The organism is Arthrobacter sp. zg-Y179 (assembly GCF_020907345.1).
Classification (GTDB): Bacteria; Actinomycetota; Actinomycetes; order Actinomycetales; family Micrococcaceae; genus Arthrobacter_B; species Arthrobacter_B jinronghuae.
The window spans coordinates 56,266-112,206 of record NZ_JAJJOB010000013.1; the positions used below are offsets into that span (position 1 = coordinate 56,266).

54 protein-coding genes (1 of these 54 only partly in view) are annotated in these 55,941 nt (G+C 65.4%); 25 read left to right on the forward strand and 29 right to left on the reverse strand.

Going from position 1 to position 55,941, the window contains the following annotated elements:
• Window positions 1-802 carry the 5' portion of a SulP family inorganic anion transporter gene (locus LOC56_RS14545; protein WP_229953092.1) on the reverse strand. 680 nt of this gene lie to the left of the window's left edge, so the window shows 802 of its 1,482 coding nt (coding positions 1-802); the start codon lies at window positions 800-802; its stop codon lies beyond the left edge, outside the window.
• A 198-nt stretch (window positions 803-1,000) separates the two neighbouring features.
• Between LOC56_RS14545 and LOC56_RS14550 the strand changes: the two genes are divergently transcribed.
• Window positions 1,001-1,906: an RluA family pseudouridine synthase gene (locus LOC56_RS14550; protein WP_229953093.1), complete on the forward strand. Its 906-nt coding sequence runs from the start codon at window positions 1,001-1,003 to the stop codon at window positions 1,904-1,906.
• Window positions 1,907-1,916: 10 nt separating this feature from the next.
• Here the strand turns inward: LOC56_RS14550 and LOC56_RS14555 are convergent, their stop codons facing one another.
• Entirely contained in the window at window positions 1,917-2,222 is a 306-nt protein-coding gene (locus tag LOC56_RS14555; protein WP_227924039.1) for a hypothetical protein, read from the reverse strand.
• Window positions 2,223-2,350: 128 nt separating this feature from the next.
• Window positions 2,351-2,800 carry a hypothetical protein gene (locus LOC56_RS14560; RefSeq protein WP_229952995.1) on the reverse strand — a complete coding sequence of 150 codons (450 nt, stop codon included), beginning with the start codon at window positions 2,798-2,800 and terminating at the stop codon, window positions 2,351-2,353.
• Between the two features lie 75 nt (window positions 2,801-2,875).
• On the opposite strand from LOC56_RS14560, the gene LOC56_RS14565 reads away from it, so the two are divergent.
• Entirely contained in the window at window positions 2,876-3,028 is a 153-nt protein-coding gene (locus LOC56_RS14565) for a hypothetical protein (protein WP_229952996.1), read from the forward strand.
• A gap of 471 nt (window positions 3,029-3,499) precedes the next feature.
• On the opposite strand, the gene LOC56_RS14570 is transcribed toward LOC56_RS14565, so the two are convergent.
• Window positions 3,500-4,720, reverse strand: a complete 1,221-nt coding sequence (locus LOC56_RS14570) for an acyl-CoA dehydrogenase family protein (RefSeq protein WP_229952997.1) — start codon at window positions 4,718-4,720, stop codon at window positions 3,500-3,502.
• 5 nt (window positions 4,721-4,725) lie between these two features.
• Window positions 4,726-5,499 carry an SDR family NAD(P)-dependent oxidoreductase gene (locus LOC56_RS14575; protein WP_229952998.1) on the reverse strand — a complete coding sequence of 258 codons (774 nt, stop codon included), beginning with the start codon at window positions 5,497-5,499 and terminating at the stop codon, window positions 4,726-4,728.
• Window positions 5,500-5,616: 117 nt separating this feature from the next.
• On the opposite strand from LOC56_RS14575, the gene LOC56_RS14580 reads away from it, so the two are divergent.
• Window positions 5,617-6,744: a glycoside hydrolase family 76 protein gene (locus LOC56_RS14580; RefSeq protein WP_229952999.1), complete on the forward strand. Its 1,128-nt coding sequence runs from the start codon at window positions 5,617-5,619 to the stop codon at window positions 6,742-6,744.
• 9 nt (window positions 6,745-6,753) lie between these two features.
• On the opposite strand, the gene LOC56_RS14585 is transcribed toward LOC56_RS14580, so the two are convergent.
• Together LOC56_RS14585 and LOC56_RS14590 are read right to left on the reverse strand one after the other, a co-directional pair.
• Window positions 6,754-7,626, reverse strand: coding sequence for a class II glutamine amidotransferase (locus LOC56_RS14585; RefSeq protein ID WP_229953000.1), 873 nt, complete (start codon window positions 7,624-7,626; stop codon window positions 6,754-6,756).
• 73 nt (window positions 7,627-7,699) lie between these two features.
• Entirely contained in the window at window positions 7,700-8,326 is a 627-nt protein-coding gene (locus tag LOC56_RS14590; RefSeq protein ID WP_229953001.1) for a YdeI/OmpD-associated family protein, read from the reverse strand.
• Between the two features lie 115 nt (window positions 8,327-8,441).
• On the opposite strand from LOC56_RS14590, the gene LOC56_RS14595 reads away from it, so the two are divergent.
• Window positions 8,442-8,981, forward strand: coding sequence for an NUDIX hydrolase family protein (locus LOC56_RS14595; protein ID WP_227924051.1), 540 nt, complete (start codon window positions 8,442-8,444; stop codon window positions 8,979-8,981).
• A gap of 72 nt (window positions 8,982-9,053) precedes the next feature.
• Complete coding sequence (locus LOC56_RS14600) at window positions 9,054-9,920, forward strand: DUF6707 family protein (RefSeq protein WP_229953002.1); 867 nt, start codon at window positions 9,054-9,056, stop codon at window positions 9,918-9,920.
• Here LOC56_RS14600 and LOC56_RS14605 read toward each other — a convergent pair.
• Complete coding sequence (locus LOC56_RS14605) at window positions 9,917-10,930, reverse strand: FUSC family protein (RefSeq protein WP_229953003.1); 1,014 nt, start codon at window positions 10,928-10,930, stop codon at window positions 9,917-9,919. The two genes, LOC56_RS14600 and LOC56_RS14605, sit on opposite strands and share 4 nt — an antisense overlap.
• 207 nt (window positions 10,931-11,137) lie before the next feature.
• Between LOC56_RS14605 and tgt the strand changes: the two genes are divergently transcribed.
• A complete protein-coding gene (gene tgt / locus LOC56_RS14610; protein WP_229953004.1) occupies window positions 11,138-12,412 on the forward strand; it encodes a tRNA guanosine(34) transglycosylase Tgt in 1,275 nt (424 codons plus the stop codon).
• A gap of 51 nt (window positions 12,413-12,463) precedes the next feature.
• Here tgt and LOC56_RS14615 read toward each other — a convergent pair whose 3' ends face one another.
• A complete protein-coding gene (locus LOC56_RS14615; protein ID WP_229953005.1) occupies window positions 12,464-12,667 on the reverse strand; it encodes a hypothetical protein in 204 nt (67 codons plus the stop codon).
• A gap of 176 nt (window positions 12,668-12,843) precedes the next feature.
• Between LOC56_RS14615 and LOC56_RS14620 the strand changes: the two genes are divergently transcribed.
• Window positions 12,844-13,068, forward strand: coding sequence for a hypothetical protein (locus LOC56_RS14620; RefSeq protein ID WP_229953006.1), 225 nt, complete (start codon window positions 12,844-12,846; stop codon window positions 13,066-13,068).
• 31 nt (window positions 13,069-13,099) lie between these two features.
• On the opposite strand, the gene LOC56_RS14625 is transcribed toward LOC56_RS14620, so the two are convergent.
• Window positions 13,100-13,834 carry a queuosine precursor transporter gene (locus tag LOC56_RS14625; RefSeq protein WP_229953007.1) on the reverse strand — a complete coding sequence of 245 codons (735 nt, stop codon included), beginning with the start codon at window positions 13,832-13,834 and terminating at the stop codon, window positions 13,100-13,102.
• A 190-nt stretch (window positions 13,835-14,024) separates the two neighbouring features.
• Here LOC56_RS14625 and LOC56_RS14630 point away from each other — a divergent pair, with 190 nt between their 5' ends.
• From LOC56_RS14630 to LOC56_RS14640, 3 genes are all read left to right on the forward strand, one after another.
• Window positions 14,025-14,678, forward strand: a complete 654-nt coding sequence (locus LOC56_RS14630) for a TetR/AcrR family transcriptional regulator (RefSeq protein WP_229953008.1) — start codon at window positions 14,025-14,027, stop codon at window positions 14,676-14,678.
• 93 nt (window positions 14,679-14,771) lie between these two features.
• Complete coding sequence (gene thiD / locus LOC56_RS14635) at window positions 14,772-15,617, forward strand: bifunctional hydroxymethylpyrimidine kinase/phosphomethylpyrimidine kinase (protein WP_229953009.1); 846 nt, start codon at window positions 14,772-14,774, stop codon at window positions 15,615-15,617.
• A gap of 354 nt (window positions 15,618-15,971) precedes the next feature.
• Complete coding sequence (locus LOC56_RS14640) at window positions 15,972-19,817, forward strand: S8 family peptidase (protein ID WP_229953010.1); 3,846 nt, start codon at window positions 15,972-15,974, stop codon at window positions 19,815-19,817.
• Between the two features lie 92 nt (window positions 19,818-19,909).
• On the opposite strand, the gene LOC56_RS14645 is transcribed toward LOC56_RS14640, so the two are convergent.
• Window positions 19,910-20,794 carry a DNA-formamidopyrimidine glycosylase family protein gene (locus LOC56_RS14645; protein WP_229953011.1) on the reverse strand — a complete coding sequence of 295 codons (885 nt, stop codon included), beginning with the start codon at window positions 20,792-20,794 and terminating at the stop codon, window positions 19,910-19,912.
• Window positions 20,795-20,826: 32 nt separating this feature from the next.
• Window positions 20,827-22,326 carry a helix-turn-helix domain-containing protein gene (locus LOC56_RS14650; RefSeq protein WP_229953012.1) on the reverse strand — a complete coding sequence of 500 codons (1,500 nt, stop codon included), beginning with the start codon at window positions 22,324-22,326 and terminating at the stop codon, window positions 20,827-20,829.
• 145 nt (window positions 22,327-22,471) lie between these two features.
• Here LOC56_RS14650 and aceA point away from each other — a divergent pair, with 145 nt between their 5' ends.
• The 3 genes from aceA to LOC56_RS14665 all read left to right on the forward strand — a co-directional run bounded on the left by aceA (window position 22,472) and on the right by LOC56_RS14665 (window position 26,332).
• On the forward strand, window positions 22,472-23,770 hold the full coding sequence (gene aceA, locus LOC56_RS14655; protein ID WP_227924072.1) for an isocitrate lyase: 1,299 nt from the start codon (window positions 22,472-22,474) through the stop codon (window positions 23,768-23,770).
• 91 nt (window positions 23,771-23,861) lie between these two features.
• Entirely contained in the window at window positions 23,862-25,493 is a 1,632-nt protein-coding gene (gene aceB, locus LOC56_RS14660) for a malate synthase A (RefSeq protein WP_229953013.1), read from the forward strand.
• Window positions 25,494-25,624: 131 nt separating this feature from the next.
• Window positions 25,625-26,332, forward strand: coding sequence for a DsbA family oxidoreductase (locus LOC56_RS14665; protein WP_229953014.1), 708 nt, complete (start codon window positions 25,625-25,627; stop codon window positions 26,330-26,332).
• On the opposite strand, the gene LOC56_RS14670 is transcribed toward LOC56_RS14665, so the two are convergent.
• Genes LOC56_RS14670 through LOC56_RS14695 form a run of 6 tightly spaced genes read right to left on the reverse strand, consistent with a single transcriptional unit; the run spans window position 26,329 to window position 35,352 of the window.
• Complete coding sequence (locus LOC56_RS14670) at window positions 26,329-27,681, reverse strand: M1 family metallopeptidase (protein WP_229953015.1); 1,353 nt, start codon at window positions 27,679-27,681, stop codon at window positions 26,329-26,331. The two genes, LOC56_RS14665 and LOC56_RS14670, sit on opposite strands and share 4 nt — an antisense overlap.
• Window positions 27,682-27,738: 57 nt before the next feature.
• Window positions 27,739-27,930 carry a hypothetical protein gene (locus LOC56_RS14675; RefSeq protein ID WP_229953016.1) on the reverse strand — a complete coding sequence of 64 codons (192 nt, stop codon included), beginning with the start codon at window positions 27,928-27,930 and terminating at the stop codon, window positions 27,739-27,741.
• Between the two features lie 30 nt (window positions 27,931-27,960).
• On the reverse strand, window positions 27,961-29,076 hold the full coding sequence (locus LOC56_RS14680) for a hypothetical protein (RefSeq protein ID WP_229953017.1): 1,116 nt from the start codon (window positions 29,074-29,076) through the stop codon (window positions 27,961-27,963).
• A 5-nt stretch (window positions 29,077-29,081) separates the two neighbouring features.
• Window positions 29,082-30,458 (reverse strand): heparan-alpha-glucosaminide N-acetyltransferase domain-containing protein, encoded by a 1,377-nt coding sequence (locus LOC56_RS14685; protein WP_229953018.1) that lies wholly within the window; start codon window positions 30,456-30,458, stop codon window positions 29,082-29,084.
• Between the two features lie 14 nt (window positions 30,459-30,472).
• Complete coding sequence (gene dapA / locus LOC56_RS14690) at window positions 30,473-31,441, reverse strand: 4-hydroxy-tetrahydrodipicolinate synthase (RefSeq protein ID WP_229953019.1); 969 nt, start codon at window positions 31,439-31,441, stop codon at window positions 30,473-30,475.
• Complete coding sequence (locus LOC56_RS14695; RefSeq protein ID WP_229953020.1) at window positions 31,438-35,352, reverse strand: Pls/PosA family non-ribosomal peptide synthetase; 3,915 nt, start codon at window positions 35,350-35,352, stop codon at window positions 31,438-31,440. The genes dapA and LOC56_RS14695 overlap by 4 nt, the downstream gene beginning before the upstream one ends.
• Before the next feature lie 568 nt (window positions 35,353-35,920).
• Between LOC56_RS14695 and LOC56_RS14700 the strand changes: the two genes are divergently transcribed.
• Window positions 35,921-37,066 carry a heparan-alpha-glucosaminide N-acetyltransferase domain-containing protein gene (locus LOC56_RS14700; protein ID WP_229953021.1) on the forward strand — a complete coding sequence of 382 codons (1,146 nt, stop codon included), beginning with the start codon at window positions 35,921-35,923 and terminating at the stop codon, window positions 37,064-37,066.
• Here LOC56_RS14700 and LOC56_RS16330 read toward each other — a convergent pair.
• From LOC56_RS16330 to LOC56_RS14715, 3 genes are read right to left on the reverse strand one after another with little or no spacing between them, the layout of a single operon-like run.
• Window positions 37,063-37,779, reverse strand: coding sequence for a 4'-phosphopantetheinyl transferase family protein (locus LOC56_RS16330; RefSeq protein WP_229953022.1), 717 nt, complete (start codon window positions 37,777-37,779; stop codon window positions 37,063-37,065). The genes LOC56_RS14700 and LOC56_RS16330 overlap by 4 nt on opposite strands.
• A 31-nt stretch (window positions 37,780-37,810) precedes the next feature.
• Window positions 37,811-38,488 (reverse strand): LytR C-terminal domain-containing protein, encoded by a 678-nt coding sequence (locus LOC56_RS14710; RefSeq protein ID WP_229953023.1) that lies wholly within the window; start codon window positions 38,486-38,488, stop codon window positions 37,811-37,813.
• Window positions 38,481-38,780 (reverse strand): type II toxin-antitoxin system VapB family antitoxin, encoded by a 300-nt coding sequence (locus LOC56_RS14715; protein WP_227904874.1) that lies wholly within the window; start codon window positions 38,778-38,780, stop codon window positions 38,481-38,483. The genes LOC56_RS14710 and LOC56_RS14715 overlap by 8 nt, the downstream gene beginning before the upstream one ends.
• A 138-nt stretch (window positions 38,781-38,918) precedes the next feature.
• Here LOC56_RS14715 and LOC56_RS14720 point away from each other — a divergent pair, with 138 nt between their 5' ends.
• A complete protein-coding gene (locus LOC56_RS14720) occupies window positions 38,919-39,818 on the forward strand; it encodes a hypothetical protein (protein ID WP_229953024.1) in 900 nt (299 codons plus the stop codon).
• 21 nt (window positions 39,819-39,839) lie between these two features.
• Here the strand turns inward: LOC56_RS14720 and LOC56_RS14725 are convergent, their stop codons facing one another.
• Window positions 39,840-40,376, reverse strand: coding sequence for a glutathione peroxidase (locus LOC56_RS14725; protein WP_331460956.1), 537 nt, complete (start codon window positions 40,374-40,376; stop codon window positions 39,840-39,842).
• A 160-nt stretch (window positions 40,377-40,536) separates the two neighbouring features.
• On the opposite strand from LOC56_RS14725, the gene LOC56_RS14730 reads away from it, so the two are divergent.
• Window positions 40,537-41,565: an isopenicillin N synthase family dioxygenase gene (locus LOC56_RS14730; protein ID WP_229953025.1), complete on the forward strand. Its 1,029-nt coding sequence runs from the start codon at window positions 40,537-40,539 to the stop codon at window positions 41,563-41,565.
• Window positions 41,566-41,654: 89 nt separating this feature from the next.
• On the opposite strand, the gene LOC56_RS14735 is transcribed toward LOC56_RS14730, so the two are convergent.
• Window positions 41,655-43,589, reverse strand: a complete 1,935-nt coding sequence (locus LOC56_RS14735; protein ID WP_442860110.1) for a BCCT family transporter — start codon at window positions 43,587-43,589, stop codon at window positions 41,655-41,657.
• A gap of 232 nt (window positions 43,590-43,821) precedes the next feature.
• On the opposite strand from LOC56_RS14735, the gene LOC56_RS14740 reads away from it, so the two are divergent.
• On the forward strand, window positions 43,822-44,109 hold the full coding sequence (locus tag LOC56_RS14740; protein WP_331460957.1) for an acetamidase/formamidase family protein: 288 nt from the start codon (window positions 43,822-43,824) through the stop codon (window positions 44,107-44,109).
• Between the two features lie 75 nt (window positions 44,110-44,184).
• Complete coding sequence (locus LOC56_RS14745; RefSeq protein ID WP_229953026.1) at window positions 44,185-46,296, forward strand: FAD-dependent oxidoreductase; 2,112 nt, start codon at window positions 44,185-44,187, stop codon at window positions 46,294-46,296.
• Here the strand turns inward: LOC56_RS14745 and LOC56_RS14750 are convergent.
• Window positions 46,293-46,883 carry a TetR/AcrR family transcriptional regulator gene (locus tag LOC56_RS14750; protein ID WP_229953027.1) on the reverse strand — a complete coding sequence of 197 codons (591 nt, stop codon included), beginning with the start codon at window positions 46,881-46,883 and terminating at the stop codon, window positions 46,293-46,295. The genes LOC56_RS14745 and LOC56_RS14750 overlap by 4 nt on opposite strands.
• A gap of 55 nt (window positions 46,884-46,938) precedes the next feature.
• On the opposite strand from LOC56_RS14750, the gene LOC56_RS14755 reads away from it, so the two are divergent.
• Both LOC56_RS14755 and LOC56_RS14760 read left to right on the forward strand, forming a co-directional pair.
• On the forward strand, window positions 46,939-48,426 hold the full coding sequence (locus tag LOC56_RS14755) for an MFS transporter (RefSeq protein ID WP_229953028.1): 1,488 nt from the start codon (window positions 46,939-46,941) through the stop codon (window positions 48,424-48,426).
• Window positions 48,427-48,577: 151 nt separating this feature from the next.
• Window positions 48,578-49,243, forward strand: coding sequence for an SDR family NAD(P)-dependent oxidoreductase (locus tag LOC56_RS14760; RefSeq protein ID WP_229953029.1), 666 nt, complete (start codon window positions 48,578-48,580; stop codon window positions 49,241-49,243).
• Between the two features lie 81 nt (window positions 49,244-49,324).
• On the opposite strand, the gene LOC56_RS14765 is transcribed toward LOC56_RS14760, so the two are convergent.
• Entirely contained in the window at window positions 49,325-50,152 is an 828-nt protein-coding gene (locus LOC56_RS14765; protein ID WP_229953030.1) for an alpha/beta hydrolase, read from the reverse strand.
• 208 nt (window positions 50,153-50,360) lie between these two features.
• On the reverse strand, window positions 50,361-51,956 hold the full coding sequence (locus tag LOC56_RS14770) for an HNH endonuclease (RefSeq protein WP_229953031.1): 1,596 nt from the start codon (window positions 51,954-51,956) through the stop codon (window positions 50,361-50,363).
• A 612-nt stretch (window positions 51,957-52,568) separates the two neighbouring features.
• On the opposite strand from LOC56_RS14770, the gene LOC56_RS14775 reads away from it, so the two are divergent.
• On the forward strand, window positions 52,569-52,784 hold the full coding sequence (locus tag LOC56_RS14775) for a helix-turn-helix domain-containing protein (RefSeq protein WP_146363983.1): 216 nt from the start codon (window positions 52,569-52,571) through the stop codon (window positions 52,782-52,784).
• A 4-nt stretch (window positions 52,785-52,788) separates the two neighbouring features.
• Window positions 52,789-53,370 carry a Clp protease N-terminal domain-containing protein gene (locus tag LOC56_RS14780; RefSeq protein ID WP_229953032.1) on the forward strand — a complete coding sequence of 194 codons (582 nt, stop codon included), beginning with the start codon at window positions 52,789-52,791 and terminating at the stop codon, window positions 53,368-53,370.
• A gap of 3 nt (window positions 53,371-53,373) precedes the next feature.
• Here LOC56_RS14780 and LOC56_RS14785 read toward each other — a convergent pair whose 3' ends face one another.
• The 3 genes from LOC56_RS14785 to LOC56_RS14795 all read right to left on the reverse strand — a co-directional run bounded on the left by LOC56_RS14785 (window position 53,374) and on the right by LOC56_RS14795 (window position 54,929).
• Window positions 53,374-53,979 (reverse strand): class I SAM-dependent methyltransferase, encoded by a 606-nt coding sequence (locus LOC56_RS14785; protein ID WP_229953033.1) that lies wholly within the window; start codon window positions 53,977-53,979, stop codon window positions 53,374-53,376.
• A 76-nt stretch (window positions 53,980-54,055) separates the two neighbouring features.
• Window positions 54,056-54,616 carry a hypothetical protein gene (locus LOC56_RS14790; RefSeq protein WP_229953034.1) on the reverse strand — a complete coding sequence of 187 codons (561 nt, stop codon included), beginning with the start codon at window positions 54,614-54,616 and terminating at the stop codon, window positions 54,056-54,058.
• Between the two features lie 109 nt (window positions 54,617-54,725).
• Window positions 54,726-54,929: an amidohydrolase family protein gene (locus tag LOC56_RS14795; RefSeq protein ID WP_229953035.1), complete on the reverse strand. Its 204-nt coding sequence runs from the start codon at window positions 54,927-54,929 to the stop codon at window positions 54,726-54,728.
• A 47-nt stretch (window positions 54,930-54,976) separates the two neighbouring features.
• On the opposite strand from LOC56_RS14795, the gene LOC56_RS14800 reads away from it, so the two are divergent.
• The 3 genes from LOC56_RS14800 to LOC56_RS16235 all read left to right on the forward strand — a co-directional run bounded on the left by LOC56_RS14800 (window position 54,977) and on the right by LOC56_RS16235 (window position 55,897).
• The gene (locus LOC56_RS14800) at window positions 54,977-55,417 is read left to right on the forward strand and encodes an alpha/beta hydrolase fold domain-containing protein (RefSeq protein WP_229953036.1); all 441 of its coding nucleotides are present in this window, start codon (window positions 54,977-54,979) and stop codon (window positions 55,415-55,417) included.
• On the forward strand, window positions 55,414-55,668 hold the full coding sequence (gene tatA, locus LOC56_RS14805; protein WP_229953037.1) for a Sec-independent protein translocase subunit TatA: 255 nt from the start codon (window positions 55,414-55,416) through the stop codon (window positions 55,666-55,668). The genes LOC56_RS14800 and tatA overlap by 4 nt, the downstream gene beginning before the upstream one ends.
• A 103-nt stretch (window positions 55,669-55,771) precedes the next feature.
• Window positions 55,772-55,897 carry a hypothetical protein gene (locus tag LOC56_RS16235; RefSeq protein ID WP_257793697.1) on the forward strand — a complete coding sequence of 42 codons (126 nt, stop codon included), beginning with the start codon at window positions 55,772-55,774 and terminating at the stop codon, window positions 55,895-55,897.
• Window positions 55,898-55,941: the final 44 nt, after the last annotated feature.

Genomic DNA, 55,941 nt, shown 5'->3' on the forward strand with positions numbered 1-55,941 from the left:
TGGCTGCACCCTGGCCCCAGGCTTCGCGGGTCTTATTGGAGCGGGTGTCGGTGACGTCATCCACCAGCTTGGCCGTCATCAGCGATTCCAGCAGCCCCACAAAGGCCACCGCCAGTGCGTAGGGGAAAACCACCTGCAGGGTCTCGAGACTGAAGGGCACATCGGGCAGCAGCAGCGACGGCAGGCTGTCCGGCAGTTCGCCTTTGTCCCCCACGGTCGGCACGGCAAGGGAGGCGAACACCGTAATGGCCGTGAGGACCACGATGGCCACCAACGACGCCGGCACCGCCGCTGTGAGCCGGGGCAGACCGAAAACGATCAGCAGCCCAAGGGCCGTGAGCGGATAGACCAGCCAGGGCACCCCCAGCAGTTCGGGCACTTGGGCAACGAAGATCAGGATCGCCAATGCGTTGACGAAGCCGACCATGACCTGGCGCGGAATGAAGCGCAGGAGCTTCGCCACGCCAAGCAGTGCCAGCAGCACCTGGAAGACTCCGGCCAGCAGCACGGCGGCAATCATGTAATCCACGCCGTGGGATGCCACCAGCGGTGCAATCACCAGGGCCACCGCGCCGGTGGCCGCGGAAATCATGGCCGGCCGGCCGCCGAGGAAGGCGATGGAAACGGCCATGGTGAAGGCCGAAAACAGACCGATCCGCGGGTCCACCCCGGCAATGACCGAGAAGGCCAGGGCCTCGGGGATGAGCGCAAGGGCCACCACCAGTCCGGCCAGGACCTCGGTCTTGAGCAGTTTCGGCGAACGCAGGGTGCGCAGGACGGACTGGCGCTCCTCCGGCGTCAGGGCCGGCGTCGTCGTCTTGGGCGGCGCTGCCTGCGTCGGCTCCGTCTGCTCAGAAGGAGGAAGAACTGGTTTGGTGGCCACCGGGCTCCGTTTCGGAAGGGGTTTCTGCGTGCCTGGATTTCGAGAAGGGCGGGCCTGTTTCTACCCAGAACAGCCAAGCCCAATTTAAGCCCGCACGAGCGATATCCTGAAACCGTGATGCAGTCCCCGCTTCCCGTGCGCAACGGAGTCAATGCCACCCGCCTGCGCCTTCCCGGTGAAGGACCGTGGGACACCGCCATGGACTACGTGCTGGAACGGTTCGGGCATGTGGATCCGGACGGAATCGTGGAAAGGTTCGAACGCGGTGAAGTAGTCGGCATGGGCGGCATTCCCCTGACCGCCGCCACTCCCCTGACCGAGCACACCTTCATCTGGTACTACCGCGAACTTCCGCCCGAAGAGCGGATCCCGGTGGAGATCGGCATCCTGCACCAAGATGAGGACCTGCTGGTGGTGGACAAGCCGCATTTCCTGCCGACGACGCCGGGCGGCATGTACGTGGCCGAGTCGGCCCTGGTGCGTCTGCGGGTCCAATTGGGAATTCCGGACCTGATTCCCATGCACCGCCTGGACCGCATGACCGCCGGCCTGCTGCTGTTCTCCACCAACCCCGGAACCCGGGGCAAGTACCAGACCCTCTTCGAGAAGCGGCGGATCAGCAAGGAGTACGAGGCAGTGGCTCCGGTCCGGGAGGACCTCGAGCTGCCGAGGATTGTCCGCAGCCGGATGATCAAATCCCGCACCTACCTGCTGGCCCAGGAAGTCGAGGGCGAGCCCAACGCGGAGACCCGGATTGAGCTGCTGGAGAGCAGCGGCGGGCTGGGCCGGTACCGGCTGCTGCCGCACACGGGGAAAACCCATCAGCTGCGGGTGCACATGGCGTCGCAGGGCATCGGCATCCTGAACGATTCGTTCTACCCGGAGTTGCTGCCCCAGGCGCCGGATGACTATTCCCGGCCGTTGCAGCTGCTGGCCCGGTCCGTGGAGTTTACCGATCCGCTTACCCGCCAGCCGGTGGAGTACCGCAGCCGGCTTTCCCTGGACGCTTTCCCCGGCGCCTAGGGCCGTCCTTTTACAGCACGGTCCAGCGTCCGCGCATCCGCCGGAGCACGCGCAGGTCCTGCCCGTTCGCTACTTCTTCCACCGCGGCCCGCATGTTGATGGCGGCGCGGCGGGCCCGTGAGTTTTCCACCGACCACTCATCATCGGGAACGGTGAAACGCAGTGTGATCCGCGGGACCCCGGAGACGATGTCCAGCTGGTTGGCCTCCACGTGGTGGGCGGCCCCGAGGGCGGCGACGGCCGTTTCCATGACCGCCTCGGGCGGGTTGCCCGGCTTCAGTCCGAGGATATTCAACTGGACGCGGAATGAAGGCATGAATCAACCCTAGTGCGGATTGGTGCGTTGCCCGTGCCGGGGCTCAGAGTCCCGCCGGGCATGCCAAAGGGCCCGGCAGTCGTCCGTAGACGGTGCTGCCGGACCCCGTGGCGAAATGTGCTGCCGGACTAAACGTCGTCCGGGTTGAAGTTGGCAAGCGGGTCTCCGCCGCGGTGCGCGGGATCGTCGCTGGCGTCTTCTTCTTCGCCTGCCAGCGGGTCGCCGAAGTCGACGTCGTTGGCTGCCTCGCCGATGGTCGGCGCTTCCGGCGGAATCTGCGTGTCGCCGGCCAGGAAGCGCTCTTCGGCGGTGTCGTCGCGGAGGGTCTGATCGGAGAGTTCACCGGGTTCGTTCAACGGTGCTTCTTCGCGGATCAGCGGGTCTTCCTGCCAGTTGTCCGGGTTGTCTTCTGCTGCTCCGGGGTACGTGAGGTCTTCAGCGTCCACCAGCTCGTCCTGCTCCAGCAGCTCGTCTTCGGACACCACCGTCAGTTCGTCCGGTGTGGCCACAGCGGCTACGTCGTCGGCGAGAACCGGATCGTCGCCCAGCTCGGGATCGGGAATGCTCTGCTCGGTCATAAACCATGCCTTTCACGTCCGGTAAACCGGGCCGCCGTTGCTACGGCCCATTTAGTAAGCCTACTGATCCTGAGGATGGCATGCCACCCGGCCCGTTCCACCGAGCCATGGTGGCCCCGCCGTCAGCTCCTCGAAGCCGAGGAAATCGTGGTGATGGGAGACAAGGTGGATCCCCCGGAAGCAGCCGCCCGGGTACCTTCGCCGAGGATTTCGCACTGTCATGCCTGACCCGGCTGCAGCTGCGCAATAGCTTCCCGGCTCCCCTTCGGCCGATCAGCGGCCGCGCGATTTCCGCCTGGCTTGTGAATCTGCTGCCGGTTTGGGAAATCGCTCCGCTTTGCAGTGGCAGGAATTTCCCAAACCGGTCGATTTCTCCCTTAACGGAGCAAAACCCACGGCGATGGCGGCACGTGGAGCCCCCAGGGGACCACCCCGCAGGCGGAAACCCTGCGGTTTGTGGCAATCCCTGCGCCGCGCAACGCGGGGATCCGGACAAACCACGGGGATCTGCACAAACCGGAGGGGGCGCCGGAGTGGCCTGGAGGAAGGCGGCACGCGGGGCACGGAGGGGCCTGGAGGCAGGCGGCTTTAATATTTCCCGCGAGCTCTGCGAGCGCGGAAATTTCGTTGCCGCCGTTTCAGGCCCCGCAGGGGCCCACCCCGCAGGCGCCCACCCCGGAGGCCCCCAGCACAGCAGCCCTAACGCAGAGCCGACACCCCGGTGATGTCCCGCCCGACAATCAGCGTGTTGATCTCATAGGTGCCTTCATACGTGTAGATGGCCTCGGCATCGGCGAAGATCTTGGCCATCCGGTAGTCGGTGACAATCCCGTTGCCGCCCAGGATGCTGCGGCCCAGCGCCACGCTTTCACGCATCCTGGCGCTGGCGTAGGACTTTGCCAGGGCAGCCCGCGCCATATCCCCGGGGGCTGCACCGGCGGCGGGCGCTTCGTTACCCGGCACGGGGTAGCCCCCGTGTTCGAGTTCGGTGACGCGGGCCAGCATTCCGGTGCTGGCCACCGCATTGCCGAGGATCTGCACCAGCTGCTGCTGGATCAGCTGGAAGGCTGCCAGCGGGCGGCCGAACTGCAGGCGTTCGACGGCGTAGGCACGGGCTACGTCGAAGGTGGCCAGCTGCGCTCCCACCGCCTGCCAGCCAACCATGATCCGCGAGCCCTGCAGCAGCTGCTTGGTGTCCTCGAAGCTTTCCACTCCGGCGAGCAGGTCCGCGGCGGGAACCCGGACGTCCGTCAGCACGATATCCGCATTCTGCACGGTGCGCAGTGCTGTCTTGTTCTCGATCCGGGTCCGGGTTACTCCGGGCAGGTTCGCGTCGAGCAGGAAACCGCGGGTGTGTCCGGTTTCCGGTTCCCGTGCCCACAGGACCATGTAGTCGCAGAAGGTGCCGTTGCCGATCCAGCGTTTGGCACCGTTGAGCACCCAGGTGTCGCCGTCGCGCACTGCGGTGGTGGACATGCCGCCGGCAACATCGGAACCGTGTTCCGGCTCGGTCAGCGCGAAGGCACCGGTAATCCGCAGCGCACGGGCGTCGTCGAGCAGCCTGGATTTCTGCTCCTCGGAGCCGAAGACGTGCAGCGCTTCGACAAACAGGTCATGGTGAACCATGAAGAACGTGGCGAGCGAGGTGTCGGCGCGGGTCATTTCCGCGATCACCAGACCGGCGAACAGCGGCGAGTAGCCCTGCTGGACAGGCGTGGAAAGTTCCAGCTGTGCCAGCTTCGGCAGGAGGTCGGAAGGGAAACGCGCCTCGTTCCACCAGTCCACGGCGTGCGGCAGCACTTCCTCGGCGAGGAAGAGCCGCAGTTCGGCAAGCTTGTTTTTCTCGGTGTCGCTGAGCAGGTCTTCGAAACCATAGAAATCGGCGTCGGGCAGTTGGTGCAGTGGTGCGGGGGTACTCATCAAGGTCAGCGCGGTCCCATCCGGATGGCACCGTCCAAGCGGATCGTCTCGCCGTTGAGCATCTGGTTTTCAATGATGTGGGCGGCCAGGGAAGCGTATTCCGTGGCGCGGCCCAGGCGCGAAGGGTGCGGCACCTGCGCAGCAAGGGAATCCTGGGCCGCCTGCGGCAGTCCCGCCATCATTGGGGTTTCGAAGATGCCCGGCGCGATGGTGACCACCCGGATCAGGTGGCGGGCCAGCTCACGCGCCAGCGGGAGCGTCATCGCGGCAACGCCGCCCTTGGACGCGGAGTAGGCGGGCTGGCCGATCTGGCCGTCAAAGGCGGCGACGGAGGCCGTGTTGATGATGACGCCGCGTTCCTCGGTGCCGTTGGCGGTGACCGGCTCGGTTTCGGCCATGGCAGCGGCGGCGAGCCGGGTGACATTGAAGGTGCCGATCAGGTTCACGCTGACCACGCGTGCGAAGTCCTCCAGCGCAAGGACGCCGTCGCGGCCCAGCACCTTGCCCGGTGTGGCAATGCCCGCGCAGTTCACGGCCACCCGGAGCGGTCCTGCAGCCATGGCTGCTTCGACGGCGGCCTGCATCTGTTCCGGGTTGGTGACGTCGCCGGGCACGAACCGGGCGTTGTCCCCCAGTTCCGCTGCATAGGCAAGGCCCTCGGACTGCGGCAGGTCCACCAACACCACGGAGGCGCCGGCGTCGTACAGCCTCCGCGCCGTCGCCCGCCCGAGTCCGGACGCTCCCCCTGTGACTATGGCCGATGCGCCTGCGATGTCCATGCGTTCCTCCTGGCAGATTTACTCACCGGCAGTGTCGTCTATGTCACACCGGCAGTATCCGAGCCTACTGTGCGTTGGCCGGTGCCGCATCTTCGGCGGCTGGCATAGGGTTGGCGCATGCTTTATGAGGATTCCGCCTTGGACGCCGACGACCGCGCCGAGACTGCCGCCCGTACCGTGAGCGCTGCATTCGGCCGCTCGTTGGCCGGGTTGCCCGGGACCCATCTGGCGGCCACCAGCCATCCGGCTTCCCGGCTGCAGCAGCTGCGCCAGCCCTGGCATTACTGGTGGCAGGCACACTATCTCGATGCCCTGATCGACGCCGGCCTGCGCGAACGCCGCACCGGCACACCGTTCCGCGGACCGGAGCATCCCTCGGCTGCGGACCTGGCACCGGCGCTGGTCCGGACCATCGGACTGCGGAACCGGATGCGCTACACCAACCGTTTCTACGACGACATGGCGTGGCTGGCCCTGGCCGTCGGCCGGCTGAACTCTTTGTCGGGGGCGCGGGACCGGCAGCGCCCCTACCGGAAAATCCTCTCCGCCCTGAACGCAGCGCTGGAGTCCGCCCACACCCCGGAACTGGGCGGCGGCATCTACTGGAACAAGGACCGTAACTTCAAGAACACCCCGGCCACCGCTCCCGCTGCCCTGCATTTTGTCCGCACCGGATCACGGGACCGGGCACAGCAGCTGGTGGATTGGCTCAACGCCACCGTGCTGGATCAGAAAACCGGACTGTACCTGGACGGGGTCAAGGTGGTCCGGGGCCGTCCGCAGCTGGAGCGCACCGTCTTCACGTACAACCAGGGGCCTGCCCTGGGTGCCCTGCTCGAGCTCGGCGGCAGTGCCAATCTCACCCGCGCTGCGGAACTGGTGCGCGCCGTCGACACCCACCTGACCGACGACGGCGGCTCGCGCGTGCTGCGCACCCACGGCACCGGCGACGGCGGGCTATTCACCGGAATTCTGGCGCGGTACCTGGCCCAGGCCGCCGTGTCCCCCGCCCTGCCGGAACCTTCCCGCCGGACGGCTGCCGCCCTGGTGGAAGCCACGGCTCAGGCCCTGTGGGAGGGACGCAGCAAACGCGCAGACTGGATCCTCTTCTCCGCCAAGCCGCTGGAACCGGCCGCCGTCTCCTACCCGGGTGGCACCGCCGTCGGGCTTTCCACCCAGCTTCAAGCCTGGATGGTCCTGGAAGCGTCGGCGCGGGTGCAGCGGGCCGGGGCGGACCTCACCTGAGGCACAGCGTCAACCCGTCTTGAGCGGGTGCTGCGACGCCGCCGCTGCCGGGTCCAGGTCCGCCAGCGTGATCAGGTGCTGCGGGTGCTGCGGGAGCGGAAACGTGCGCCGGACATTGAGTTCGCTGTCCACATGCAGCATTTCGCCGGAGTCCAGCAGCCGCCAATTAGGGTTGGCGTCCATCTTTTCGGTGGCTACCAGGACTTCCGGCCGCTTCTCCTGACGTATCTGGTCACTGTGGACGCTGATCCGGTTGCTCCGCTTCTCCCCCACCGGACCCCGCGGCCCCTGCTGCAGGACGTACAGGGGATGGGTGTCGGGGTAGCGTACGGCCCACAGGTCGGTGGCGGTGGTGAGGATGATGTTCACTGCATACAGCCGCAGGTTCTGCGCTATCCAGGTCAGCGTGGACGCGATGGCAGCCGAAACGTCGCCGCCGTTCACCCTCGCTGCACCGGTGATCAGCGCGAAGACCCGCTCACTGTCCGTCTCGCCCTTGACCAAGTGGTACATCTCCAACTGGCGCAGCCGGTCATCGAGCTTGTCCAGATCCTCCACCACCCCGTTGTGGGCCAGGAGACGGTTGTCCTGCTCAAAGGGGTGCGTGTTGACGTCGGTGTCCCCGCCGGTGCTGGCGTAACGCACGTGCGCCAGGAAGGTGGTGCTTTCCAGTTCCCGGGCCTCCTGTGCGTAGCGGACATCCTCATACGCAGCGATGGGCGCTTTATCGACGACGGGACTGCCGTCAGGGGCGAAGGTCCCGATTCCGAAGCCGTCCGCTTCCTTATGGCTCTGCCGGGCCAGGCTGTCCGGGGCCGTGAGGAGCCAGAACGTTGCCCGGACCGGATCCTTCCCGGCATGCATACCAAAGAGTCGGCACATGTGGACCTCCTGGGAGCGGGATTCTGATGGACGGACGGGCTTCGTAAAACCGTGTCAGCCGGGCCGGCTGCGGCTAGTCCTTCGGCGTCTCCTGAACCGCCGGCGGAAGCGACGGCTTCCGTTTCTGCGGATAGGGGGCGCGGTGTTCGCTGAGCATCTGCACATAGTCTGCGATCCGGCGCTCGCGGGCCGCCTGCGTCTTGAGGCCTTTGAGCCGGAAGTACATGGCGAACCGGTTCTGCGACGTCAGCACGTCGAACATTTCCTGGGCTGAGGGAACGGCGGCGATGGCCGCGCGCAGGTCCTCCGGAATTTCCGCTGTTGCCGATCCGGCGTAGGCGGCATCCCAGCGGCCGTCCACCTTGGCGCTGAGCACGGCGTCCCTGCCGGCCGGATGCATTCGTCCTTCCGCTTCCAGCCGGTTGATGAAGCCGACGTTCCGCAGCGACCAGATACTGCGCGGGCCGCGCGGCTGAAACCGCTGCAGGTAGCTTTCCTCGTCGCGCCGGTCAGCCTGGGCATCGATCCAGCCGAAGCAGAGCGCTTCGTCGAGGGCCTCGCGGTACGTCAACCGGGTGACGTTTCCGCCCTTCTTCCCCAGCACCAGACGGACGCCGCCGGATAACCCGTAATTGTGCTCCAGCCACTCCCGCCAGGCCCCGGCATCCGGCAGGAGAAGCTCCGGGAGGTCCCGTGTCATAGCCCAAGTCTAGGGATGCACCTGCCGGGCTGAAAGGGTCCGGGCCGGTTCAGCCGATGGCCGAAGCGTAGCGTGCCGTGTGACTGGCACGGCACGTTTGAGGTAGAACACTGCTATGAACGTTCGTACTCCTGACCCGTATCCAGGCTGGCTCTCCGAGGAAGATCTCTACGAGGCCCGGCAGCGACTACCCATGGTTTACGTCGAGGCCGTGCCCGTGCGGTGTGACCCGCTGGGCTATGTCACCGAGGTTGGACTGCTGCTGCAGGCGACCCCGGAAGGGCAGATGGTGCGTTCCTTCGTATCGGGCCGGGTGCTGTACCGCGAAACCATCCGCGGCGCCCTGCTGCGCAACCTGGAGAAGGACCTTGGGCCGATGGCGCTGCCGCAGCTGCCGCCCACCCTGGTGCCGTTCGCCGTCGCCGAGTACTTCCCCTCCCCCTCGCAGAGCGGGCTGACGGATGAACGCCAGCATGCCGTGGCGCTTGCCTATCTGATCCCCGTGACCGGTGAGTGCAATCCCCGCCAGGATGCACTGGAACTGTCCTGGCTGACTCCGGATGAAGCACTCAGCCCGGCGATCTACGCCGAATTCTCCGGCGGCCGCGGAGACCTGCTGCGCCAGGCACTGGCCTCGGCCGGCTGGGGACGCTGACAAGGGCGCCGCTGACAAGCTTTATATACTGGAGGTTCTGGGGAGCCGAGGTCCAACCACGAAGGAATCGCCATGTCTGAGAGCCTGCCGGAAACGTACGCGTTCCGGGTCAACGCGGAACTGCTTGCCCCCGGACAGATCCTTGTCCCGGGCGAGGGTGCCGCAGAACCACTGGCTCCGGTAGCCGGAACCAGTGTGGAGGCCGATGATTTCGGTGTTCCGGCGCTGGTCATCGCTAAATTGGACGACGGGACCTCGCTCCGGCTGGCCTACGGATCCGCTGTCCGGGTACAGGCTCCGGCTCCCGAGGGCGCGCCGTCGGACGCTGTTCGGCAGGTGCCTTCGGAGGAAGACAACGCGGCCGAAATCATTGCCGACGCCGCTGCCGCCCACCCGGAAAACTCCGCCGTACAGGAGATTGCGGGGCGCCTGGAGCGTGGTTTGAACGTGAAATCCGGCAGTCACCTGCAGGATGTCCGAGATTTGGCCCACATTCTCTTCATCGATCTCGGCGACGCTGAAAATGCCCTGAAGGTCTGCAACGTCATCACCGGGCTCCCCTTTGACGGGAACTTCGGGCGTTGGAACTGGATCCAGGGCGCCTTGGCCCTCGCGGCGCACATCACCCATGAGGCCGGGGATGCCGAAAGCGCGGCGGCGTACAGCCATGCCGTGCGGGCGGCGGACACTTCCGAGACGGACCCGATGAAGGCCAAGCTGGCCGCCGAACTGCTGCAGCGGCAACTGAACGAACCCAACCTGTACGACCGCGAGATTCACCGTGCTGCCGAGGCCGGAAAAGACGCCAGCGAGCGGGAGTGGCGGATCCTGCGCCTGAACGCCCTGCTCTACCTGCGCTCCCACGGCGGTTCGCAGACGCTGTCCGACGCCGAGCTGGACCGGCGCATCCGCACCGAGCTTATTGCCGTACGCGGCTAAGCGGACTCCCGCTGCCGGTGCAGCTGCTTCTGCCGCAGATGCACGGCTCCCACCACGGCCATGCCGACGGCGGCGCCGATCAGCGTTTCAATGCCGCGGTCCCGAAGCAGTTCCAACGGGTTGCTCGGGTGGGCCAGCTCGGTGCTGACAAGCGCCAGCGGCGTGACCACCACCTGGGCCAGCGCGTATTGCCGGGCAATGAACATTTCCGCCCCGAACTGGCAGGCGGCAATGACCAGGACCATCTGCCAGGGCTCCAGGCCCGGAAGCAGGATCAGCGCTGTCAGCAAGAGGCCGCCGAACGTGCCCAGGATGCGCTGCAGGCCGCGGTGGACCCGGTGCCGCACTGTTGCGCCGATCAGGGGAACGGTCGCGGCGACCATGGCCCAGTAGTTGTGGCCGAGTCCCAGCAGGGTGGCGATTGAGCCCGCCAGCACTGCCGCCACCGAATACTGCAGCCCGTCAATGTAGATGACGCGGCGTTGGGCCGGCGTGAACCGCAGCCGTTCGGGCGGCTTCCATGCCGTGCGGTACTTCTGCACGAGCATCCCGGACAGGCCCAGCAGGATGGAGAACGCCACCGTCAGGACGGCCGCAAGCATCCCCTGCCAGAGCGGGGGCTGGTTCGGGACCGAAGAGATCGCTGCGAAGGCGAAGATGTGGAACAGGGAGCCCACGGGGCGCAACCGCCAAAAGCCGGTGGCGATGGTGCCCAGCCCGGCGACCGCCGTCGTGCCGATGACGGTTCCCCAGTCATCCAGGTCCAGCCGGGCACACAGCGCTGCGGCCAGGATGACGGCCAGCATAAGTGCCCCCGCGCGTCCCTGATGGCCCAGCCGCTGGCGGTGCGGTTCGTTCCTGCCGTAGATCCCGGTGAACGCACCGAAAGTGGCGAAAATGGCCAGGTCGATCCGCCCCAGGAAAAGCACCAGGAAAAGCGGCGCACCCAAGCCGATGGCGCACCGGATGGCCGCGTGGTGGTCATTGTTCGCCGGAGCGATCCTGAACATTTCCTGCAGGTGCGTCAACGCTGGTGACCTCTGCCTTTCGTGCCGTAGGCATAGGAGGGGTGCGGGGATACTCCGGCGGCTGGAGGCCGGGTTGAATTCCGCCCATCCAACCTATCCCCGGCCAAGCACAGGGCTGAATAAATGTGGTGCATCTCGCAGCAGGCAGACCCGGCGGAAGGCGGGCGCCGGGTAGGGCAAAATGGAGGAGTGTCTTCCTCAGCCTTTTCCTTCACCCTCGGTAAGCGCCTGCGCGAAACCGCCCCTGCAGCGGCCGAACAGCGAGTAGAGGCGAACGGCGGCGGCTTCCAGGGCCGCACCGGCACCATCTCCACGCCCCACGGCGAGATCGCCACTCCGGCGTTCATCGCGGTAGGCACCAAAGCCACGGTGAAGGCCGTGCTGCCCGAATCGGTCGCGGAGCTCGGCGCCCAGGCCGTGCTGGCGAATGCCTATCACCTGTACCTGCAGCCCGGCCCGGACATCCTCGATGAGGCCGGCGGTCTGGGAAAGTTCATGAACTGGTCCGGCCCCACCTTCACCGACTCCGGCGGCTTCCAGGTCATGAGCCTGGGTGCGGGATTCAAGAAGGTCATCAACATGAATGCCGACGGGACTACGCATGCCACGGGAGCGGACGACGACGTCGCGCCCGGCAAGGAGCGCCTGGCCCATATTGACGACGACGGCGTCTGGTTCAAGTCCCATCTCAACGGGGACAAGCACCGCTTCAGCCCGGAAATTTCGATGCAGGTACAGCACAAAATCGGCGCCGACATCATGTTTGCCTTTGATGAGCTGACCACGCTCATGAATTCCCGCGGGTATCAGGAAATGTCCTTGGAACGCACCCGCCTCTGGGCGCTGCGGTGCCTTGCCGAGCATCAGAGGCTCACCGGGGAACGCGCCGACAAGCCCTACCAGGCACTGTTCGGCGTGCTGCAGGGTGCACAGTACGAAGACCTGCGGCGTAAAGCGGCCCGGGATCTCGGTGCCATGGACTTTGACGGCTTCGGCCTGGGCGGTGCCTTCGAAAAGGAAAACCTCGGCACCATTGTCCGGTGGTGCACGGAGGAGCTTCCGGAGAATAAGCCACGCCACCTGTTGGGCATTTCAGAGCCGGATGACATTTTCACCGCCATCGAAAACGGTGCCGACACCTTCGACTGCGTTTCTCCCACCCGGGTGGCCAGGAATTCGGCATTCTACACGCCGTACGGCCGCAAGAACCTGTCCAATGCCAAGTTCAAGCGGGACTTCGGGCCGTTGGTGGACGGCTGCGACTGCTATACCTGCACCAACTACACCCGTGCCTACATCCAGCACCTGTTCAAGTCCAACGAAATGGTCAGCCACACGCTGATTTCCATCCATAACGAACGCTTCACCGTGAAGCTCGTTGATGACGCCCGGCTGTCCATCGACGACGGTACGTTCTTCGACTTCAAGGCGGAGGTCCTGGGCAAGTACTACAGCAGCAAGTAGCTGTATTCACCGGGCATCTGCCCCGGGACTACCCGGTGGGTGAGCGGGCTGTTAGGAATTGTCCGGCTTGGCCTGGGTCGATTCATCCTCTTCCAAGGCGGGCTGGGCATCCCGTTCTTCGTCTCCGGGGCTCGAATCCTTCTCCTGGGCGTCGTCGATCATCGCCCGGGTGACTTCATCGTTGAATTCCTCTGCGGTTCCGGCAAGATTTTCATCTACTGCCTTGGCACCGGGGTTCGGGACTGGATTGCTCATGTTTGTCTCCTGCCGTACTGGGGAAGTGAAATGCTGGCGTTCCCCCACCTTTGCACACCTTGGCAGGGATTTCGCCCGGTGACCTGATTGGCGTTTCCCCGCGCGGTAGGACCGGTTGCCGCTAGGCTCGGAGCGGAGGCATGGCGGTCTTGCAACGGCTATTCGAAGGGGTCAGCATGGCGGAAAAGCGGGGGATAGTGCGGCGCGGGCACGGCACTGTTGGATGGACCATCCAGATCCTCGTTACGCTCTCCCTGCTGCTGGCGCTGGTGGTGGTCGCAGTATGGAAGCCACCCTCCCAAGCGATCATCACCGTCGTCATTTCCCTCGTCCTCGGGCCGCTTCTGATGTTCATGGGGACCCGGCGGAGCAGCGGACGCCGCGACGAATCGCGTCAGTGACGGGGAGCACCGAACCCGGGGGTACCGGTCCCTACGCCGCGACAGGCTCCAGCACCGGCTCCACATAGCTGGGTTCGCGCTTCTTGATGACCCGGATGACCAGGGCGGTGACCGGCACAAAAAGGTACTCGATGAGCGTCTTGTAGAGGAAGCCGAACAGGACGTAGTTGAAGAACCCGCCGGCGTCGGTAATCCCGATGACCGGAGCCGCAATGGCGCAGAAAATCAGGGTGTCCGCAAATTCCCCCACACCGGTGGAGACCATCAGCCGCCCGGCCAGCGCCTTCTCGCGGAACCGCTCCTTCATCCGTACCAGCACCATTGAGTTCAGCAGCTGGCCGGCCAGGAAGCCCAGCAGGCTCGCCAGCACAATCTGCCAGACCGGACCGAGCGCCACTTCCAGTGCGGCCTGCTTCTCCAGCCCGTAGGCATCAGTGAATCCAGGCAGGGCAATGATTACCGCGAAACTCGCGACGGCGAGAAGTGCCATCGCAAAGCCCGTGAAGATGGCCCGGCGGGCGGCTTTGAAACCGTAAACCTCGCTGACCACGTCGCCGAGGATGTACGCGAGTGGAAAGAGGAAGAAACCGCCGTCGGTAACAATGTCCCAGCCGCCGGGAAGGGAAAACTGCACGCCCTTGGTGGCGCCGATATTTGAAATGACGATGACGACGCACATCAGGGTGAGGATCAGGTCGTACTGCGAGCTCCCGCGGGAGGCATAAGTTGCAGCAGTTTTCACAGCTGCCCGTGGCTGTGTATCCATGGCATTCCGTTCCGGTAGTGGTTCGCCTGGCTTTCGCCGGCTGTATTAGCACTGTGCCCGCTGCCCCGGGCGGCCCTATTGGGCCGCCTCCATTCTGCCATGCCCGGTCAGTTCCTGCCGCGCGCCCTATTTTGAACACGTTCAAAAGAATGGTCTACTAAACGCTGGAAATACTGCAAAGGGAGCATCATTGGCCGTCACCGCCAAGAGCGAACAGACGCGCCGGCTCCTCATCGACACCGCGCTGCGCCTCTTCGCCTCACAGGGCTACGAAAAGACCACCATGCGCGCCGTCGCGCAGGAGGCAAGCGTTTCGGTAGGCAACGCCTACTACTATTTCCGTTCCAAGGATGACCTCCTCCACGAGCTTTACCGGTCCCTCCAGGACGAACACCGCTCGCTTGCACTGCCGCAGATCCGCGAGGGCCACAACCTTGGCGAGAACCTGGCGGTCATTCTGTCCACGGGCCTGACCACCATGGAGCCGTACCACGCCTTCGGCACGCATTTCCTGCGCGACGCCATGTCGCCGAGCCGCAGGGAGGACGACGCCGTCGGACGGGGGAAATCCATCGCGATGTTCCGGCAGGCGGTGTCGACCGCCCGGCCGCAGCCGCCCGTGGCCATCCGCGACGACCTGCCCGAACTGCTCTGGCTGATGCATATGGGGATCACCTTCTTCTGGGTGTATGACCGCTCCCCCGGCCAGCGCAGGTCCCACCGGCTTGCCGCGAATCTGGCCCCGCTGGTGGCCAAACTCGTGATCCTGTCCCGGCTCCCGGTGGTCCGGAACATCCTGGAAGACATCGTCCGCCTGCTCCGAGGCGCCCGCCGGGACGGTTAGCCCGCAGCGGCGGCGCGGTACGACGACGGCGCGCCGTAACAGCGTGTCTTGCAAGGGTGGCCGGTTCCGCCGTTTTGGGTGGAAGATGGAGCCATGTCTGCAAACACATCCACATCTGCGGCCTCAGCCCCGGCCGTCACGCTGACCATCGCAGGTTCCGAAGCCACCGGCGGCGCCGGCGCCCAGGCCGATCTGAAGACCTTCCAGGAACTCGGCGTCTACGGCATCACCGCCCTGACCTGCATTGTGTCCTTCGATCCCAACGATTCGTGGAACCACCGGTTCGTCCCGGTGGACCCGCAGGTCATTACCGACCAGCTCGAAGCCATCATGACCGCCTATGACCTCGACACGGTCAAGATCGGCATGCTCGGCACCCCGGCAACCATCGACGTCGTCGCCAAGGCGCTGCAGGCCCAGGACTGGAAGAACCTCGTGCTGGACCCGGTGCTCATCTGCAAGGGCCAGGAGCCCGGCGCCGCACTGGACACCGACAAGGCGCTCAAGGCCCAGATCCTCCCCCTGGCCACCTTCGTTACGCCCAACCACTTCGAGTCCATGTCCCTGTCCGGCATGGACTCCATTGAGACCGTGGAAGACCTGCAGGAAGCAGCCCGCCGCATCCATGAAGCCAGCGGAGCCGTAGTGCTGGCCAAGGGCGGGGTCCGGCTGGAAGGCGACGACGCCGTCGACGTCTTCTACGACGGTGAAACCATGGAGGTCCTGCGGGCGCCCAAGGTAGGCGAGGTGGCTGTCAGCGGTGCCGGTTGCACCCTCGCAGCGGCCATCACTGCTGAACTGGGCAAGGGCGCGACGCCGCTGGAAGCGGCCAAGACGGCAAAGGCCTTCGTCACCGAAGGTATCCGCAACCGCGTTTCCTCCAACGCACCGTTTGATGCCCTGTGGCAGGGCAACGCCGGCCAGGGCCCGTCCCTCTAACTGCGCCGGGCCGCACAAAAAACAAGCCAGAAGCATCACGGAAGGAGCCGTCCCGGCAACGGGACGGCTCCTTCCGGCGTTTATTGGACCCGCGGGCGCTGAAACGTACAGCCTGAATTGCCAGAAAACAAGGGTCAATGAAGTAATTCGCTATTACTAAGACCAACCTTTGCACTGCGCGTTTGCTCCTCTATGGTGACCCTACGGCTGCTTGGTTTGGGGGCCGTTACGTGCACGCTGACACTCCTCACGGGGGTTGGAGGCACAACGGAAAACCTGCCGCAGTGTGTCAGCAGCCGTGCATTTGTCTCCTGGACGTGCCGGTAGCGCTCGGCGGAACGTTCAAGGAGCCCAATGAGATCGTCCAACCATCACAAACCCGGTGCGGTTTTCACTGCCGCATTCGCCGGGATCGCACTCACAGCGGGCCTCGGCCTGAGCCTGCCGGCGCAGGCCACCGAGACACCTTCCGGCGGCAATGAACTCACCGAGGGCATCCCCCTCGAGCGGTTCGCCGAACAAAAAGTGTCCCCCAGCCTGCGGGACGCCACCGGCCAGGTTTCGGTTTACGTACAGTTCACGGGCGAAGGCGCCTTTGAACGGACACAGCCGGAAGAGGTCAAGGACGGAAAAGCGGAGCCGGTGGTGAACAAGCCCCTGGTCGAAGAGATCCGCAGCGACATCACTTCGCAGGCAGAATCAGTGGCACAGGAAGCTGCCGCGAGCACCCTCTACACAACCACCAACACGCTCCCCGGCACCGCCATCGTGGGCGACGCCGAGGCCATCCGCGAGCTGGCCGGCCGCTCGGACGTTGCCCGCATCACCAAGATCGTTCCGAAGCACGTCGACAACAAGGGCGCGGATATTGACACCCGGGCCCTGAACACGTGGGTGGAGCGCAAGCAGACCGGAGAAGGCATCACCATCGCCGTCCTGGATACCGGCATCGACTACACCCACAGCGACTTCGGCGGCCCCGGCACCATCGAGGCCTACCAGGCAGCACAGGCTTCGGCCACCATTCCCTCGGCCGAGAGCGGCCTTCTTGATTCCAATAAGTTCATTGGCGGCTACGACCTCGTTGGCGATGACTACGATGCCGATCCCGCCTCCCCCACTTACCAGCCGGTCCCCCGGCCGGACCTGAATCCGCTCGACTGCGGCGGGCACGGCACCCACGTGGCCGGCACTGCCGCCGGGTACGGGACCAACAACGACGGCTCCGCCTTCCGAGGCGACTACTCCACCCTCACGGCGGAGCAGGTCAATTCCATGCGGATCGGCCCCGGTTCCGCACCGGATGCCCAGCTCGTGAGCATCCGGGTCTTCGGCTGCGCAGGCTCCTCCGAGGTGGTCGGCCAGGCGCTGGACTACGTGCTGGACCCCAACGGCGACGGCGACTTTTCGGACCGTGCCCAGGTAGTAAACATGTCCCTCGGCTCCGACTACAGCCCGGTTGACGATCCCGAAAACGACATCGTCAACAAGCTCACCGAACAGGGCATCCTTTCCGTTGTCGCTTCGGGCAACGCCGGAGACGTCTATGACATCGGCGGTTCCCCGGGCAACGCAAAGTCGGCCTTGACCGTGGCCAGCACCATCGGTTCCCGGGTCACTCTCGACCGCGCCGACGTCCTCGCCCCGGCCGGATCGACCGAACCGGCCGCAGCCGTTGCCGGCCAGTACTCCTCCAACTTCAACTACTCGGCAGTTCCGGAAGCACAGCTCACCGGCGATGTAGTGATGGCTCCGGCAGACAACCGCTTTGGCTGCAACGCCTTCCCGGCCGGTTCCCTGACGGGTAAATGGGTCTGGATCCAGTGGGAAGAAAACGGTGCTTTCCCCTGCGGTTCGGGGGTCCGGTTCAATAATGCCCAGGCCGCCGGAGCCACCGGCGTCGTGCTCGATTCCCCGCGTTCGGTCTTTGAATCGGGTATCGGCGGAAACACCGCCATTCCCGGCATCCAGCTCAATGCCGAATCCTCGGACCGGCTGCGTCCGGCCGCCGAAGCAGGCGCACTGACCCTGCAGCTGTCGCCGGCCTACATGGCCACCTCCAGCGCCCCCTCGGGCGTCGGGGACACCGTCAGCCCGTTCACCTCCCGCGGAGTGCACGGTTCCAACGGAATCGTGAAGCCCGACGTCGCGGCGCCGGGTTCGGCGATCGGCTCAGCCGCCGTGGGCTCCGGCACCGGTGCAGCAGTCAGCAGCGGCACGTCCATGGCCACCCCGCACGTGGCCGGTATTGCGGCCCTGCTCTACGCGGCTACTGATTTGAACCCGTACGAGGTCAAGACCGCCATCATGAACACCGCCACGCATGACCTGCTCACTGCAAGCGGTGCCGTTCAAGGGCCCAACCGGGTCGGTTCCGGCCGGGTAGATACCCTTGATGCGCTCAATAACAAGGTCCTCGCGTACGCCACCGAGGATCCGGCCCTGACCAGCGTCAACTTCGGTGTCCTGGAGCTCGGCAAGGAAGCCCTCGTGCTGACCCGGCAGGTCACTGTGGAGAACAAGTCCGACCGGCCTGTCTCCTACAACGTCAGCTACCTGCAGGCGTCCGCGATGCCCGGCGTCGTTATAAGCACCACCCCCTCGGTGAGTGTTCCTGCCAACGGCAAGGCCACAGTGGACGTTACGCTGAGCATTTCCGACCCGGCGGCACTGACCAAAACCATTGATCCGGCTGCCGAAACCGACCAGTTGAGCATTACCCGGCAGTTCCTGGCGGACGTTTCCGGCCGGGTACAGTTTGCCGGCAATGGCACACCCACCCTGCGGGTTCCCGTTTATTCGGCACCGAAACCTACTTCGGACATGAGTGCGGGCAAGGAAATCGCCTTCGCTGACTCTGAGGCGTTGAAGAGCACCGTGACCCTGCAGGGCCGTGAACTCCACCAAGGCACGGGTGCCTCGCGCTACCTGTCCCTGGTTTCGCCTTTGGTCCTCGGCGCGCAGAGCCCGAGGCTGGAATCCGTGAAAATGGATTCCATGTACGCCATGGACGTACAAGCGGTGGGTGCATCTTCCACGATTCCGGCGCTGAAGGCTGCCGGCGGCAATCTTCAGACGTCCGTCGTGAACTTCGGCGTCAGCACCTGGGCCAACTGGCCCATGCTGGGCGGTGCATTCGAGATTGACGTGGAGATCGACACCAATGGTGACTCGGTCCCGGACTTCGTCACCTTCACCTCCCGCGCGGCCGACGTGGACCTGGTCCTGGCTGCGACTTACCGTTTGACCCCCGGCGCTGCTCCGGTAATGGTGGACCAGACCGGTGCCAACGGCGTCCAGGGCGGCACTGATACCAACACGTTCGATACCAATGCGGTTACCCTGCCGGTTTCGGCAGCTGCCCTGGGCCTGGATGTAAACGCGGCATCGGCACCGTTGCGGTACCGGGTCACCACCTGGAACCCGTACAGCGTGGATGAGCAGGGCGAGAGCGTTCCTGTCGACACCACCGAGTACATCTCGTTCGATGCGGCCAACCCGGCATTGACCTTCGCAGGCGCTACGCCCGCCAGCCTGTTTGCGGACGTCAACGGCGGCAAGATCGATGTCACCCGCAGCGCGGGTAACACCGACGCCAAGGCGCTGTTCCTGCACCTGCACAACGCCACCGGCGACTTGAGCGGCACCAACGGTGACGGCGGCAAGGCGGAAGTGGTCCCGATCAAGGTGGTTCCGACGCCGACGCCGACACCTACCTCTACGGCCACGCCGAAACCCACGGCCACGCCTAAGCCGACGGCAACGCCCACGGCCACGCCCAAGCCCACGACGACACCGAAACCGACGGCTACACCTAAGCCGACGGCGACACCCAAACCCACTGTTACGCCCAAGCCCACTGTGAAGCCGACGCCGGTCAATCCGGTCAGCGCGGTCAGCAAGTGCTCGGGTTCGGGAGCGGAGATAGCGGTGACGGTCAAGAACACCGGGACCAAGCAGGCCAACGTGGTGGTGAAGTCCAACTACGGCACCGCTACGGTGAACAAGCTGGATCCGGGCAAGAGCAAGTCGGTGGTCATCAAGACCCGCCAGTCCTCCATCAAGGCAGGCGACGTCACCGTAACCCTCACCTCCACGGGTAAGGGCAAGGTTGAAAAGGCCACCTACAAGGCTCACTTTGAAGCCCAGAAGTGCAAGGGTGGCAACGGCGGCGGCGGCCACGGCGGCGGTCGCGGCTAGGACAACATGCTGACCTAGCCAGCCAATAAAGCAGCGGGCCCCGGAGAAATCCTGGGCCCGCTGCTTTTTGGGTCGGAAGACCGGCCGCCAAACTACTTCAGCAGACGGGACATCCTCCGGTCCGCCAGCAGCTTGCCGCCGGTCTGGCAGGTGGGGCAGTACTGCAGGGAGGAATCCGCGAAGGCCACCTCGCGGACGGTATCCCCGCACACCGGGCAGGGCTCACCGGTCCGCGCATGCACCCGCATGGCCTGCCGCTTGGAGTCCTTCAATTCCGCCGCGGGACGCCCGGACGCATTCTCGATTGCAGATTCCAGGACGGCGCCCATGGCTTCGAACAGCCGCTGCACTTCATCCGGGCGGAGCTTGGCGCCGATGGCAAACGGAGACAGATGTGCAGCATGCAGGATTTCGTCGCTGTAGGCATTCCCGATCCCCGCGATAGCCGACTGGTCCCGGAGCAGTCCCTTGATCTGGCCGTGATGGGAGGCGACCAGCTCCGTGAAAGCCGCCGGGTCGACGTCGAGGGCTTCCGGACCCAGCCGGGCAATCCCCGGAACGTCCGCGAGGTCCCGGACAACGTAGACCGCCAGCGATTTCCGTGTGCCGGCCTCGGTGAGGTCAAAGCCGGGCTGCGCCGAGGCGTCTTCCGCTGTGAACCGCACGCGCAGTGCCATCGCTCCCCGGCCGGGACGGAGCCGTCCCGGCTTCAACGCATCGGACCAGCGCAGCCAGCCCGCCTTGGCCAGGTGCATCACCAAATGCGCTCCCCCGGCGGTGACCACCAGGAACTTCCCCCGGCGTTCGACGTCGGACACCGGGCCCGTGTAGAGCTCTTCCAGCGGCACTGCGGCTGTTTTCAGCACGGGAAAGGACAGCACTTCGACGTCGGCCATCATCATTGCGGGGGCATCGGGCGGGAGCAGCTTTGACCGCAGGTAATCAACCAGTCCCTGCACTTCGGGCATCTCGGGCATGGCCCTACCCTAACGGCGGTGCGGTGGTGGCGTCACTGCTCCGAATGCGCCTGCAGGAACGAATACACCTCGGTCTCGTCCACGCCGGGAAAGGCGCCGGGCGGCAGGGCAGCCAGCAGGTGCGAATGCGCCCGTGCGCTCGGCCAGGCAAAGCCGGACCACTCGGATGCCAGCTCCCCCGGAGGAGTGCGGCAGCAGTCCGGATCGGGACAGCGGGATTTGGAACGTTCCGTGGTGTCCCGGCCCCGGAACCATTTCACGTGCTGGTACGGCACCCCGATGCTGAGCGAAAACTTGCCTGCCGATCCGCGCTCCGTGCGGGCCGTGCACCAGTAGGTGCCGGCCGGAGTGTCGGTGTACTGGTTGAACGCACTGAACTGGTCCGGCACGGAAAAGACTTCCCGGGAGGTCCAGTACCGGCAGATCGGCTGGCCCTCAATGGCGCCGGTGTGGTCCGCGGGGAACGTCACGCCGTCGTTCTCGTAGGCCTTGTAGACAATGCCGCTCTCGTGCACCTTCTGGAAGTGGGTGGGAATGCCCAAATGCTCGGTGGCGAGATTGGTGAACCGGTGCGCAGCGGTTTCATAGGACACCGCGAAGGCGTCACGGATGTCCTCCACGGCAATTTCCTTGGCGGCCTTGGCCCGCTGCAGGAACTCGACCGTGGCCTTCTCCGGCAGCAGCAGCGCGGCGGCGAAGTAGTTCGTGGCCACCCGCTGGCCCAGGAATTCCCCGTAGCTGCTGGGCGTCTGGTGCTGAAGCACGTAGTGCCCCAGTGCCTGCAGCAGCACCGACCGCGGATCGTGGTCCGAACGCTGTGACTGGGTCAGGTAGATGCGCCGGTTCTTCAGGTCGGTGACGGAGCGCGTGGAGTGCGGCAGGTCGTTGACGTGGTGCAGGCTGAAGCCCAGGTGCGCCGCAATATCGGCGATCACGTGCTGGGACAGCGGACCGGACGTGTGCCCCACCGAATCCAGCACCTTCTGCGCCTCGGCCTCGTATTCGGGGAAGTAGTTGTTCCGCTCGCGCATCATGGCCCGCAGTTCACCGTTGGCCCGGCGCGCTTCCTCGGGTGTGGCTACCTGCTCGTTGAGCCGGCGCTCGAGCTCGGCCTGCAGCCCCACCAGGGATTCGAGGACGTCGATGGGCAGCCGCGAACCGATCCGCACCTTGGGCAGGCCCAGGGAAGCATAGAGCGGGCCGCGCTGCGCCCGCTCGAGTTCGATTTCCAGCGCGGCACGCCGGCTCGGCGGCTCCGAGCCCAGCAGGGAATCGATGCTGACATCCAGCGCAGCGGCCAGCGCCTGCATCATCCCGAGCTTCGGCTCCCGCTTGCCGTTCTCGATCAGGGACAGCTGGGACGCCACGGTTCCGACGGCGGCACCCAGGTCATCGAGCGTCATGCCCTTGGCCTTGCGCAGGTGCCGCACGCGGCGGCCGAGGCTAATCACGTCCAGCGTGCGCTCGGCGTCGGGCCCCAATCCGCTCTTCGGAGAGTCAGGAGCGGGTCTATTCCATGTAGTAGGCGTCACATTTTCAGATTACGCGAAGAATCGCATTTCTTTCCATAGGAAAACCCTAGAAGAGGGGTTGTTGTTGGCACAGGCTTAGTTCACAGCAGGAAATTCCGGTTTGAAGCGGACCGGAACGAATGAATGATTTCAAGGAGATAAAAGCATGAGCCAGGACCAGTTCACCGCCCCCACAGCAGAACAGCTCACTTCCGACTGGGAGACCAACCCCCGCTGGGACGGCATCGAGCGCGACTACACCGCCGACGACGTCGTGAAGCTGCGCGGCCGCGTCCAGGAAGAGCACACGCTGGCCCGCCGCGGTTCCGAAAAGCTCTGGGACCAGCTGCGCAACGCCGGCGATGACGGCTACACCAACGCCCTGGGCGCCCTCACCGGCAACCAGGCCGTCCAGCAGGTCAAGGCCGGGCTCAAGGCCATTTACCTCTCCGGCTGGCAGGTAGCCGCCGATGCCAACAACTCCGGCCACACCTACCCGGACCAGTCCCTCTACCCGGCCAACTCGGTTCCCACCGTGGTCCGCCGCATCAACAACGCCCTGCTGCGCGCAGACCAGATCGAATTCGCCGAAGGCATCCAGAGCGTCGAGGACTACCTCGTGCCGATCGTGGCTGACGCCGAAGCCGGCTTCGGCGGCCCGCTGAACGCCTACGAACTGATGAAGGCCATGATCACCTCGGGCGCTTCGGGCGTGCACTGGGAAGACCAGCTTGCCTCGGAGAAGAAGTGCGGCCACCTCGGTGGCAAGGTCCTCATCCCCACCGGCCAGCACATCCGCACCCTGAACGCCGCCCGTCTCGCGGCCGACGTCGCCGGCACGCCCACCGTGGTGATTGCCCGCACCGACGCCGAGGCAGCCACACTAATCACTTCCGACGTCGATGAGCGGGACCAGGAGTTCATCACGGGCGAGCGCACCGCGGAAGGCTTCTACAAGGTCCGCAACGGCATTGAGCCCTGCATCGCCCGGGCCAAGGCCTACGCCCCGTACTCGGACCTGATCTGGATGGAAACCGGCACGCCGGACCTGGAGATGGCCCGTAAGTTCGCCGAGTCCGTCCGGTCCGAATTCCCCGACCAGATGCTGGCGTACAACTGCTCGCCGTCCTTCAACTGGAAGAAGCACCTGGACGACGAGACTATCGCCAAGTTCCAGCGCGAACTCGGTGCCATGGGCTTCAAGTTCCAGTTCATCACCCTGGCCGGCTTCCACGCCCTGAACTACTCCATGTTCGACCTGGCCCACGGCTATGCCCGCTCGGGCATGAGCGCCTACGTGGAACTGCAGGAGAAGGAGTTCGGCTCCGAGTCCCGCGGCTACACCGCCACGAAGCACCAGCGCGAGGTCGGCACCGGCTACTTCGACGCGATCGCCACGGCGCTGAACCCCGAAGGCAGCACCCTGGCCCTGGCCGGTTCCACGGAGTCCAGCCAGTTCCACTAAACCCCGGTCCTGCGGGGGCGCCGGCTGCATCTGCAGCGGCGCCCCCGCGGCATCACCGCCACAGTTTTTGAAAGACCACAAGGAGAACGCCATGAATGACCCGATCACCCTGAACGGCATTTCCCTCACCGCTCCCGCAGTGCGGCGGCAGGAGGAAATCCTCACCCCGCAGGCGTTGGACTTCGTCAAGGCGCTGCACCGGGCCACGACCTCCCGGCGGCAGGAACTCCTTCAGCAGCGTCAGGCCCGCCGGACGCAGATTTCCAACGGTGCGGACCCGACGTTCCTGCCCGAAACCCGGAACATCCGCGAGGATGACTCCTGGCAGGTGGCGCCCACGGCTCCGGGGCTGGAGGACCGGCGGGTGGAGATCACCGGACCGGTGGACCGGAAGATGACCATCAACGCCCTGAACTCCGGCGCGAAGGTGTGGCTGGCGGACATGGAGGACTCCTCCACGCCGTCGTGGTCCAACGTGATCAACGGCCAGCTGAACCTGCGCGACGCCCTGGACCGCCGCATCGATTTCACCTCCCCGGAGGGCAAGGAATACCGGGTGCAGGGTGCCTCCCTCACCGAGCTGCCCACCATCGTGGTGCGCCCCCGCGGCTGGCACCTGCCGGAAAAGCACATGCTGGTGGACAACACCCCGATCGCCGGCGGCCTCGTGGACTTCGGGCTGTACTTCTTCCACAACGCCCAGCGCCTGATCTCCCAGGGCCGCGGCCCCTACTTCTACCTGCCGAAGATTGAAAACCACCTCGAGGCGCGGCTCTGGAATGACATCTTTGTCCTGGCCCAGGACCTGCTCGGCATCCCGCAGGGAACCATCCGCGCCACGGTCCTGATTGAAACCATCACCGCTGCGTTCGAGATGGAGGAAATCCTCTACGAACTGCGGGACCACGCTGCAGGCCTGAATGCCGGCCGCTGGGACTACATCTTCTCGGTCATCAAGAACTTCCGGACCCGCGGACCCCGGTTTGTACTGCCGGACCGCAACATGGTCACCATGACCGCACCGTTCATGCGTGCCTACACCGAGCAGCTGGTCCGTGCCTGCCACCGCCGCGGCGCCCACGCCATCGGCGGCATGGCCGCCTTCATCCCGAACCGCAAGGATGCCGCAGCCAACGACGTCGCCATGGAGAAGGTGCGCGCCGACAAGACCCGTGAGGCCGGCGACGGTTTCGACGGATCGTGGGTGGCGCACCCGGACCTGGTCCCCGTGGCCATGGAGGTGTTCGACGGGGTGCTCGGCGACCGGCCCAACCAGCTGGAGAAGACCCGCGAAGACGTGGTGCCCAACGACAAGGCGCTGCTGGATATCGCTTCCACGCCCGGCATCATCACCGAGGCCGGCATCCGCAGCAACATCGAGGTGGGCATCCGCTACATCGAGTCCTGGCTGCGGGGCAACGGTGCGGCCGCCATCAACAACCTGATGGAAGACGCCGCCACCGCGGAAATCTCCCGCTCGCAGATCTGGCAGTGGATCCACTGCTCGGCGCTGACCGACGAGGGCGACGTCGTGACTCACGAGTGGGTGGAGGAACTGCTCGACGAGGAGTTCACGGGCCTGCAGCGCTTCGAGGGCGACCGCTTCGACGACGCCCGCGAACTCTTTGAGGAAGTTGCCTGCGGGGAGCATTTCCCCACCTTCCTCACCGTGCCTGCCTACGCCCGCTTCCTGCATGAATCGCAGGAGCTGGCCACGGCATAGCCGCTTGGGGGCGGCGAGGCGGATGCCGCTTCAGTATCCGCTTCAGCAAGGGCCGGGAATCATTACCGCAGATGTTCAATTCGTTGGGCACCGCGGGAATGGCTCCCGGCCCTTTGCGCGTTGCACCCGATATGAAGATTGATATCTGGTCCGACATTGCCTGCCCGTGGTGCTACATCGGCAAGCGCCGCTTCGAGGCCGCCCTCGCCCGTTTCCCGCACCGGGACGAGGTGGAAGTCCACTGGCACAGTTTCCAGCTGGACCCGTCCCTGCCCGACCACTTTGACGGCACTGAGGTCGAGTACCTCAGCGAGCGCAAGGGCATCGACCCCGAACAGCTCGCCGGCATGCTGGACCAGGTAACCGTCCAGGCCGCCGGCGAGGGACTGTCCTACGACTACGACTCCCTCGTGGTGGCCAACAGCTTCTCCGCCCACCGCCTGATCCACCTGGCCAAGGCGGAAGGCGGGCTCGAGGCCGCCGACGCCGCCAAGGAAGCGCTGCTTTCGGCCCACTTCGAAAAGGGCATGAACATCGGGTCCGCCGACGACCTGGTGCAGATCGGCACCGGCATCGGGCTGTCCGCGGACCGGGTGAAGGCCGTGCTGGCCACTGACGAATACGCCGACGCCGTCAATGCTGACATTGCCCGGGCCCGGTCGCTGGGGATCAGCGGCGTCCCGTTCTTCGTGCTCGACGACAAGTACGGCATTTCCGGTGCGCAGCCTGCCGATCTGTTTGCCTCCGCCCTGGAACAGGCCTGGCAGGAATCGCACCCCCTGATCAGCCTAACGCCGGAGTCCGCGGACGGACCTGCCTGCGGACCTGACGGCTGCTAGGCCCGGAAAGGAGCCTCCGGGACCAAGGGCTCGAACAGCCACGGCCCCAGAAGGCCGCTGGCCGAAACACCGGCGGAGGCATATGCCTTGTCGGCGAGATCCAGAAATTCGGGGGTACCGGCACAACTGTGCCGGTACTTCTGCGTCCACTCCTGCAGCAGCTCATAAAAGATTCCGTCGCCGGCGCTGTGCCGGAGGACGTGCAGGGTCAACGCTCCGCGCCGGTAAACCCGTTCGTCGAACATGGCCGCCGGCCCGGGATCTGCCAGCTGCAGGTCCTGCCGCTGGTGCTGCAGCCACTCCAGGTCGGCCGCGGCCCGCTGGTCGCTGCCGGCGCCGTCGGCCGCCTCTGCCCACATCCACTCTGCGTAGGTTGCGAAGCCCTCGTGCAGCCAGATATCCCGCCACTTGCCGGCCGTGACCGAATTGCCGAACCACTGATGCGCGAGTTCGTGGGCCACCAGCGATGCCACGGCCGACCGCAGATGGTTGCGCCCGAAGACGGACACCGACTGCGCCTCCAAAGGGATCTCCAGCTCGTCATCGGTCACCACCACCGTGTACCGGCCGAAGGGATAGGGCCCGAACCGGGAGGCAAACAACGTCATCATGGCGTCCTGCCGGGCCAACGCGGCCCGCGCCCGGTCGCTCAGGGACGGGGGTGCGACGACGAACTGCGGCACGTCGCCCGGCAGATCCAGGCATTCGTACCGGCCAATCTGAACCGTGGCCAGGTAGGTAGACATCGGTTCGGGCTGTTCGAAGACCCAGGTCTCCCGGCCGCGGCGGTCTTCGTGGGAGACCAGCTCTCCGTTGCACGTCACCCGGTAGCCGGACTCCACCGTCACGCTGATCCGATAACGCGCTTTGTCCGCAGGCAGGTCATTGCAGGGAAACCAGGACGGAGCGCCCGTCGGCTGTCCCGCAACGAGGGCGCCGTCGGTCAATTCCTCCCAGCCGATATCGCCCCACAGGCCGTTGCCCGCGCGCGGCTTGCCCCGGTACCGGATGCTCAGCCGAAAGGTGCCACCGGCCTTCAGGTCCCGGCTGGGCGTTATCGCCAGTTTGCCGCGTCGCTGCCGGAAGGAACGGACGTCCACCGGAGTTCCGTCGCTCCAAAGCAGGACTTCTTCCACCCGCATCGGCCGGTCCAGGTCCAGGGTGAGCTGTTCGGTGTCGACCAGGGCGGAGCCGGCAAGGCGCGCCTGCCCCTTCAGCCGGTTGGAGCCGACGTCGTAATCCAGTGTCAGGTCATATTCGTTGATGCTCAGGTCCGTGGAACCGGACGCGGGCGTATACGGGTCGGGCGTCTGGTGCTGATGTTGGTGGTGGGATCCGGTCTGCCACATGGCGGACATCCTGACACGGCGCGGCAATTTCGCCACGGGTAGCTAGCGGAACCGGCGTTAGCTTTCAGCGTCCTGGGCGTATTGGCGCCACCGCTGCCGGTCCGTTTCAGACAGGTCCTCCCAGTCGGGTGCCGGGGGCATCCACAATCCTGGGAGCAGTGCCGCGCGTTCCTCGTACAGCAACCTGCCCTCATCCGCTGCGTCGGGGTCCATCCAGGCTGTCCCGTCGGCGGCAGGTGTCTGGTTCACCCTTAAATTCTAAGCGACACCGCTAACGCATCAGGGCTTGCGTGAAGAAACGTCCTCCCGCGGTTTCCTTTCACGCTCACTGTCCAGCCGTGAATCCACCGGCGAATCCAGCGACGGGTCCAGCGGCCGGGATGCGCCTGCCGGGGGGATTTCCGCCGGCGGGGACCACCCCGTATGGGTCCGTGGCCTTGCCGCAGCCTGCCGGTCCGACGCCGCCGTCTTGGCGAATGAGTCAGCGCTCGGCGGAGAGCCCCGCGGCTTCCGTTGGCGCCCGGCCCGCTTGAACGCCAGCCGGATCAACAGCCCCAGAGCCGCCAGCACACCGAGGGTCATCAGCGTGCGAGTCAGCGTTTCCAACCTGTGTTCGACGGCCGCTGCCTTCTCTTCTGCCCGGGCCGCAGCGGAAACGGCAGCGTCGGAAGCGGCAGTGGACGCCGTGAAGACGTCCTCCACGGTCCCCATAACGATGCGGTCGCCCGGAACGGCCCCGCGAAGCAACCGTGTGACCGTGGCCAGGTCCGTGGAAATGCAACCCCACGTTGGTGCGTACCCGGCATGGAAGAAGATGGCGAAGGAGGCACCCTGCCGGGTCGGCATATCCGGCGGGCGGTTCCAGTTGATCACGGCTGCCTGCTCATAGAGGCCCTGCTCCATGTACCGCCAAAGGTTCTCGTCTCCTCCCTGACCTTCCCCTTCGAAGTACTGGTTATAGGTCTCCCCGTGCTTCCCGCCCCACCGAGAGGAGGGTTTCAGCTCGTGATATTCCAGTTCCGTGCCCGGGTTGCTGCGGCCGAGCGCCTCGGTGAAACTGAAGGACCCGGTCGGTGAATACAGGGTGTTCTCCCACATGCTGCCCGGGGGCGCAAAGCCGTTGCGGCCGCTGAAACCCCAGGACTGCCATTCCTGTACATAGGCCCCGTCCTCGAAAACGCAGCCCGTGAGGCGGGTTTCCGTAGCTCCGTACTTTTCCGCCGTCGCGAAAGTGACACGCTTGGCTTCACGGACGGAGTAGCGGACTTCCCCCGCGTTGAGCCTCGCGCAGGGATCGTGCTCCTGCTCCGCGCCGGCCGCGGGCAGAGCAGGCAGGAAAAGGGCAGCAAGCAGCCCTGCAGCTGCCGCAAGCCCGAGACGGCGTGCACGAGTCAACAGCATCAACTGCGCTGACGGGAACGGTGCCGGGCCCGGCCTTCCGGCACCGGAGGAGCTGGCGGCACCGGCGGAGCTGGCGGATAGGACGGGGCCGGCGGGTAAGCCAGTCCACGCGGTGGCGACGACGACGGGGCAGACGGCTCAGTCGTCGTTCCCGCAGCCGCTGGATTTATCGAGGACGTCCGGCTATCCCGCGTACCTCCCGTGCGCGCCAGGTACTTGTTCCGCGCCCACTTCGAGGCTTCGGCAACTCCCTTTTCCAGCGGGCCCTGGGCCGCGTACCGCAGCCAGATGGAGGCGAAGGCCGAAATGATGACCAACTGGAGGATCATTCCCGGCACCGGCTGGTCAGCCAGCAGTCCGGTGGCCAGGAGTATCAGGTGCAGGGAGTACAGGGTCAAGGTCATCTTGCCCAGCAGAGCCAAGGGCCGCAGGAGCTGCCCGCGGGTGCCGCCCAGAAGCAGCAGCACCCCCAGGAACGCCGCCGAGGTGCCGATGGTGTTGGCCAGCACCAGCGGCGTACTGGAATAGGGAGCCAAGGAGGCAAGCCACCACCAGGAATCCGTCGGCAGCACCGGGTCCGGCCCCCAGATCAGGATGTCCTCAACAATTTCTTCCGGGGCCGAAGTCCATTCCGACGTCGCGTCCACCAGTTGTTGCCGCCCGCCGAAGGGGCCGAGGATGAGGGCGGAAAGGACTGCTGTTGCAAGCGCCAGGCCGACGCCGGCCACCAGCAGCCGAATCTGCACCGCCCGCTCGGCCAGGTCCAGCCGGCCGATAGCCAGGCCGACGCAGACGTACGCCATCCAAGGCAGCGCGGGATACGTACCGGAGAGAAGGACCTGGCCAATGACACCGCCGGGGGCTTCAACGAGCGTGGAGAAGTTGGGTTCCACCCCGCCCATGTCCGGGAGCCAATCCCTGGTGGCCTGCATCAGGACAGGGGCGGCAGCGGCAATACCCGCAGCAAGAACCAGCAGGGTCCGCACACGCAGCCCGAGCAGCGGAAGGGCAAGCAGGAACATCACGCCGTAATAGACGAGGATCACCTGTGCGTTGACGGCGAGGTAGCCGAGAAACAGCCCGATGACGGTGATGAAGGCGGCGCGCACCGCAAGTCCGTAACGGACGGCAGCCATCTTCCGTCCCCGCGGCGGGTGCTTGCCGCCGGACATAAAGGCCAGCGATATCCCGGCGAGCAGCGCAAAAAGCGCGGCTCCCCGGCCGGCGAACAGAAGCCAGGTGAGCGTGGGGGCGAACTCCTCGTTCCAGGCGGGCAGGATGTGGATCGCCATCATCGCAATCAACGCCGCTCCCCGGGCAGCATCGACACCGGTCACTCGCCGTTTGCCCACCGCTGCCTCAGCCAACCCGCTCATGCTTCCCCCTTTGCTCAATACGCCCGTGCCAGAGCTTCAGGGACTGCGGGGCCGGGCGCAAGCGTAGTCGGCAATCCCGCTGCGGTGAGGTCAGCCACAAGCAGGTCGGTCTCCTCTTCGCTCAGGTCGGTCAGCGGTCCCCTGACGGGGCCGGCGGGAAGCCCCAGTTTCCGAAGCGCTGCCTTGGCCGATGCTGCGCCGGGGCACCGGAACATACCGGTGTAGATCGGCAGCAGGTCACGGTGAATCTGCAGCGCGTCGTCCACCCGGCCCTGCCGGTACGCGACTGTCAGGGCACGCAGCCGGTTAGCGGCGACGTGTCCGACCACCGAGACGACGCCGATCGCACCAACGGACATCAGGGGCAGATTCAGTGCGTCATCACCCGAGTAATAGACCAGCTCGCTGTGCTTCATGACCCAGGATGAGGAGGCGAGATCTCCCTTGGCGTCCTTCACCGCCACGATGTTCGGATGGTGTCCGGCAGCCACCAAAGTCTCGGGGGCAATTGCGACGCCGGTGCGGGCGGGGATGTCGTAAAGCATCACCGGCAGGTCGGTACTGTCGGCGATGGCCTCGAAGTGGCGCAGCAGGCCTTTTTGCGTGGGGCGTGAATAGTAGGGGGCCACCACCAGCAGCCCGTCGGCCTTCTGCTCGGCCGCAGCCCGGGCCAGCTCGATGCTGTGCCGCGTGTCGGTGGACCCCACCCCTGCGATAACCCGCCGCTCGGTGCCCGCGGTGACCCGTTTGGCCGAATGAATCATCGACGCTTTTTCCCAGTCCGAGGTAGCGAAGGACTCCCCGGTGGTGCCGTTGACCACCACGCCGTCATTCCAGCCGGTCCGCAGCAGCCATCGGGCCAGCTCCTCGGCGCCGGCCTGGTCCAGTTGGCCGCGCTCGTCCATGGGCGTAACCATTGCGGTAAGCACCGTGCCGAATTGCCGGGAGACCGTTGTTCCTGTGTTGCCCGTAGCTGTACTCATAGTCTTGCTCCTACAGTTTTGGATTCAATCGACTTGCGGTGACGGGCACGGCGTTCCATCGGGCGGCTCTGGTCCCAATGCGCCAGCGGGTTTCCGCACCAGGCGCTGTTCACGGGGACGCTTTCCCCGCGCATCACCAGCGAGCAGCCTCCGACGGTGCCGCCCTCTTCGACGGCGCTGCCCGGCAGCACGATGCTGTTGGGTCCAAGCGTGGAACCGTCGCCCAGGGTTACTTCGTCCAGGCGCATGATCCGGTCATGGAAAAGATGGGTCTGCAGTACAGTGCCGCGGTTGATGCTCGCTCCGTCGCCCACCTGTATAAGGTCGAATTCCGGCAGCCACCAGGTTTCGCACCAAACGCTGCGGCCGATCCGTGCACCCATCCAGCGCAGCCAGGCATTGAGCATCGGGGTGCCCAGACTCATCCGCACCAATCCGGGAACGGCCAGGGATTCCGAAAACACGTCCGCCAGCTCGTTCCGCCAGACAAAAGAACTCCACAGCGGGTGCTCCGAAGCTTCGAAACGGCCCACCAGCAGCCACTTCGCCATGACGGCGATGAGCGCTGCGGCAATCCCGCTCAGAAGGAGGATCGGACCGGACCACAGGACGGCCGTGAGGAACCCGAAGTTGTCGTACAGGGCAGCCAATGCCCACACGGTCAGCAGGGCCAGCCAGGCCGTGATTACCGCCGGCAGTATCCTGCAGGCTTCAACCGCGCTCCGGGCAACCAGCAGGCGTCGGGGAGGATCGTAGGTCCGGGCAGTGTCCCCCACCTGCACCGGCCGCGGAAGCTCCACCGCCGGACGTCCGAACCAGGACGTACCTGCCGGCATGTTCTTGGGGACTGAGGAAAGCACCGCAATCAGGGAGTTCTCCGGAACGTGCGTGTCCGGCCCGACGATCGCCGAATTCCCCACGAAGGACTGTTCGGCGACACTCGCCTGGCCGAGGTGCAGCCACCCCTGGCGCACTCGCCGTGCCGACACCATGGAGTGGTCCGCCAGGAAGGTCCGGTCCTCCAACCGCGTCAGGTGCGGCACGGTTTCCATAGTGGAAATCTCCACGTGTCGCCCGACCTTCGCGCCCAGGAGCCGCGTCCACACCGGCGTGAGCACGCTGGCATAGATCGGATACATCGTAATGAGCGACCGGCTGAGCATCAGATTGCTCAACCAGGACGCCCAGCCTGTCATGCCGTCCGCCGGGTGCATGCCTTCGGGCATCAGACGGGCGGTACCGCGGACCACGGCGGCAGTGACTGCGAGGAACATCAGCATGGAAATCACCACGAAAACCGGTGCCCAGACGGCCAGGATCCACAACGCGTCACTGAAGGAGGAAACCCCGTTCAGCAACCACAGCATCAAGGCGGATCCGGGCGCTATGGAAAGGAGATTCAACAACGCGATGCCACCCAGGGATGCCGGGTAGAGCAACCGTACTCTGCCGGATTCCGACGTCGGGGCTGCTTCCGTGGGCCATCCCACCCCGGCACTACCGGTCTTCCGCATCTGGGATCCCGCCCAGAGTTCATTTGCGGGGATCTCGCCGGAGACCAGGGTCCCCGGTTCCGTTTCGGCTCCGCGGCCCACTTTCGCCCCGCCCATCAGCGTGGACCGTGCACCGATCCGCACGTCTTCGCCAATCTGCACCCGGCCGACGTGGAGCTGTCCGCCTTCAATCCAGTGGCCGGCCAGGTCTACCTCATATTCGATGGAGGACCGGCCGCCTATCGACGCAAAACCCGTCACCGGCGGCATGGCGTCAAGGTGCACGCCTTCGCCGATGTTGCAGCCCAGCTTGCGGGCATACCAAATGCCGAGCGGGGATCCCATGATGGGCTCGAGCTTGCAGTACGTCACTATCCGTTCCGCTGCCCACAGCCTCAGGTGGGTGCTGCCGCCGCGCCGATAAATGCCGGGGCCGACTCCCAGGAGCAGCAACCTGCTCGACACCACCGCGGCCACCATCCGCGCCGGCAGGCTGTACAAGGCCAGCCAGGCCGCGAGGGTGGGAACTACTGGTGGATCCGGGGTCCAGGGGCTGCCCACTGCATGGAACATCACCATGCACACGATGGCGATACCGGTGACGTACCGCAGGCCCGTAATCCCGTAGAGGGCCACGATCAGAGGCGCCTGGGCCAGCCCCAGCCACCAGGGCGACTCGGGGGTTTCACGGACGTCCAGTGTTGAATCACGCAGTGACGTCAAGTGGTCGGACATCGTGCTCAGCGTCGGATGCTCGTAGATGTCGGCGACCGAGACCTTCGGATAACGTTCCCGCAGTGCCGAGACCAATTGGGCTGCCGCCAGGCTCGCTCCACCCAGGGCGAAGAAATCGCTTTCCTCGGTCAACGGCAGCGGCCCCAACAGATCAGTCCACCGCTGGCCCAGCCAACGCAGATCGGCGTTGAGCTCCACCCGGACGTCGGTTGGCGTTTCCGTAACCGGCAGCGGCCAGGGCAGGGCCTTGCGGTCCACTTTCCCCGAGGCCTTCATCGGGAGCTCATCGACGATTCCCAGCGACGGAACGATGGATGCCGGCAGGTTCTGTGCCAGCTGTGCCCGTGCGGCGCCGAGGTCCAGGGTGGCCCCGGCTGCCGGGACCAGATATCCAGCCAGCACCCGGTTTCCGGACTGGGTGGAATGGACGGCTGCGGAAGCCGCGGCTACGCCCGGCAGCCGGCTCAGGGCGTCGTCAATCTCGCCGAGCTCAATCCGCCGGCCGCCCAGTTTGATCTGCTCATCCACTCGCCCCACAAAGACGAGGCCTTCTTGGTCTGCGCGGACGTGGTCTCCGCTGTAGTAGGCCCGTTCCCACCCGAGGGCCGGAAGCGGGGAGAATTTCTCGGCGTCTTTTTTCGGGTCGAGGTACCGCGAAACACCTACACCGCCGATGACCAGTTCACCCACTTCCCCCCAGCGCACGGGGTTCCCCTCTTCGCCGATGACGGCGAGGCTCCACCCGTTCAGCGGCAGTCCGATCCGGACGGCGGACTGTCCGTCCAGAAGCGCGCCGCAGGCAATAACCGTGGTTTCAGTGGGGCCGTAGGTGTTCCAGACTTCCCGCCCGGGGGCAGCCAGCCGCCGGACCAGCTCCTCCGGACAGGCTTCACCGCCGAAAATCAGCAGCCGCACGCGGTCAAGGGTCTCGGTGGACCAGTGCGCGGCAAGGGTGGGCACTGTTGAAACGGCAGTGATTCTCCGTTCGACCAGCCAGGGGCCGAGATCCGCTCCGGACCGCACCACGGAACGAGGGGCCGGAACCAGGCAAGCACCATGGGCCCATGCCAGCCACATCTCCTCACAGGAGGCGTCAAAGCTGACCGACAGCCCGGCCAAGACCCGGTCCCCCGGGGAAAGCGGGGCACTGACGCAGTAGAGCGAAGACTCGGCATCCACCAGGGCAGCCGCGGAGCGGTGGGTCACGGCCACGCCCTTGGGCTTGCCCGTGGAACCGGAGGTGAAGATGATCCACGCATCGTCCTCGGGGTGCGGCTGAGGGCTGTGTCCGCCGCTGGGGACGCCCTGCAGCAGGTTCAGCTCCAGCCCTGCTTCGATAACCGCGCAGACTCCGCCTTCGGACCACACCGTCTCAGCCCGGCCGGCCGGTTCGTCCGTGTCCACCGGAACATAGGCGGCCCCGGAGTACAACACTCCGAGAATGGCGATGTACAGGTCCACGGATCCGGAGGGGACATAGATTCCCACCCGGTCACCTGCACCGATGCCGCCGGCCCACAGCCGCCTTGCGAGCGCCTGCACCCGCAGCTCAAGTTCGGCGTAGCTCAGGGAAACGGTTCCGTCATCAATGGCGGGTGCGCCCGGATAGGCGGAGACCGTTTCGGTGATGATATCGACCAGGGTGCGCTGCTCAGGTGCGCGGCCGCCGTGAAGTACCGCCAATTCCGCGGGAACTGGATTCGGGTTTGTTACTGATGGTGCTCTTTCGGGAAGGGGTGGTGCGGTCTTGCTGCCGAAGGCGGTCGGGTGCTGGATGGTTGATGGTCTTGCCGCCACGTCTTGCGGGTTTTCGGGCGTGTTCATAGAAAGCAGTTCTCCCTGCTGGTACATCTCATATCCGTGGTCGAGGGACCACAACCTGAGCCCGGCGATGGCCGGGGCGATGCAGGGAAGCCTAGAAAAATCACAGCGAATTCACATGAGTACCCCAGGGCTGCAGGAGTCCATCCGGTACGGGGTTAATTACTCCCCCGCCTCCGCGGCTACTCGGATCACTACCCAACTTGGAATTCGTTCCGCGGGCGTCTCGCGTCAGCACAGGCAAGCAGGGTGCAGGTAGAAATGGCTCACCGTGCTTCACAGCCTGCGCTTAGGTTTCCGATAGGTTACGGACAGAAGCTGTTGGTTGTGTGTGGTCCACCCCCGGCACTCGACAGGGCGCTGGATAACACCTGCCGATGGGATCTAAAGCATGTCTTCTTTGGCAACATCGAGACCCAGACTGTCCGGAGTGGACGCTGCGCGCGGGCTCGCGCTTTTCGGAATGATGGCGATCCACGTCCTGTCTGCCGTGGGCGAAGACGGAGAGCCGACCCTGACGTGGCTGCTGTTCGCCGGCAAGGCGGCAGCGCTCTTTGCCCTTCTCGCCGGGGTTACCTTGGCCTTCACCACCCGAAGAGCGAGGACGGAAGGCGGACATTTCCTGGCTGCGGCCCGGTGGAGCGTGGCTGCAAGGGCAGGACTGGTCACCGCCCTTGGCCTGGCCATCGCCTATGTGGACATGGACGCCTTCATCATCCTGGCGTACTACGGTGCCATGTTCCTGCTGGCAGTCCCGCTGCTGGGAGTATCAACCCGGACCCTGCTCGTCGCCGCCGCGGGATTCGCACTGCTGGGACCGATCCTGATGCAGGGCCTGCGGGATTACCTCCCCGAGCCCGGATTCGACCCCACCTTCTCTACCGTACTCACCCAACCCGGCGTGTTCCTGAGTCAGCTTTTGCTCACCGGAACCTACCCCGCCATTCCGTGGCTGGCCTACATTGCCGCCGGGCTCGCTATCGGCAGGATGAGCCTGGATCGGACCAGCGTGCAGCTGGGGCTGCTGGGGTCAGGCGCGGCACTTGCCGCGGCTGCCTGGCTCGGCTCCCGGCTGCTGCTCGCCGGTCCCGGGTTTGACCGGTTGCTGGCATCGGAACCGGATCTAGGAACAGGTGATCTCCAGGAAATCCTGGTGTGGGGCACGGAAGAGTACCTTCCCACCAGCTCCTGGTGGTGGCTGTCCATCGCCGCGCCGCACTCCACCACACCGTTCGACCTGCTGCACACCATTGGAGTTGCCACGGCCGTGCTCGGGGCCATGCTGCTGGTCTCACGCTTTGCAGGCAAGGCGTTGCTCGTCCTGTCCGCACCCGGCCGGATGACGCTTACCTTCTACTGCGCCCATCTGCTTTTCCTCGGCACCGGAGCACTGGTCGACCTCCCGGAATTCTCCCTTTGGCTGCAAATCACCGTATTCGTAATCGTCGCCGTGATTTGGCAGCTTGCGGGAAAGCAGGGGCCGTTGGAGAAACTCGTCTCCCGTGGCGCTGCTGCCGCGCGGGAGTCCGTCCTTCGGCGGCACCCGGACACCCGTTCCGCCAACCGGGGCACCTAAGCCAATCCGTCCGCCACCCTCGCATCCACGGCGTAGGACAGCGCAAAGGAGGCGGGCAGTCCGAACTGCTCCGGCTCGACGTCGTACGCGCGCAGCCCGCTGAACCCGACGCCCTTTTCCCGCCCCCGTTCGCCGAAATCCGTTTCCACACTGCGGGGATCAATCCGGAGCCCCTGGCCTGACGCCTTCAGCAGGGCTTCCTTCCGCACCCAGATCTGCGCCCGCAGGCGGGGGCGGTCCGGAACCGCGACGGCGGCAATGGCCGCCCTTTCCGCACCGGTGGCCATCACGTCCTCCACTGCCGTATCAGTGAACGCCCGTGCGGCAGAGTCTTCCAGGTCCACCCCCACGCGCGTCCGGGCGAACGCCGCCGCCAGCCAGTTCCCGGAACGGCTGAAACTGACCTGTTGCGGGATGGGCCGGCCCGCAATGAAATAGCGCGGCTCCCCGTGGCTTCCGTCATTGCCGTGCAGACAGTCGGGACAGTGCGCCACCGCGGTCACCGCGTCCTCAGGCGCCTGCAGGTACCCGGCCACCAGGGACCGGGCGGCCAGCCGCCCGGCAAGGAAACGACGGCGGTCCTCCTCGTGATGGAATCCCTTCGCCCGTGCCCGTACGGCCGTTCCCAGGCTGGCCGCGGCCCGAAGGTCCACTGTGTCCAGCCGCCGGACGGCCAGCCGCACCTCCGCCGGTTCCTGCTGGTGTCGAAACACGCGTGTTTCACTGTGCGGCAGGCCCACCGCGTTACTGCCCGTCCGGCGTCGAAGCGCCTGGACAACTCAGCGCACCCGGTCCCGCTGCTACTGCCTGTTCCGCCGGGAGAAGTGCCTGGAATCCGGAGCCGATCACCACGTCCACCGATGCGTCCGTCCGCTCATCCAGGACGTAGTCCGTGCCGGGAATGTGCTGCTGCAGCGTGTAGGCGGCGGCGAGGCCGGAGGGTCCGGAAAGCACCAGCGCGGTCATGCCGGAACGGTTCACACTGCTGTTGCCGACCCGGTCCACCCGGAAGCCGCGCTCATTCAGGGCGTTTCCGACGGTTGCGCCCAGGCCCGGGGACGCCGTCGCGTTGTAGACATTGACCGTTACGGTGGCGGGGTCCAGATACGGAAAAGGCCCGGCCGGACATTCGTCCACCGGACCCGCAGAGGTACTGGGTGCTGCACTGGGCAGCCGTACCCACCCTGAAATCAATCCCTGCGCCAGGATCACCGCCAGCACCAGCAGCAACGCCAGGATCCCGACCACTGAATTATGCAGCCGCCGGCGCCGTCTCGCACGCCGGACCACGTCCGGTTCGTCGGTCGGTGCAAATACCGCGCCGAGGTCTCCTCCGGTGATGATCCGGTGCCCGTGCCATTCCCTTGGGTCGTTCCTGGCGGGGTTGCCGCGGCGCCGCCCCTCAGGGGGCTCTTTAGTCATCGAGGACCAGCACGCGTGCGTGCAGTATGGTCCGCTGGTGCAATGCCGTCCTTACGGCCCGGTGCAATCCGTCTTCAAGGTACATGGTGCCCTTCCATTGGACGACGTGCGGGAACAGGTCTCCGAAAAAGGTGGAATCCTCGGCCAGCAGCGCGCCGAGGTCCAGTGTGGCCTTCGTGGTCACCAGTTCATCCAGGCGAACCTGCCGGGGAGGTACCGCTGCCCAGTCCTTCGGTGTTACGTATCCATGGTCAGGGTAGGGGCGTACGTCGCCAACAGCTTTGAAGATCACTAGTACAGAGTAGATAACATCCGCACCCAAAGAAACAGCGGTGCTCGGGCGCGCCGCCCGCAAAAGCCCCGATTAGGCCGCGGATTGCGTCCGAGACACGAAAATGCGGTACCGGCGCAGACACGGGATACTGGGGAGGTGAACACCTCTGCTCCCCGAATCGGTCTCCTGCTCGACGTCGACGGCCCCGTGGCCAGCCCCGTCTCCCGGAGCGTCCGCCCCTCCATCATCCGGGACCTGGTTACCCTGGCATCGGCAGGCTGGCCGGTCATTTTCAATACGGGCCGTTCTGATGCCTTCATCCGCGAACAGGTCATGCAGCCGATGATGGCAGCGGGGCTGCCGGAGGGGGTGCGGCTGCACGCCGTGTGTGAAAAGGGCGCCGTCTGGTTTTCCTTCGACGGGACCGGTCCGGACCAGCCGCAGGTGGACCCGGATTTGAAGGTCCCCGGAGATTACGCCGAGGCCATCCGCGACCTGGTGGCCGCCAAGTACTCCGAGACCATGTTCTTCGACGAAACCAAGCTGGCCATGGTCTCCGTGGAGCAGCACGTGCAGGTGGACAACTCCGACTACCTCACGGACCAGCGCCGCTTCGACGCGGACGCACTGGAACAGATGTCCCTGGCCGGAATCGGCGGCCGGCGTCTGGAGCATGCCATTCCGGACGCCCGTGGAGCCGTTGCCTTCCGCATTGATCCCACCATCATCTCCACCGACATCGAAGCCATGGGAGTGGGCAAGGACCTGGGCGCCCGGCGCGCGCTGTCCCTGCTCGAAGCGGACGGCACGCCGGTTCCGCAGATCTGGCGGACGGTCGGCGATTCCCGCACCGATTACGCCATGGCCGACGAACTGCACGCGCTGGGGTACGACGTCGCGCACGTGGACGTGCGGCCGGCGGACGGGGTCCCGTCCACGCCTTATCCGGTGCTGACGGCCGGGTCCCTGATCCACGACGACGCCGGTGCAGCCTACTTTGAGCGCTGGGTGGCAATGGCTGCCGGGGAAGCAGTGGACGACGCCGTCGTCGTCTAGCGCTCCCCCGGCGCTGGAGCCCTACTCCAGGCGCAGGACCGCTTCTACGGATTCCTGGATTTCCGGTGCCCCGGGCGCAGTCTTGGACGCGAACCGGCCCACAATCTCGCCGCTGTCGGTGATGAGGAACTTCTCGAAGTTCCAGCCGATATCGTCGCCCAGTTCGCCGTCATGGAACCGGGTCAGGGCTGCGTAGAGCGGGTGCCGGTTCGGTCCGTTGACGTCGGCCTTGGCGGTCAGCGGGAAGGTGACGCCGAAGTTCCGCGAACAGAACTCGGCAATCTCTTCGTTGGTGCCCGGTTCCTGCCCGGCGAAGGAGTTGCTGGGCACGCCGAGGATGGTGAAGTTCCGGTGCTCGTAGGTTTCGTAGAGGGCCTGCAGTCCCTCGTACTGGGAGGTAAAACCGCAGCGCGAGGCAACGTTCACCACCAGCACGGCCTTGCCGCGGAACAGCTCTCCGAAGGTGGTTTCGGTGCCGTCCAGCATGGTCAGGGGGATGTCGTACAAGTTGTCGTTCGTATTGTCGTTCGAGTTGTCATACAAGGCGTTGTCCTCCACGGAGCTCCCTTTCGATTGGCCTGCTTCCATTGCATCCCATCCCCGGGCGGAATACCCAATTCCGGCTCCTGTGCCTACTCGTAGGAAACACGGGGACGTGATTCCTAGCACTTCGTAATATTTGGTTCGAACTTGACAGCCCCGGTGATAGCTTGCCGCTATGAGCGCTATTCCCGAGTCAATTCCCGTCCTGGACCTGAGCACGGCACGCAATGCCGACGGCTCCTTCAATCCCGAGTTCATCGACCAGCTGCGTGATGCCACGCACCGGATCGGCTTTTTCCAGCTGGTCGGTTACGGCGCCGCGCAGGCCCGGGTGGAGGAGCTGTTCGACGTCACGAAGCGGTTCTTCGACCTGCCCCTCGAGGACCGGCTGGCCCTGGACAACCGCAATTCCCCGCACTTCCGCGGCTACACCCGGCTCGGCACCGAAATCACCAAGGGCCGCCCCGATGCCCGGGAGCAGGTGGACTTCGGTCCGGAACGCGCGCCCGTGGCGGACTATCCTGCGGACCAGCCGTACTGGCTGGTCCAGGGCCCCAACCAGTTCCCGGACGAGGTGCTGCCCGAACTGCGCTCCACCGCCATGGATTGGGCGGAGGCAATGAGCTGGGTGGGTGCGGAGCTGCTCAGCGCCATCGCGGTGTCCCTGGAACTGCCCGGGGACCACTTCACCGAACCCTTCGAGGACACCCCCGCCTGGATGGCCAAGCTCATCCACTATGTGGGCGGCGTCGTGAAGGAAGCCGGAACCCAGGGTGTGGGCGCCCATGCCGACTACGGCTTCATCACCCTGCTGCTGCAGGATTCCGTGGGCGGCCTGGAAGTGAAGCCGCATGAGTCCGACACCTGGCTTCCGGTGGAACCCATCCCCGGCGCGCTGGTGGTGAACCTGGGCGAAATGCTCGAGGTGGCCACCCAGGGCTACCTTTCCGCCACCATCCACCGTGTTCTGGCGCCGGCGCCCGGAGTGGACCGCTACGCCATTCCGTTCTTCTGGTCGCCGCGGCTGGACACGGTGATCGACCCCGTGCAGCTTCCCGCCGAGCTGGCTGCGCAGTCCCGCGGTATTTCCGATGATCCGGACAACCCCATGCTGGCGTCCTACGGCGCCAACGTCCTCAAGGGTTGGCTGCGGGCGCACCCGCAGGTGGCCAAGCTGCATCATCCGGAGCTTGTGGGGAAGTAACCAGCGGGATGATTCTCGCCGGCTGTGGAAGCGGGAACCAGAGGGTTCCCGCTTCCACTTCTTAAGTCCGGTTCAACCAGACAAGAGCGCTAGTCGACGGCGCCCACCTTCGCCTTGTCCGAATGCTCCTCCTCCGGGCCCTCCACGACATCCGGGGCCTGCACGTTGTCCGTGTACCACCCGGTGAGGGCGGGGTCGTCGCTCTTAAAGTCGGCACCCGCGCCTTCGGCCTCCGGCACGTGCGCGGTGCCGAAGACGAAGTCGTCTCCGTGCTCGTCGATGCCGCGGCGCACGCCGCCGCTGATGGCCTCCAGCGCATACCGGCGCCGGATCATCAGCGGGTCGTTGCGCAGGTCCTTGGCCCAGGAGATCATCACACCGACGAGGATGATGGTGAACGGCAGGGCGCTGGTCACCATCATGGCCTGGAGTCCCGAGAGGGCGTTGTGGCCCCCGGCCAGCAGCAGGAACATGGCCATCAGCCCGAGTGCCGCCGACCAGATGATGGTCACCGATTTCGAGGGCACGGGCCGGCCCGACTGGGACATCGAACCCATGACGTTGGCCGCCGAGTCCGCGGCGGTGACGAAGAAGACCATAATCGCGAGCATGCACACGATCGGCGTCACGGAGCTGAACGGCAGGTTGGCCAGCAGATCGAACATGACGTTCTCTCCGGAGCCCTTCATGGTCAGGTCCAGCCCGTTCTGGTTCATCCAGATGGCGGTGCCGCCGAAGACCGTGTACCAGCAGACGGAGATGGACAAGGGAACGAAGACGACGACGGTGACGAACTGGCGCAGGGTGCGGCCCTTGGAGATCTTGGCGATGAACATTCCCACGAACGGCGACCAGGAGATCCACCAGGCCCAGTACAGGGTGGTCCAGCCGGTCAGGAAGGCCTCCTGCTCGGCGCCCTGGCCGGCGAAGACGGTCAGCATGTCCGGCAGGTTGCCGACAAACGCGATGAGCGAGGCGGGCAGCAGATCGAGCAGGAAGAACGTCGGACCGGTCAGCAGGACAAAGAGCGTCAGCAGAATGACCAGGGTCATGTTGAGGTTGGAGAGCAGCCGGATGCCCCTCTTGATGCCGGCGACCGCGGAGATGGTGAAGACAACCGTCAGGAGGCTGATGGCGACGACGACGAAGCCGTTGCCCAGCTCCTGGCCCGTGATGATCGAGACTCCGGTGCGGATCTGGATCGCGCCGATACCCAGCGAGGTCGCGGTGCCGAACAGTGTCACCAGCACGGCGGAAACGTCGATGATCTTTCCCAGCACGCGGTTGTTGCCGTCGGGGAAGACCGGTTCAAACAGCGACGAAATCAGCGGCAGCCGGCCGCGCCGGAAAGAGGCGTAGGCCAGGGCGCCGCCCACCAGGGCGTAGATGACCCAGGCGAGACTGGCCTGGTGCAGGAAGGTGGTCGACATGGCCGGCAGGATGGCGGCGGAGGTTCCGGCCTCGGCATCAGTCGAGGGCGGCGGGGAGAGGAAATGGCTGAGCGGTTCCATCGGCCCGTAGAAGATCAGCGCGATGCCCAGACCAGCTGCGAACAGCATGGAGATCCAGGACGTCGTGGAGTACTCCGGCGTGCTGTCGTCGGCCCCCAGCCGGATCTTGCCGGTCGGCCCGAAGCCGACCACCAGCATGAAGATCGCGGCGGCAACCATGGTGGCGTTAAACAGCCAGCCGAAATGCACAACCACCCAGCCCTGTATGCCAGTGCCCACGGAACTGAGGTTGTCTGGCGCAAAAATCGCCCATGCCAGAACAGCGAGAGAGATGGCCATGGCAAAAATGAAGACACCGCGCCGGGTCGGATAGCTGACTCCGGTGTCCTCAACGCTGATGCCCGGGACCAGCCCGGGATGGAGGCTAAGCACTGGGGCGGAAGCAGCAGTGCGCAGCGCTTTTTTCACACGTTCAACTGGGCGGCCGGCGGGTCTGCGCATCGGCGACCCCGCCACGCTTGAACCGTCGGTGGTCCCTGCGACGTGCTCTGGGGGTGAAGAGTCGGAATTCATAACGCTAAACTTTAGGCCATAAAGCGCTAATTACAGTAAACAACGGATTGCAACGGTCCCCTCTCGATCAAGCGCAGAAGTGCCCACATAGCACTAATACCGCGGCAGGACCAATCGCACGCAAGGGCTCGAACCAGGCTCCACGGATAGCCCGCGCCGCAAAAGTATTGCACTTTCCTCACGATGCAATCGACCGAAATAGCGAAAGTCCCAATACTGATATCCCTTTATAATTCATTCCAATAATTCGGGGAAACAATTCCAGCCGGTCGAATATCACCATCACGCACCGACCGTTGACTCGGGCACCTCGGTGACGCTCGACGGCGAGCAGCGTTACCTCCACTCGCACCTGTCCTACCAGCGGGCCTGCCTGCACGCCATCGACTACCTGACGAAGTTCGGTCACAGCCCGGAACAGGCCTACCTTCCGGCGTCCATTTTCGACTTCGATGTCCGTCCCTCGGCTCCCTTCCAGATCACCCCCGGCATCGGAGCGCCCCGGGCTAGCCGAACCTGACCGGGGCGGCCACGCGCGGCCCGGTTCCGCCGCGCCGCGCGTTTACGGTGTACACAACGGCGCTAAAATACCCCTGTGAACAACAACTCCTTCCCCCACCTCATGGCCCCGGGGCGCATGGGCCCCATGGAAACCCACAACCGAATCGTCCTGCCGGCAATGGATATGAATGTCTCCGAGCACGGCGAGATTGAACAGCCCGAAATCGACCACTACGTGGCCCGTGCCGCAGGAGGCGCCGGCCTGATTATCACCGGTGCCTGCGCCATCGCGTTCCCGCACGGCGCGGCGTCCATGAAGGAACCGGGGTTGTCGGATGACAAGTACATTCCCGGCCTCAAGGCGCTGGCCGACGCCGTCCACGCCGCCGGCAGCAAGCTCTGCATCCAGTCCACGCACCACGGCAAGGTTGCCCGCGTGGACGTCGCAAATGACCGTCCGGTGCTCGCACCCAACCAGCCGGACTACACCTATGACATGTCCGCGCTGGCGGACAGCACCCGCGAAGAGCTCGGCAAGATGGGCGCCGCCACCGCCGGCAAGCAGACCGCGTACCACGAGATGACGGCCGAGGACATTTCCTGGCTGGTCTCCACCTGGGCCGACGCCGCCGAACGCGTTGCCAAGGCCGACGCCGACGCGATCGAGATCCACGTAGCGCACGGCTACATCCTCGGCGTCTTCCTTAACCAGCGGGACAACCTGCGCACGGATGAATACGGCGGCTCCCTGGAAAACCGGGCCCGGCTGGCCTGCGAGGTCATCAGCGCCGTCAAGGAGCGGGTGGGCGACCGTCTGGCCGTCCTGGTCCGCGTTGCCGGCGAGGAATACGGACAGGAGGGCGGCCTGACCCTCGACGAGGCGATCGAGGCATCCAAGCTGTTCGAGCCGGCCGGCGCTGACGCCATCCACGTCACCGGCTGGGGGCGCAACCCGTTCGACAACTTCACCGACGGCCCGCTGCCCAACAAGGTGGGTGCCTACCTGCAGAACGCCGCGGAGATCAAGAAGCACGTCAGTGTTCCGGTGATCGCCGTCGGCCGGATGCTGCCGGAGGTTTCCGAGAAGGCACTGGCCGCCGGACAGATCGACTTCGCAGCCATGGGACGCCAGCTGCTGGCCGACCCGGAACTGCCGAACAAGCTGCGCGACGGCAAGTTCGACCAGGTCCGCCCCTGCATCAACTGCTACCTCTGCGTCGCGGAGAACTTCTTTGACGACACCCCGTTCTGCGCGGTCAACCCCGCACTGGGCAACGAGGCGCTGCTGCCGCTGAAGCCTGCGTCCGCGACCAAGCACGTAGTGGTTGTCGGCGCCGGCCCCGCGGGCCTGGAAAGCGCCCGGGTCCTGACCGAGCGCGGCCACCGGGTCACTGTCGTGGACAAGTCGGACCGCCTCGGCGGGACCATGTGGTTCTCCACCATGACCACCCCGGACAACGAACGCCTTCTGAAGTGGTTCAAGGCCGAAATTAAACGCCTGAACATTGCGGTGAAGCTGAACACCAAGGCCACGGTGGAGTCCATCCGGGCCCTGCACCCGGACCATGTGATCGTGGCCACCGGTGCAGTCCGGCCCAAGCCGGACTTCCCCGGCGGCGACCTGCCGATCGTACAGACCGGCGACACGCTGCGTGCCATGATGCTCGGCACCGCCACCGCTGAGGAAGCCGGCGCAGTGCTGAGCACCCTGGGCAAGCTCGGCCGCCTCTCCGGCGTGACCAAGAGCCCGGAGTTTGTCCGTCAGTTCACCAAGGTCTGGCTGCCGATGGGCAAGGACGTGGTGGTGATCGGGGGTTCCCTCGTGGGCCTGGAGCTGTCCGAGTTCCTTGCCGAGCGCGGCCGCCGGGTCACACTGCTGCATGAAAAGCAGCAGCTTGGCCTGCCGCTGGCCATGCCGCGCCGCTGGACCGCCGTGAAGGAATCGGAAAAGCACGGCGTGAAGATCCACCGCAACGCCTCGATCACCCGCATCACCGAGAAGAGCGTCGAGTGGACCGTGGGCGGGGAAAGCTTCTCCGCCCCCGCGGACATGGTGGTCTACGCGGACGGCACGACGTCGGCCTCACCGCTGGCGGACGAGCTGCGGGCCGCGGACATCAGCTGCGATGTCGTCGGCGACGCCGGTGAGGTCAACTACATCCACGGTGCCATCCACTCATCCTGGAAGGTGAGCACCGAGCTCTAGGACGGTATTGCCTCGTCCTTCGAAGGCGTAAGAAGCCGGCAGGCCGCAGCGATGGCGGCCTGCCGGCGTCGTTCGCGGGCGGCGTCGGAATCCTCGGTTCTGCCGGTGTAGAGCAATTCCGGGGACTGTGCCCATGCGGTGGCCAGCGAAAAAAGCAGAGTCATCAGGTCATCCGGATCCCAGGCAGGATCAATGATCCCCTGCGCCTGGGCGGCGGCAATATCGGCCGACGTCGGCCCCGGGCGGCTGGAGGGGGCGAGCGCTTCCGGCGCACCCTCCAGCCGGGCCCAGTCCAGCATGCGCAGATGCTCGGGGTGCTCCACCGCGTGGTCATACAGGGCACCCACAAACCCGGGAAGATCCAGCGCGTCCCGGGGAACCTGGTCCGTGGTCTCCTGGAGATTGGCGGCCAGCACTGCGGCGAACAACGCACTCTTGCCGCCGAAATACGCATAAAGGCGTTCCTTGCTGGCGCGTGCCTCTTCCGCTATACGGTCGACCCGGGCACCGGCCAAGCCATACTGTGCAAACTCTTTTCGTGCTGCAGCCAGGATCCTGGCCCTCGTGGCTTCGCCGTCGGTTCTCATACCTGTAGTCTATCTAAGCCAACCAACCAGTTCGTTTGATTAGGATTTCACCTTCATGGACCGCACCACCCCTTCCGGCCTGCCCCGGGCCGCCGCCGTCGACCATTCGGCACACCCGCACCGCTGGCTGCTGCTGGCCGTCCTGGCGCTGGCCCAGCTGATGGTGGTCCTTGACGGCACCATCGTGAACATCGCCCTGCCGGATGCGCAGCGCGAACTGGGGATGTCCGACGGCGACCGCACCTGGGTGGTCACCATCTACGCACTGGCCTTCGGCTCGCTGCTGCTGCTCGGCGGACGCATCGCTGATTACTGGGGCCGCAAGCGCACGTTCATGGTGGGTATGGCAGGCTTTGCCGTGGCTTCCGCCATCGGTGGTTTTGCGGAAAGCACCGAAATGCTCCTGGCGGCCCGCGGCCTGCAGGGCGCCTTCGCCGCACTGCTGGCACCGGCGTCGCTCGCCATCCTGACCATCACCTTCCCCTCGGGCAAGGACCGCATCAAGGCCTTCGCCGTGTACGGTGCCATCGGCGGCGGCGGCGCGGCCATCGGCCTGCTGCTTGGCGGCGTCCTGACGCAGTACGCCAGCTGGAACTGGTGCCTGCTGGTCAACGTCCCCATCGCGATTGTCGCCATGGCCGCCGCCCTGCCGCTGATCCGGGAGAGCAAAGCCCACGGCAACACCCGCTACGACCTACCTGGCGCCGTTCTCGTGGTGGCCGGACTGGCTTCGCTCGTGTACGGGTTCTCCCAGGCCGAAAACAGCTGGGCACGCTTTGAAACCATTGCGTTCCTCGTCGCCGGCGTGCTGATCCTGGCGCTCTTCGTGTTCGTGGAAAGCCGCGTCTCCAACCCGCTGCTGCCCCTGCGTGTGCTGACCAACCGGGTCCGCGGCGGCGCGTTCCTGACCTCCACGCTGACCGGCGCTGCCCTGCTGGGCGGCATCCTGTTCCTGATCTTCTACTTCCAGATTGTCCTGGGCTACTCGCCGCTGAAGTCCGGCCTCGCGTCACTGCCCATGACCATCGCCATCACCGTCGGCGCCGGCGTGCTGTCCAAGTTCCTGCCGCGCACCGGCGTACGCCTGCCCATGACCGTAGGGCCGATCGTCGGCGCTGCCGGCCTGATCTGGCTCTCCTTCATCACGGTCGAGGGGAACTACGCCCTGGAGGTCCTCCCCGGACTGACGCTGCTGGGCTTCGGCCTCGCGATGATCTTCGTGCCGCTGCAGAACGTGGCCCTTGCCGGCATTGACGAGCACGACGCCGGCGTTGCCAGCGCCGCGGTATCGGCCACCCAGCAGATCGGCGGGTCCATCGGCACCGCACTGTTCACCGCCGTTTACACGGCGGGCATCACTTCCCACATGAGCAGTAACGGCGGCCAGCCTGCCGCGCAGCTCGACGCGCTCGTCAACGGCTACTCCACCGCGTTCATCTGGGCCGGCGTCGCACTGTTCCTCGCTGCCCCGATCGGGTACTTCATGATCCGTCCGTCCAAGGAGGACCTGCTGAAGGTCCCCGAGGTAGCCCCCGTTGGCTAAAGCTTTCCGTCCCTGACGAAAAAGGAACCGGCTCCCGCGAAAGCGGGACCGGTTCTTTTTTATACGCCTTTTGTGCGCCTTTTGTACGCCGGGGCCGTGCCGGGCAGGAAACCTCCGGAATTATTGGGCACCCGACCCAGTTAGCTTCCCCATGACTACAATCGCGATCATTGGTGCAGGACGCGGCCTTGGTGCCGCCGTGGCACGACGTTTCGGCGCAGAGGGATTCTCCGTTGCGCTGATCTCCCGAAGCCAGGCCAAGGTGGACGCCCTTGCCGAAGACCTCGGCAAGGCCGGAATTCCGGCCCGGGGCTTCGCCGCCGACGTCCGCAATCCGGAATCGATCGCCGCTGCCCTCGAGGCTGCGGCCGAAACCCTCGGCCCGGTCGAGGTGCTGCAGTACAGCCCCCTTCCGCAGAAAGACTTCATGCGGCCCGTCCTTGAGACGACGGTGGCGGACCTCAGGGGTCCTGTTGAGTTCTCCATCTACGGGCCGGTCGCCGCAGTCCACCAGGTACTGCCCGGAATGCGGTTCCTTGGTGAAAACCGAGGCACCATCCTCTTCGTCAACGGCGGATCCGCCGTGAAGCCCGGACGCGGTGTCACCGGAACCTCGGTGGCGTTCGCCGGACAAGCCGCTTACGCACAGCTCCTCAACGAGGTCCTCGGCGAGGAGGGCATCCACGTATCGCAGCTCATCATCGGCGGCCGCATCATCGAGGGTGATCCGGAAAAGGATCCCGACGTTCTCGCCGGCGTCCTCTGGGACCTCCACACCCGTCGGGACACCTTCCGCCGCCAGATCAACGCGGACTGAACCTCGGCGGACTGGTCACAGGGCATGGGGCCCGGGAAATCGGGCGTCTTGTTCTGTCACGGCGCTTAGTCCTGATCCGTCCTAGAGCGCTGACGGGTGCGGTTGCGCGTGGCCGAGGGTCCAGTCCAGCGCGTAATCGGCCACCTCTTCCCACCCCGGTTCGGCGCAGGTCCAATGCGCCCTGCCGTCAAACTCGTGATACTCCGTGAGGGCGGGCGATTTGGCCCAGTGCCTGGCGTTGGATTTATTCACCGACGGAGGCATGATGTGGTCTTCACTGCCTCCGATAAACAGCAGCGGTGCCCTGTCGGTGGAGTAATCCACCCATGTCTCCTGATGCCCCGGCTGAAAATTCGCGAGCAACCCGTACGCCCACACCCAGTTCCCGGGAGCGGCAATAGCGTACCGTTCGTATGCGGCGTCGGAGTCCTCCCGGCTCAGCGTATTGGTGAAGGCGTAGTGCCATTCCGCCGGGCTGAATCCCACCGCTTTATGGAAGTTGGCAGGATTTTTCAGTGCGGGGAAGAGTGCGCGGGCCTGGGACAGCGGGGTAACCCTCACCCCTTCGGTTGGTGCCGAGTTGATGGCAGCACCGGCAACCCCCAATCCCCGGGCGAGCAGCATCTGTGTCAGGAGTCCTCCGAAGGAGTGGCCCATGATGATGGGCGGACGGGGCAGGTCCCCGATGACGCCCGTGAGATGATCCAGTGTCTCCGGCACGGTAACCGCGGCGATCACGTCCGGGTTTTCGCGCAGTGCCTCAACCTCTATCTCGAAGCCCGGATAGGCGGGCGTCAGGACGGTGAAGCCCTTTGCCTCATAACGGGCTTTCCATCCTTCCCAGCTGCGGGGCGTCACCCAGAGCCCGTGGACCAGCACGATCGTATCCGGGGTGTTGGAACCGTTCATGGTGCCCCCTTCGGAGCGCCGTTGGATTAGGCGGAAATGAACGTATGCCGCAGGATACGTAGACCCTGCGGGATGGAACAATCCTGGAAGTCATTTTTCCTTGCGGAACCTGTCACTTCCGTGCAACCGTGTACACGTCGTCAAGTGGTCACGAGGCTCAGATACCGGTCGGTTCAGAACGGCGACGTGGAGGCCACGACGCCAGTGCTTAGAACGGGGGCATCGGTGCTGGACTGGCATCTTTCTGCCCGGAATCCCTTGCCTGCTGGGCATCGAGGGGATCCGTTTCCTGTTCGGCAGCCGGGTCCGGCGGTCCGAGTTCCAGGAACGGCTCTGTGCGATAGACCCGGCCGGTCGGAGAGGTCCACTCGATCACCCCGGGCACCGGTTGCCAGGCTTTCCAGAAACCCAGGGTCTTGAACCGGTGGTGCCGGCGGCAGAGGTGTTCCAGGTTTCCGTGGTCGGTGGGTCCGCCGCGGGCCCAGTCGATGGTGTGGTCGATGTCCGCGTTCGCGGTGCTGACCCGGCAACCGGGGAACCGACAGGTTCCGTCCCGGGCGCGGAGCCAGCGGCGTAGCCCGGCCGGGACTTTTCTACGCCGTCCCACCCCGAGGATTTCACCTGTCTGCGGGTTTTGGGCCAGCCCGGTCCATCCGACGGCGTTGCGGGCCAGCCTGCGGGCTTCTTCGGCGCTGATGGGGCCGTAGCCATGCAGCTCGCCGGGCTGGTCGTCGGCTCCGAAGAGGGTTTCGGCGCTGATCAGGACCATGATTTCCGCCCGCGGGATGATTCCTTCGTCTGGTCCTGATCCCGTGTCCGCTCTGGCCTCCATATCGGGGTAGCCTTCCAGTCCGCCGTCGTTCTCCGGGTCGCCGTCAAAACCGAGGTTTCCCTCGTTCTGTCTGGTTCTGTCAGTGTCGCCGCCGGTATGCACGGCCCTGCTGTTGTTTCCGACCTCGCCGGTGCGCCCGGTGCCGCGTTGACCCCCTCCCGTCGCGAAAAGTCCCCGATTGCCGCCCATCAGCAGCTGCGCCAGAATATCCGCACGGAGCTGGTCCGTGGTCCGGGAATCCCCTCCCGCCTGCTCGCCTCGCGCCGCAGTGCTGAGAGCGCTGTAAATCTGCTGCGCTTCCGCAGCCCGCAGATGGGCCGACAGGCAGGACATGCCGTCCTCTTCCCGGTCCAGGGTGACCATGCGCTGCTCGAAAGCGGTCAGGTGCCTTTTGCTGACGGTCTCCGGGAACTTCTTTTCGCGCAACCGCCGGGCTTTGGCCGAGAACTGCGCCCGCGTCTGACCCTCCGCAGCCGCCAACAGGTCCGCTTCGAACCCGGGAAGTTTCTCCGCGGAAACGTTCTGGCACTGCTCCAGCACCACCTGCGCATGCTGGTACGAAAACCGTCCCTCTTCCAGCCCGGACAAGGTCGCCGTATGGGTGCCGCACAGCTGGCCGGCTTCACTGAGGAGCCGCTGACCGGTCACCTGGGCAACATTCAGAATGGCGGCGCATTCGGACGCCGCGACGCTGAAAGCGATCCCGGGTTTATCCCGCTCCGACGGGTCGAAGAAGTTATGCCGGAAGATTTGCTCCATCCGATTCAATAGTTGGGCCCGCTGCGCCTGCCCCCAGGAAATCAAATGCTCCACCCGGACCAAGGCCTCACCAACCATGGCTTCGTCGAAGGCTTCCAGGTTCTGCAACGCCAGCGTCCCGGTGAAACCGTCCGGGAAGGCACCAGCAGGACTCTCAGTTCCGCCGACAGGAGTGGTCCCGGCAGTAGTGGCCCCGGCAGGTTCGGCGGCCAATTCCGCCCGGTATACAGACAAGGTTATCGAAGAGCGGGGCGCATTTGCTTCACCAGGCTGCCCCTCCGGCTGCTGGTCTTTATTGCCTGGCTCTTCGGTTGTCGGTTCGGTATTCCCGAGCTGATCCATATCTCAGGATTTCATCCCGCACTGACATTCCAGGCCGAAAAATAGGCCGAAAACAGCCGTCAAAAAAACCAAAAATACCCGTCTTTCGCACCCAACTACTTGCCCGCAGCTCCGGCATCGTCAGTCACGGTCGACAACCCGCCCGAGCTCAACCCGACGCCAGCGAAGACATGGTTAGGTGGGCCGGCCTGGCCGCCAACCGGGCTGGGCAGGGGGCTGGAAACCGGTTCGCCGTCGCCCGACAAGGCGGTTCAAACGTGGCGGCTACCTGCACCAAGGCACCGGTGCCCTCGAAGGCACCGGCGCCCGCCGCCTCCGCCACGCGGTCGGTACCGCAGACGAAGAATGAACACGAACGGCAGGGGCGCAGGTAACCATGATCGATTGCAGCCCGCCAAAGACGGCACACGTGCGTTTGCCCTGGCTCCAGCTTTTCCGCTAACCCTCTTGACTCACCGAACCCGTCAATCTAAGTTGACGCTTATGGAAGACCATTCCCCCTTGGCCGCCGCGGCGGCGAGTCCCGATCCGGCCACCGGGCTGCGCGCCGTCGTCGCCCTCGGCAGGCTGCGCGACCAGCTCGAGGCCGTGCAGGTTGCCAATGCCCGGGCGCAGGGCTGGTCCTGGCAGGCCATCGCCGACCAGCTCGGCATCAGTAAGCAGGCAGTGCACCAGAAATACAACCGGAAAGCGAAGTAGCGCCATGTTTGAACGGTTCACTCAGCAAGCCCGCCAAAGTGTCGTCTTTACCCAGGAAGAAGCCCGCACCTTGGAGGCGACCCAGATCCTCCCGGTGCACGTGCTGATCGGCGCGGTGTCCGCCGTGGAAACATCCACCCCTCGGCTGGCGTCCGTACTGGCCGAGTGTGGCCTCACGACAGCGCAGCTCCGTGCGGACCTACGCACCATGGGCCCGGACTCCGGGTACGACGACGCCGCCGCCTTGGAATCCGTCGGTATCGACCTGGACGAGGTGCGCCGCGCCGTCGATGCACAATTCGGGGAAGGCACCCTGGACGCCGCCGCCGGTCCCGCCCCGCGGCGTCGTCGCCTGTTCGACTCCCTCAAAGGCGGGCACCTGCCCTTCAGCAGCGGTGCGAAAGCCGTACTGACGAACAGCCTGCGTGAATCAACGGCTCGGAAGGACGGCTACATCGGGACGGAACATCTACTGCTGGGAGTCCTCCGAGGCGCCGACCCCGCAGCCATGTCCCTGATCAGTCGACACGTGGGGCCGGAAGACCTGAGGGTTCGGATTCTCGGCACCATGGACGCCGCGGCCTAGGTCTCAGGCGCGGCCCAGCACCGCCACCAGGAAGTCCGACTCTTCATTGAACGGCCGCAGGTCCCACGTGGAGAACCGCTGCGGCACTTCGAGCCCTGCAGCGACGGCGTCGGCAAAGAAGGCCTCGAAGGCATACCCGCGTTTTCCGCCGAACCCGATAACCACCCGGCCGTCTGCTGCCAGGTGCTCGCGCATCCGGGACAGGACGTCGACGGCGGTGCCCGGTGCCAGGAAGGTCATCACGTTGCCGGCGCAGACAATCACGTCGAACGGATCAGTAACGCCCTCCGCGGGCAGGTCCAGCTCGGCCAGGTCACCCACGAGCCACTGCAGGTCCGGGAAGTCCTGCCGGGCGGCGTCGATAAGTTCCGGATCGACGTCGACGCCGACAACGGCATGGCCACGCCGCGCCAGTTCCCCGCCCACCCGGCCGGGACCGCAGCCGGCGTCGAGGATCCGGGCTCCCCGCGGCAGCATGGCGTCGATCAGCCGGGCTTCGCCGTCGAGGTCCTGGCCCTGCTCCCGCATGGCTTCGAACCGCGAGATATACCAGGCGGAATGCCCGGGATTCTGCCGCTTTTTCGCTTCCCAGAGGGTTTCGTTTCGCATCTTCCAAGCCTACGTCGCGAAACCGGCGGCCGGTCAGCCAACAGGGCTGCCGGCCGCCGGGCCCAGACTCGTCAGCCTAGGCCTGGACGGACTTCTTGCCCTTGCGGTACTGCCCCATCGACTTGAAGTAGTGATTCGACGGGGTCAGGAACAGCAGCACCGTTGCGGCCAGCGACAGCAGGACGGACACCAAAGTCACCCAAGCTGCCGGGTAGACCGTCACGACACTCGCGAAAAACTGCACCCGTGTGTTCAGCGCGGTGGAAATCACGACAAGGATAAGGACGATCCGGGGCCAGCCAAAGCCCATCCGCGACAGCAGGGCAATCGCCGTAAGAATGATGGCGGTGCTGACACCCGACCACACATAGCTGGAGATTTCTTCGGAGGTCCACCAGGGGATGTTGGCCGTACCGAAGATGGACCCCACTTCCTCCTTGTGCTTCTCGGTGTTCACGGCAGCGATCCCCACCGGAATCCGGATGAGCACCAAAGCCGCCGCAGCGATCAGCAGCCAGAAGGCGGTCTCCACCGTCTTCGGCCGCGCCGGTGCGGCTGCGGGAGCTGTAGCGGGCGTTGCCGGCTGGACTCCTGCGTAAGGATTGTAATTGGCGTCCTGCGCCATTTTCTCGGACATGCTTCCCCCATAAAGCTGGCTGATTCCGCGGCAGGTTTGCCGGGACGGTAGGTAAGCCTATCGGACAGCAGGCTTCCTTTTGCACACACAGGCCGCCACCGCGGCGGAGTTAGTCTGCATCCCGGTACAGCCATTCCCCCCGCCGCATGACGCCGCGGAGATCCAGGTCCGGACCAAGGACGAGCACGTCCGCAGCGCCACCCTGTATCAGCTGTCCAATCTGCTGCTCCATCCCGAGAACCCGGGCCGGCACCAACGCAGCTGCGGTAACGGCATCCGCCAGGCTGACACCGGCCCGAACGCTGTTGCGCACCAGGTCGAGCATGGAAGCCGTCCCGCCGGCAATCGCTCCGGTGTCCGATGCTGGACTCCTCGCACACCTCCGGTTCGGCCGTCGAGTTCGCTGACGTTCCCACTTGGAACGCTGCGCACAGCGGGTTCGCGTGGGAGTGCTATTTGGGCGGTTCGCCTGCGAGCGCCTATGCGGTTCCGGCTCGCGCAGAAGATCTACGCAGCCTGCCGCCTACCCTCATCCAGGTGGGCGAGCTGGACCTGTTCCGGGACGAAGACATTTCCCTCGCCGCCCGCCTGCTGCAGGCAGGTGTGCCCACCGAGCTACATGTGTATCCCGGCGCCTATCACGGGTTCGAGCTGAACTGTCCGGACTCGCATGTTGGTACCCAAAGCCTGCGCGACCGTGACCACGCGCTGGTCCGGGCCCTTCACGATTCCGGCGCCGTCGATTCCCCCGCAAACTACTCCTCCCCCACCAATACCCCGATGGAAGGTTCCCCGCTATGAGGCTTGAAGGCTGGCAAATCATCATGGTCGTCGTTCTGGCGATAGTCCTGTTCGGTGCTCCGAAGCTGCCCGGACTGGCGCGCAGCATCGGCCAGTCCCTGCGGATCTTCAAGTCAGAGGTGCGGCAGCTTAAAGACGAGAACAATGCACCCGAAGCCGTGGCGGAACCCCTGGCTGGCGGCACGGTTCCAGCTGCCGCACCCGCGCCGGTACCAGTGCCGAAGGACAACTTCCCCTCCGCTTCCCGATAAAAAACACCAGCACCCGGGTTCCAAGCCGCCCATGTGGGGCAGGATAGGTGTACCCAGCCGGGACCGCTTGGCCCCGGACCGCACAGAGGGAAGGCATTATCCAATGGCAGATCTAGGCGGCATGGCAGACAAGGCAAAAGACGCAGCCAAGGACAACCCGGAGAAGGTTGACCAGGTTAAAGACAAGGCGAAGGACGCCGTCGACGGAAACAAGGACGACAAGAAGTAGTAACCGTCGTCGATCAGAGCCGGACCGTCCCCGCGGGGGCGGTC

Bases quoted from the DNA above. Each gene is read 5' to 3' on its own strand.
- LOC56_RS14550 (WP_229953093.1), top strand. From the start codon at position 1,001: ATGCAGTCCCCGCTTCCCGTGCGCAACGGAGTCAATGCCACCCGCCTG.
- LOC56_RS14555 (WP_227924039.1), bottom strand. From the start codon at position 2,222: ATGCCTTCATTCCGCGTCCAGTTGAATATCCTCGGACTGAAGCCGGGC.
- LOC56_RS14560 (WP_229952995.1), bottom strand. From the start codon at position 2,800: ATGACCGAGCAGAGCATTCCCGATCCCGAGCTGGGCGACGATCCGGTT.
- LOC56_RS14565 (WP_229952996.1), top strand. From the start codon at position 2,876: ATGGCATGCCACCCGGCCCGTTCCACCGAGCCATGGTGGCCCCGCCGT.
- LOC56_RS14570 (WP_229952997.1), bottom strand. From the start codon at position 4,720: ATGAGTACCCCCGCACCACTGCACCAACTGCCCGACGCCGATTTCTAT.
- LOC56_RS14575 (WP_229952998.1), bottom strand. From the start codon at position 5,499: ATGGACATCGCAGGCGCATCGGCCATAGTCACAGGGGGAGCGTCCGGA.
- LOC56_RS14580 (WP_229952999.1), top strand. From the start codon at position 5,617: ATGCTTTATGAGGATTCCGCCTTGGACGCCGACGACCGCGCCGAGACT.
- LOC56_RS14585 (WP_229953000.1), bottom strand. From the start codon at position 7,626: ATGTGCCGACTCTTTGGTATGCATGCCGGGAAGGATCCGGTCCGGGCA.
- LOC56_RS14590 (WP_229953001.1), bottom strand. From the start codon at position 8,326: ATGACACGGGACCTCCCGGAGCTTCTCCTGCCGGATGCCGGGGCCTGG.
- LOC56_RS14595 (WP_227924051.1), top strand. From the start codon at position 8,442: ATGAACGTTCGTACTCCTGACCCGTATCCAGGCTGGCTCTCCGAGGAA.
- LOC56_RS14600 (WP_229953002.1), top strand. From the start codon at position 9,054: ATGTCTGAGAGCCTGCCGGAAACGTACGCGTTCCGGGTCAACGCGGAA.
- LOC56_RS14605 (WP_229953003.1), bottom strand. From the start codon at position 10,930: ATGTTCAGGATCGCTCCGGCGAACAATGACCACCACGCGGCCATCCGG.
- LOC56_RS14615 (WP_229953005.1), bottom strand. From the start codon at position 12,667: ATGAGCAATCCAGTCCCGAACCCCGGTGCCAAGGCAGTAGATGAAAAT.
- LOC56_RS14620 (WP_229953006.1), top strand. From the start codon at position 12,844: ATGGCGGAAAAGCGGGGGATAGTGCGGCGCGGGCACGGCACTGTTGGA.
- LOC56_RS14625 (WP_229953007.1), bottom strand. From the start codon at position 13,834: ATGGATACACAGCCACGGGCAGCTGTGAAAACTGCTGCAACTTATGCC.
- thiD (WP_229953009.1), top strand. From the start codon at position 14,772: ATGTCTGCAAACACATCCACATCTGCGGCCTCAGCCCCGGCCGTCACG.
- LOC56_RS14640 (WP_229953010.1), top strand. From the start codon at position 15,972: ATGAGATCGTCCAACCATCACAAACCCGGTGCGGTTTTCACTGCCGCA.
- LOC56_RS14645 (WP_229953011.1), bottom strand. From the start codon at position 20,794: ATGCCCGAGATGCCCGAAGTGCAGGGACTGGTTGATTACCTGCGGTCA.
- aceA (WP_227924072.1), top strand. From the start codon at position 22,472: ATGAGCCAGGACCAGTTCACCGCCCCCACAGCAGAACAGCTCACTTCC.
- aceB (WP_229953013.1), top strand. From the start codon at position 23,862: ATGAATGACCCGATCACCCTGAACGGCATTTCCCTCACCGCTCCCGCA.
- LOC56_RS14665 (WP_229953014.1), top strand. From the start codon at position 25,625: ATGAAGATTGATATCTGGTCCGACATTGCCTGCCCGTGGTGCTACATC.
- LOC56_RS14670 (WP_229953015.1), bottom strand. From the start codon at position 27,681: ATGTGGCAGACCGGATCCCACCACCAACATCAGCACCAGACGCCCGAC.
- LOC56_RS14685 (WP_229953018.1), bottom strand. From the start codon at position 30,458: ATGAGCGGGTTGGCTGAGGCAGCGGTGGGCAAACGGCGAGTGACCGGT.
- dapA (WP_229953019.1), bottom strand. From the start codon at position 31,441: ATGAGTACAGCTACGGGCAACACAGGAACAACGGTCTCCCGGCAATTC.
- LOC56_RS14710 (WP_229953023.1), bottom strand. From the start codon at position 38,488: ATGACTAAAGAGCCCCCTGAGGGGCGGCGCCGCGGCAACCCCGCCAGG.
- LOC56_RS14730 (WP_229953025.1), top strand. From the start codon at position 40,537: ATGAGCGCTATTCCCGAGTCAATTCCCGTCCTGGACCTGAGCACGGCA.
- LOC56_RS14735 (WP_442860110.1), bottom strand. From the start codon at position 43,589: ATGAATTCCGACTCTTCACCCCCAGAGCACGTCGCAGGGACCACCGAC.
- LOC56_RS14750 (WP_229953027.1), bottom strand. From the start codon at position 46,883: ATGAGAACCGACGGCGAAGCCACGAGGGCCAGGATCCTGGCTGCAGCA.
- LOC56_RS14755 (WP_229953028.1), top strand. From the start codon at position 46,939: ATGGACCGCACCACCCCTTCCGGCCTGCCCCGGGCCGCCGCCGTCGAC.
- LOC56_RS14760 (WP_229953029.1), top strand. From the start codon at position 48,578: ATGACTACAATCGCGATCATTGGTGCAGGACGCGGCCTTGGTGCCGCC.
- LOC56_RS14765 (WP_229953030.1), bottom strand. From the start codon at position 50,152: ATGAACGGTTCCAACACCCCGGATACGATCGTGCTGGTCCACGGGCTC.
- LOC56_RS14775 (WP_146363983.1), top strand. From the start codon at position 52,569: ATGGAAGACCATTCCCCCTTGGCCGCCGCGGCGGCGAGTCCCGATCCG.
- LOC56_RS14780 (WP_229953032.1), top strand. From the start codon at position 52,789: ATGTTTGAACGGTTCACTCAGCAAGCCCGCCAAAGTGTCGTCTTTACC.
- LOC56_RS14785 (WP_229953033.1), bottom strand. From the start codon at position 53,979: ATGCGAAACGAAACCCTCTGGGAAGCGAAAAAGCGGCAGAATCCCGGG.
- LOC56_RS14790 (WP_229953034.1), bottom strand. From the start codon at position 54,616: ATGTCCGAGAAAATGGCGCAGGACGCCAATTACAATCCTTACGCAGGA.
- LOC56_RS14800 (WP_229953036.1), top strand. From the start codon at position 54,977: ATGCTGGACTCCTCGCACACCTCCGGTTCGGCCGTCGAGTTCGCTGAC.
- tatA (WP_229953037.1), top strand. From the start codon at position 55,414: ATGAGGCTTGAAGGCTGGCAAATCATCATGGTCGTCGTTCTGGCGATA.
- LOC56_RS16235 (WP_257793697.1), top strand. From the start codon at position 55,772: ATGGCAGATCTAGGCGGCATGGCAGACAAGGCAAAAGACGCAGCCAAG.